The 57,671-nt window shown below is 52.0% G+C and carries 49 protein-coding genes and 1 pseudogene (1 of these 50 running past the window's edge); 41 read left to right on the forward strand and 9 right to left on the reverse strand.

Annotated elements, in window-relative coordinates; all coding sequences use genetic code 11:
- Positions 1–431 precede the first annotated feature (431 nt).
- The 6 genes from recA to LK536_RS55480 all read left to right on the forward strand — a co-directional run bounded on the left by recA (position 432) and on the right by LK536_RS55480 (position 5,933).
- Entirely contained in the window at positions 432–1,562 is a 1,131-nt protein-coding gene (gene recA / locus LK536_RS55455; protein WP_227797113.1) for a recombinase RecA, read from the forward strand.
- Positions 1,559–2,185, forward strand: coding sequence for a regulatory protein RecX (locus LK536_RS55460; RefSeq protein WP_025485687.1), 627 nt, complete (start codon positions 1,559–1,561; stop codon positions 2,183–2,185). The genes recA and LK536_RS55460 overlap by 4 nt, the downstream gene beginning before the upstream one ends.
- Before the next feature lie 137 nt (positions 2,186–2,322).
- Positions 2,323–3,864: a ribonuclease Y gene (rny, locus tag LK536_RS55465; RefSeq protein WP_235712271.1), complete on the forward strand. Its 1,542-nt coding sequence runs from the start codon at positions 2,323–2,325 to the stop codon at positions 3,862–3,864.
- Between the two features lie 372 nt (positions 3,865–4,236).
- Entirely contained in the window at positions 4,237–4,344 is a 108-nt protein-coding gene (locus tag LK536_RS55470; RefSeq protein WP_474913553.1) for a DUF6070 family protein, read from the forward strand.
- Positions 4,307–4,555, forward strand: a complete 249-nt coding sequence (locus LK536_RS55475; RefSeq protein WP_227797107.1) for a DUF6070 family protein — start codon at positions 4,307–4,309, stop codon at positions 4,553–4,555. The genes LK536_RS55470 and LK536_RS55475 overlap by 38 nt, the downstream gene beginning before the upstream one ends.
- A gap of 196 nt (positions 4,556–4,751) precedes the next feature.
- Positions 4,752–5,933: a DUF6070 family protein gene (locus LK536_RS55480; protein WP_331472295.1), complete on the forward strand. Its 1,182-nt coding sequence runs from the start codon at positions 4,752–4,754 to the stop codon at positions 5,931–5,933.
- A gap of 112 nt (positions 5,934–6,045) precedes the next feature.
- Here LK536_RS55480 and LK536_RS55485 read toward each other — a convergent pair whose 3' ends face one another.
- Positions 6,046–7,806: an RnfABCDGE type electron transport complex subunit G gene (locus LK536_RS55485; RefSeq protein ID WP_227797104.1), complete on the reverse strand. Its 1,761-nt coding sequence runs from the start codon at positions 7,804–7,806 to the stop codon at positions 6,046–6,048.
- A gap of 154 nt (positions 7,807–7,960) precedes the next feature.
- Here LK536_RS55485 and LK536_RS55490 point away from each other — a divergent pair.
- Positions 7,961–8,329, forward strand: a pseudogene (locus LK536_RS55490) (sugar O-acetyltransferase); the annotation flags it as partial.
- A gap of 632 nt (positions 8,330–8,961) precedes the next feature.
- On the opposite strand, the gene LK536_RS55495 reads toward LK536_RS55490, so the two are convergent.
- From LK536_RS55495 to LK536_RS55505, 3 genes are all read right to left on the reverse strand, one after another.
- On the reverse strand, positions 8,962–9,813 hold the full coding sequence (locus LK536_RS55495) for a hypothetical protein (RefSeq protein ID WP_227797103.1): 852 nt from the start codon (positions 9,811–9,813) through the stop codon (positions 8,962–8,964).
- A 53-nt stretch (positions 9,814–9,866) separates the two neighbouring features.
- Positions 9,867–12,317 (reverse strand): hypothetical protein, encoded by a 2,451-nt coding sequence (locus tag LK536_RS55500; protein WP_227797101.1) that lies wholly within the window; start codon positions 12,315–12,317, stop codon positions 9,867–9,869.
- 409 nt (positions 12,318–12,726) lie between these two features.
- Positions 12,727–13,413: a cyclic nucleotide-binding domain-containing protein gene (locus tag LK536_RS55505; protein ID WP_008719515.1), complete on the reverse strand. Its 687-nt coding sequence runs from the start codon at positions 13,411–13,413 to the stop codon at positions 12,727–12,729.
- Between the two features lie 234 nt (positions 13,414–13,647).
- Here LK536_RS55505 and LK536_RS55510 point away from each other — a divergent pair, with 234 nt between their 5' ends.
- From LK536_RS55510 to LK536_RS55535, 6 genes are read left to right on the forward strand one after another with little or no spacing between them, the layout of a single operon-like run.
- On the forward strand, positions 13,648–14,562 hold the full coding sequence (locus tag LK536_RS55510) for a phosphate/phosphite/phosphonate ABC transporter substrate-binding protein (RefSeq protein ID WP_227797100.1): 915 nt from the start codon (positions 13,648–13,650) through the stop codon (positions 14,560–14,562).
- A gap of 23 nt (positions 14,563–14,585) precedes the next feature.
- A complete protein-coding gene (gene phnC / locus LK536_RS55515) occupies positions 14,586–15,359 on the forward strand; it encodes a phosphonate ABC transporter ATP-binding protein (RefSeq protein WP_008719511.1) in 774 nt (257 codons plus the stop codon).
- The gene (gene phnE / locus LK536_RS55520; protein WP_008719510.1) at positions 15,349–16,128 is read left to right on the forward strand and encodes a phosphonate ABC transporter, permease protein PhnE; all 780 of its coding nucleotides are present in this window, start codon (positions 15,349–15,351) and stop codon (positions 16,126–16,128) included. Before phnC ends, phnE (LK536_RS55520) begins: the two co-directional genes overlap by 11 nt.
- Positions 16,125–16,907: a phosphonate ABC transporter, permease protein PhnE gene (gene phnE, locus LK536_RS55525; protein ID WP_008719508.1), complete on the forward strand. Its 783-nt coding sequence runs from the start codon at positions 16,125–16,127 to the stop codon at positions 16,905–16,907. Before phnE (LK536_RS55520) ends, phnE (LK536_RS55525) begins: the two co-directional genes overlap by 4 nt.
- A 17-nt stretch (positions 16,908–16,924) precedes the next feature.
- The gene (locus tag LK536_RS55530; protein WP_227797099.1) at positions 16,925–17,791 is read left to right on the forward strand and encodes a metallophosphoesterase family protein; all 867 of its coding nucleotides are present in this window, start codon (positions 16,925–16,927) and stop codon (positions 17,789–17,791) included.
- A gap of 38 nt (positions 17,792–17,829) precedes the next feature.
- On the forward strand, positions 17,830–18,555 hold the full coding sequence (locus tag LK536_RS55535) for a phosphatase (RefSeq protein WP_120055412.1): 726 nt from the start codon (positions 17,830–17,832) through the stop codon (positions 18,553–18,555).
- Here the strand turns inward: LK536_RS55535 and LK536_RS55540 are convergent.
- Positions 18,518–19,402, reverse strand: coding sequence for a DUF6179 domain-containing protein (locus LK536_RS55540; RefSeq protein WP_227797098.1), 885 nt, complete (start codon positions 19,400–19,402; stop codon positions 18,518–18,520). The genes LK536_RS55535 and LK536_RS55540 overlap by 38 nt on opposite strands.
- A gap of 50 nt (positions 19,403–19,452) precedes the next feature.
- Complete coding sequence (locus LK536_RS55545) at positions 19,453–20,001, reverse strand: DUF6323 family protein (protein ID WP_227797097.1); 549 nt, start codon at positions 19,999–20,001, stop codon at positions 19,453–19,455.
- Positions 20,002–20,246: 245 nt separating this feature from the next.
- Between LK536_RS55545 and LK536_RS55550 the strand changes: the two genes are divergently transcribed.
- The 12 genes from LK536_RS55550 (at position 20,247) to LK536_RS55605 (ending at position 35,140) form a co-directional block, all read left to right on the forward strand.
- Positions 20,247–20,726 carry a GNAT family N-acetyltransferase gene (locus LK536_RS55550; RefSeq protein WP_025485733.1) on the forward strand — a complete coding sequence of 160 codons (480 nt, stop codon included), beginning with the start codon at positions 20,247–20,249 and terminating at the stop codon, positions 20,724–20,726.
- 53 nt (positions 20,727–20,779) lie between these two features.
- Positions 20,780–21,160 carry an ACT domain-containing protein gene (locus tag LK536_RS55555; protein WP_120055416.1) on the forward strand — a complete coding sequence of 127 codons (381 nt, stop codon included), beginning with the start codon at positions 20,780–20,782 and terminating at the stop codon, positions 21,158–21,160.
- Between the two features lie 22 nt (positions 21,161–21,182).
- The gene (locus tag LK536_RS55560; protein ID WP_227797095.1) at positions 21,183–23,225 is read left to right on the forward strand and encodes a M28 family peptidase; all 2,043 of its coding nucleotides are present in this window, start codon (positions 21,183–21,185) and stop codon (positions 23,223–23,225) included.
- 44 nt (positions 23,226–23,269) lie between these two features.
- Positions 23,270–23,905 carry a GNAT family N-acetyltransferase gene (locus LK536_RS55565; RefSeq protein WP_008719493.1) on the forward strand — a complete coding sequence of 212 codons (636 nt, stop codon included), beginning with the start codon at positions 23,270–23,272 and terminating at the stop codon, positions 23,903–23,905.
- A 100-nt stretch (positions 23,906–24,005) separates the two neighbouring features.
- Positions 24,006–24,980 carry a hypothetical protein gene (locus LK536_RS55570; RefSeq protein WP_008719491.1) on the forward strand — a complete coding sequence of 325 codons (975 nt, stop codon included), beginning with the start codon at positions 24,006–24,008 and terminating at the stop codon, positions 24,978–24,980.
- Positions 24,981–25,195: 215 nt separating this feature from the next.
- Positions 25,196–26,542, forward strand: coding sequence for an HD-GYP domain-containing protein (locus LK536_RS55575; protein ID WP_330507694.1), 1,347 nt, complete (start codon positions 25,196–25,198; stop codon positions 26,540–26,542).
- Between the two features lie 160 nt (positions 26,543–26,702).
- Positions 26,703–27,788: a 3-isopropylmalate dehydrogenase gene (gene leuB / locus LK536_RS55580; RefSeq protein WP_008719486.1), complete on the forward strand. Its 1,086-nt coding sequence runs from the start codon at positions 26,703–26,705 to the stop codon at positions 27,786–27,788.
- Positions 27,789–27,840: 52 nt separating this feature from the next.
- Entirely contained in the window at positions 27,841–29,505 is a 1,665-nt protein-coding gene (gene ilvD / locus LK536_RS55585) for a dihydroxy-acid dehydratase (protein WP_130790308.1), read from the forward strand.
- 38 nt (positions 29,506–29,543) lie between these two features.
- Complete coding sequence (ilvB, locus tag LK536_RS55590) at positions 29,544–31,226, forward strand: biosynthetic-type acetolactate synthase large subunit (protein ID WP_025485742.1); 1,683 nt, start codon at positions 29,544–29,546, stop codon at positions 31,224–31,226.
- Between the two features lie 251 nt (positions 31,227–31,477).
- Entirely contained in the window at positions 31,478–32,563 is a 1,086-nt protein-coding gene (gene serC / locus LK536_RS55595) for a 3-phosphoserine/phosphohydroxythreonine transaminase (protein ID WP_025485743.1), read from the forward strand.
- Between the two features lie 62 nt (positions 32,564–32,625).
- Entirely contained in the window at positions 32,626–33,789 is a 1,164-nt protein-coding gene (locus LK536_RS55600; protein WP_227797094.1) for a phosphoglycerate dehydrogenase, read from the forward strand.
- Positions 33,790–33,901: 112 nt separating this feature from the next.
- Entirely contained in the window at positions 33,902–35,140 is a 1,239-nt protein-coding gene (locus tag LK536_RS55605) for a DUF1015 domain-containing protein (protein ID WP_227797093.1), read from the forward strand.
- A gap of 106 nt (positions 35,141–35,246) precedes the next feature.
- On the opposite strand, the gene LK536_RS55610 is transcribed toward LK536_RS55605, so the two are convergent.
- Entirely contained in the window at positions 35,247–37,163 is a 1,917-nt protein-coding gene (locus LK536_RS55610; RefSeq protein ID WP_506092253.1) for a sigma 54-interacting transcriptional regulator, read from the reverse strand.
- 294 nt (positions 37,164–37,457) lie between these two features.
- Between LK536_RS55610 and LK536_RS55615 the strand changes: the two genes are divergently transcribed.
- From LK536_RS55615 to LK536_RS55635, 5 genes are read left to right on the forward strand one after another with little or no spacing between them, the layout of a single operon-like run.
- Positions 37,458–38,252 (forward strand): HpcH/HpaI aldolase family protein, encoded by a 795-nt coding sequence (locus LK536_RS55615; RefSeq protein WP_227797090.1) that lies wholly within the window; start codon positions 37,458–37,460, stop codon positions 38,250–38,252.
- Positions 38,253–38,295: 43 nt separating this feature from the next.
- Positions 38,296–39,399: a tripartite tricarboxylate transporter substrate binding protein gene (locus LK536_RS55620; protein WP_227797088.1), complete on the forward strand. Its 1,104-nt coding sequence runs from the start codon at positions 38,296–38,298 to the stop codon at positions 39,397–39,399.
- Positions 39,400–39,417: 18 nt separating this feature from the next.
- The gene (locus LK536_RS55625) at positions 39,418–39,894 is read left to right on the forward strand and encodes a tripartite tricarboxylate transporter TctB family protein (protein WP_025485749.1); all 477 of its coding nucleotides are present in this window, start codon (positions 39,418–39,420) and stop codon (positions 39,892–39,894) included.
- Between the two features lie 10 nt (positions 39,895–39,904).
- A complete protein-coding gene (locus LK536_RS55630; RefSeq protein WP_227797087.1) occupies positions 39,905–41,404 on the forward strand; it encodes a tripartite tricarboxylate transporter permease in 1,500 nt (499 codons plus the stop codon).
- Between the two features lie 14 nt (positions 41,405–41,418).
- Entirely contained in the window at positions 41,419–42,867 is a 1,449-nt protein-coding gene (locus tag LK536_RS55635) for a four-carbon acid sugar kinase family protein (RefSeq protein WP_227797085.1), read from the forward strand.
- A 20-nt stretch (positions 42,868–42,887) separates the two neighbouring features.
- Here the strand turns inward: LK536_RS55635 and LK536_RS55640 are convergent, their stop codons facing one another.
- On the reverse strand, positions 42,888–44,114 hold the full coding sequence (locus LK536_RS55640) for a M23 family metallopeptidase (protein ID WP_227797083.1): 1,227 nt from the start codon (positions 44,112–44,114) through the stop codon (positions 42,888–42,890).
- A gap of 479 nt (positions 44,115–44,593) precedes the next feature.
- Between LK536_RS55640 and LK536_RS55645 the strand changes: the two genes are divergently transcribed.
- The 9 genes from LK536_RS55645 (at position 44,594) to LK536_RS55685 (ending at position 54,075) form a co-directional block, all read left to right on the forward strand.
- Positions 44,594–45,628, forward strand: a complete 1,035-nt coding sequence (locus LK536_RS55645; protein WP_008719465.1) for a LacI family DNA-binding transcriptional regulator — start codon at positions 44,594–44,596, stop codon at positions 45,626–45,628.
- 15 nt (positions 45,629–45,643) lie between these two features.
- On the forward strand, positions 45,644–47,134 hold the full coding sequence (locus LK536_RS55650) for a YjjI family glycine radical enzyme (protein WP_227797082.1): 1,491 nt from the start codon (positions 45,644–45,646) through the stop codon (positions 47,132–47,134).
- 61 nt (positions 47,135–47,195) lie between these two features.
- The gene (locus tag LK536_RS55655) at positions 47,196–48,170 is read left to right on the forward strand and encodes a nucleoside hydrolase (RefSeq protein ID WP_008719462.1); all 975 of its coding nucleotides are present in this window, start codon (positions 47,196–47,198) and stop codon (positions 48,168–48,170) included.
- Between the two features lie 34 nt (positions 48,171–48,204).
- Positions 48,205–48,687, forward strand: a complete 483-nt coding sequence (locus LK536_RS55660; RefSeq protein WP_025485754.1) for a nucleoside 2-deoxyribosyltransferase — start codon at positions 48,205–48,207, stop codon at positions 48,685–48,687.
- Complete coding sequence (locus tag LK536_RS55665) at positions 48,687–50,210, forward strand: ABC transporter ATP-binding protein (protein ID WP_008719460.1); 1,524 nt, start codon at positions 48,687–48,689, stop codon at positions 50,208–50,210. The genes LK536_RS55660 and LK536_RS55665 overlap by 1 nt, the downstream gene beginning before the upstream one ends.
- Positions 50,211–50,270: 60 nt before the next feature.
- Complete coding sequence (locus tag LK536_RS55670) at positions 50,271–51,317, forward strand: ABC transporter permease subunit (RefSeq protein WP_506092254.1); 1,047 nt, start codon at positions 50,271–50,273, stop codon at positions 51,315–51,317.
- Positions 51,314–52,270: an ABC transporter permease gene (locus tag LK536_RS55675; RefSeq protein ID WP_025485756.1), complete on the forward strand. Its 957-nt coding sequence runs from the start codon at positions 51,314–51,316 to the stop codon at positions 52,268–52,270. Before LK536_RS55670 ends, LK536_RS55675 begins: the two co-directional genes overlap by 4 nt.
- A gap of 24 nt (positions 52,271–52,294) precedes the next feature.
- Complete coding sequence (locus tag LK536_RS55680) at positions 52,295–52,882, forward strand: AAA family ATPase (protein WP_025485757.1); 588 nt, start codon at positions 52,295–52,297, stop codon at positions 52,880–52,882.
- Positions 52,883–52,884: 2 nt separating this feature from the next.
- The gene (locus tag LK536_RS55685) at positions 52,885–54,075 is read left to right on the forward strand and encodes a BMP family ABC transporter substrate-binding protein (RefSeq protein WP_227797080.1); all 1,191 of its coding nucleotides are present in this window, start codon (positions 52,885–52,887) and stop codon (positions 54,073–54,075) included.
- Between the two features lie 190 nt (positions 54,076–54,265).
- Here the strand turns inward: LK536_RS55685 and LK536_RS55690 are convergent, their stop codons facing one another.
- Positions 54,266–55,231: an Rpn family recombination-promoting nuclease/putative transposase gene (locus LK536_RS55690; protein ID WP_227797079.1), complete on the reverse strand. Its 966-nt coding sequence runs from the start codon at positions 55,229–55,231 to the stop codon at positions 54,266–54,268.
- 341 nt (positions 55,232–55,572) lie between these two features.
- Between LK536_RS55690 and LK536_RS55695 the strand changes: the two genes are divergently transcribed.
- Positions 55,573–56,982: an ABC transporter substrate-binding protein gene (locus LK536_RS55695; protein ID WP_227797078.1), complete on the forward strand. Its 1,410-nt coding sequence runs from the start codon at positions 55,573–55,575 to the stop codon at positions 56,980–56,982.
- A 158-nt stretch (positions 56,983–57,140) separates the two neighbouring features.
- On the forward strand, positions 57,141–57,671 hold the 5' portion of the coding sequence (locus tag LK536_RS55700) for a carbohydrate ABC transporter permease (RefSeq protein WP_025485761.1). Its footprint extends 360 nt past the window's final position; 531 of the gene's 891 nt are visible here — the first part of the coding sequence; it begins with the start codon at positions 57,141–57,143; the stop codon falls past the right edge of the window.

Consider the following 57,671-nt stretch of genomic DNA (forward strand, 5'->3'; position numbering starts at 1 on the left):
GGGGTTCATATGCATTGCTTCAATCTTAATTTGGTTAAAATGACTAAGGATATATAATTTTCAAACACGCTCTAGGGTGTGTTTGAAAAATGCTTTCCGTCAGATGTGTGTCTGTAGCTTTCCGTCATCTGCACGCCCCACTTGCATTTTAACCCATTCTATGCTATCCTTAACCTGTTCCGCAGACTTTCTTCTGCGATGGCTTTTGTCTGCGCCAGATGCGCGGTCAGTGGGTGTATGCACAGGCACCTGTGGAGGGCGGTTCGCCCGGTATTCACAAGTAAAGTAAGGGATGGAAAAGGGGGGACCGGGAAAATTAGTGGTTGACATTTGAGCTGAATTATACTATGATTGTAACTATTAGAGAACATTTGTTCGAATCGGAGGATATCATGGCCAGAGAAGAGAAGAGTAATGTAATTAACAGGGATATGAATAAAGATGAGAAGTTAAAGGCCCTGGATGCGGCCCTTACACAGATAGAGAAGGCTTACGGCAAAGGGTCCGTGATGAAGCTGGGGGATTCCAGGGCCAACATGAATATCGAGACTGTTCCCACAGGCTCCATCAGCCTTGACATTGCGTTGGGCCTGGGCGGCGTGCCCAAGGGCAGGATCATAGAAGTCTACGGACCGGAGTCATCCGGTAAGACCACGGTTGCCCTGCACATGGTTGCCGAGGTACAGAAGAGGGGCGGGATTGCAGGCTTCATCGATGCAGAGCATGCCCTGGATCCCGTGTATGCCAAGAACATCGGCGTGGATATTGACAACCTGTACATATCACAGCCGGATAACGGGGAGCAGGCCCTGGAGATTACCGAGACCATGGTGCGTTCAGGCGCGGTTGACATTGTTATCGTGGACTCCGTGGCCGCCCTGGTTCCGAAGGCAGAGATTGACGGCGAGATGGGGGATTCCCATGTGGGACTCCAGGCCAGGCTGATGTCACAGGCCCTGCGTAAACTGACTGCTGTCATCAGCAAGTCCAACTGTATCGTCATCTTCATCAACCAGCTGCGTGAGAAGGTGGGCGTCATGTTCGGTAATCCCGAGACAACCACTGGCGGACGCGCCCTTAAGTTCTATGCTTCCGTGCGCCTGGACGTGCGCAGGATTGAGACCCTGAAGCAGGGCGGCGAAGTGATTGGCAACCGTGTCCGGGTCAAGGTTGTTAAGAATAAGATTGCACCTCCGTTTAAGGAAGCTGAATTCGATATCATGTTCGGCAAGGGCATTTCCAAGGTTGGCGATATCCTGGATCTGGCTGTAAAGGAGAATATCATAGAGAAGAGCGGCGCCTGGTTTGCTTATAATGGTTCCAAGATTGGACAGGGCCGTGAGAATTCCAAGCAGTATCTTTCCGATAACCCTGAGATGTGTGCAGAGGTGGAGGCAAAGGTAAGGGCCAGGTACGAACTGCCGGGCGCCGAAGAGGCCGCGGCAGAGGCTGAGGAAGCCAAGGCAAAGGAATTAAAGAAGGGAACCAGGCTGGAAGCACCCAAGGCGCCTGGAACCAAGACCGAAGGGGCTGACACACCGGATGCCCCAGGACTGTCATGATGGTCACATCCATCATCCCTGTAGATAAGAGAAAAAGCAAAGTCTTCCTTGAGGAAGGCTTTGCCTTTGTTTTATACAGGGGTGAGGTGGAACGGTTTGGGATTGAAGAGGGAAAGGAACTGGAAGCGGATGTTTACCAGCGCATATTGAATGAAGTACTGTTAGGGCGGGCCAAGGAGCGCGCCCTATACCTGCTTAAGTCCTCGGGCAAGACAGAGACCTGGATGAAGAAGAAGCTGCAGGAAGCCGGATATCCTGAGGAGGCGGTGAGTTATGCCATGAATTTCCTCAAGGAGTACCGGTTTATTGACGACAGGGCCTATGCGGAAAGCTATGTCCGTTCCTATGGAAACAGGAAGAGCCGCAGGCAGCTGGTCTATGAACTTTCCCAAAAGGGGGTGTCACAGGAGGAGATAAGCGAGGCATTTTCCGGGCACCAGGTAGATGATGTGGAAAATGCCAGGCAGCTTCTGCGCAAACGCCTGAAGGGAAAAACTGGGATTTCCTATGAGGAAAAGGGCCGATTATCCGCATTTCTGGGAAGAAAAGGATATTCTTACGATGTAATCAACCGTGTCATGCGGGAAATCAGCACAGAAGACAGGGAAGAATGGCCGGAATGAACTTTTGTCTATATTGACTGTATTGCAGCGAAAATAAGGGGAAGATACTTGACATAATTCTGAAAAAAGTATAAAATTAATACGTTGTAGTTAGTACAATGAAAATTTAATAAGGAGGTGCTCCTGTGTCAGAGATAATGGTCCCTATAGTGATTATCGCTGTGATAATTGTGGCTATTATTATTACTTGGTTTGCAGCACGTAACTACGAGCGTAAGCAGTACGACAGCAAGGTAGGAAGTGCAGAAGAGAAATCAAGGGAAATAATAGATGAGGCATTAAAAACCGCTGAGACAAAGAAGCGAGAAGCTCTCCTGGAAGCCAAGGAAGAATCTTTAAAGACGAAGAATGAATTAGAGAAGGAAACCAAGGAAAGAAGAGCAGAACTTCAACGTTATGAAAAACGTGTATTGAGCAAGGAAGAGAACGTTGAGAAAAAGGCAGATGCCCTGGAAAAGAAGGAGGCTGACCTGGTCAGAAGGGAGAACGTCCTCAGTAAGCGTACAGCTGAAGTGGAAGCCCAGTATGAGCAGGGGATACAGGAACTGGAACGGATATCCGGTCTAACCTCCGAACAAGCAAAAGAATATCTTTTAAAATCTGTTGAAGAAGATGTAAAACATGACACAGCTAAATTAATTAAGGAACTTGAAAACAAGGCAAGAGAAGAAGCTGACAAGAAGGCAAGGAATCTGGTTGTAACAGCCATCCAGCGCTGTGCAGCAGACCATGTTGCCGAGACAACGGTTTCCGTTGTACAGCTTCCAAATGACGAGATGAAGGGCCGCATCATCGGGCGTGAGGGACGTAACATACGAACCCTGGAAACCCTTACCGGTGTGGAACTGATTATCGACGATACCCCGGAAGCAGTAGTTTTATCCGGATTTGATCCAATACGTAGAGAAGTTGCAAGAATTGCATTGGAGCGTTTGATTGTGGACGGACGTATTCATCCGGCCAGAATTGAGGAAATGGTAGAGAAGGCACAGAAGGAAGTGGAGAACAACATGAGGGAAGAGGGCGAAGCAGCCTGTCTCGAGGTTGGAATCCATGGAATTCATCCGGAACTGGTTAAGTTACTTGGTAAGATGAAGTTCAGGACAAGCTATGGACAGAATGCGCTGAAGCATTCCATTGAAGTGTCCCAGCTGTCAGGGCTTCTGGCGTCAGAACTTGGTGTGGATGTACGTTTAGCAAAACGTGCCGGTTTATTACATGACATTGGTAAATCCGTTGACCATGATATGGAAGGCACTCACGTACAGCTTGGTACAGACCTCTGTAAGAAGTATAAGGAATCTGCCACCGTGCTGAACGCAGTGGAGTCCCATCATGGCGATGTTGAACCCACCAACCTTATCTCCTGCATTGTCCAGGCAGCTGATACCATATCTGCTGCAAGGCCTGGTGCAAGGCGCGAGACGTTGGAGACATATACAAACAGATTAAAACAATTAGAAGATATCACCAACTCCTTCAAGGGAGTGGACAAGTCTTTTGCTATTCAGGCAGGCCGTGAGGTTCGTATCATGGTTGTTCCGGAACAGATCAGCGATGATGATATGGTATTGCTGGCAAGGGATGTTTCGAAGCGCATTGAGGACGAGCTTGAGTATCCGGGACAGATTAAAGTAAATGTAATCCGCGAGTCAAGGGTTACGGATTACGCAAAATAATTATTCGGAAGTGCAGATAAATGCCCCAAACCCGTATGAATCCAGTATTCATGCGGGTTTGGGGTGTTTTTTCTTTTCTATAATAGGCGGGTATGAAAATGGGCAAGATACGCCGGATATTTCACGGACATTATTATCACGGCTTCAAAATCACCTTAATACAGTTATCTTCCCTCTTATCAAAGATACTATAAGCATGCCGCCCCTCCTCCAGGGAAAGAGTGTGTGTGATGATGTCCGTGGCGTCAATCTCTCTTTTTTGGATTTTCTCCAACATCAAGTCCGCATATCTAGTGGCTGGACATTGGCCCATTTTCAGGGAGATATTTTTGGAAAAAAGGTTTCCAAGAGGACGGTTTTGAGGGTGTTATTATGGAATATTTCAATATTGACAGTGAAACGCTCCAATCCAAAACGGACTATGATCCAGAGGACTTAGCCTATGAATACAGGCCGAGGGGGTTTTACGGAAAACAGTGATGGTACATCCTCACTTACAGTAAATGTGGTATTTCCGTACGGGGGAGTCTCTAAGGTGTATGCCCATGAATTAGTGGTCCGCCCTTTGGAAGATGGAGGGGTTCAGTATGTGTCCAACAAAATCATATCAGCTGAGGACAACGCGGAAGAAACATGGCATACCCCCCGCCTGTCCATGGAAGAATGGAAAAAGATGTATGGAGACGGATAATGGAACATGCGGACGGAACAATTACTCCTATCACAGACGGCGTACGGCTTGTCTGATGCCATGGGGCAAAAAATCCTGGGTTGCCGCCAAGTAAGGTTGAAAGGATGATGGTATGTTAAGAAAAAAAGTATATGCTCTGATCATGGTGCTGATAATAAGCGTTTTAATATGTGCTTGCCAAAAAGAGAATGGGACAATGGAACAATTTTCCGTAGAGGAGACGGCTTCAGAGGAAGGTGCGGCAAGTGAAGACAAGGAAGGGAAAGAACGGTTACAAAAGGGATATGACCTTCCGGTGGAAGAGGGGGATTGGAAAGAGGCTGAGGCTGATTGTAAAATGATGATGGGACTTATTCTTGATATCTATAGACAGGCAGATAAAGGAGAGGCGTCTAATATTGTCCTAAATGATGAGACCTTGCTTGCTATGCAGGAAAAAGTGAGTGAAACAGGATTCCCTGTTATGACCACAATCATCTATGGCAACATGGAGAACCATGAAAAAGCAGACCATTTCCTGAAGCAATGCATGGAGGGGAAAAACGGTACACAGACAATATATGAAATCCGCTCAGATGGCGGGATCAGAAGAATAAAATACAGATATGACGGAACGGATATGTATGAATTATCGGCCAATGCCGTATGGGGGATGGACGGTACTTCAGAGATATCATATGTGGCTTATACCAGGATAAAGGAGTGGAGTTACTCTGACAAAGGATGGTTCTGCTACCAATTATGTGTGCCGGAGTATCCGGAAGTTACGGAAACGGTGGATGGAAGCCGCCTGCTTAGAATAAAGCCAATGACAGAAGAATTGCGTGAAATGTCCTGGAAATGCGTAAAAGGTCTGGCTTATCAAGGGAATAACCTGTTATGTTCCAACTGGGATGAAGAACATATGGAGGAGCTGGATTATAATGGATTGTATGAATATCTGTATGGAATGAAATACCAGGAACGGTTTGAACCAGAGGGGGATTCGGACGGGATTCCGAAGGAAAGGTTTGAGGAACTGATTATGGAGTATCTTCCAATAACAGCAGAGCAGATACAGAAATATGCTGTGTTCAATGAAGAAAATAAAACATATGCCTGGGAACGGCTTGGCTGTTTAAATCATGCGCCGAATTTCTTTGGAACCTCTTTACCGGAGGTAATTGATATCAAAGAAAATGATGATGGCACGCTTACTTTAACGGTTGATGCAGTTTGTGAGATGATGGTGTACAATGATGCAGTCATAACCCACGAGCTTGTGGTGCGATTCGCAGAGGATGGCAGTTTTCGATATTTAGGGAATAAGATTTTAGATAATGGTATTGAGAACATACCGGAATATCAATACCGTATCAATGGACAGCAGGGAACTTGAAGGCCCTGCGAAAAGCCGGGCCTTCAACAGGCTCCACATTTGTTGAAGGCCTCCAGAACAGGTCTTTGGTAACCGTAAATACGCTTTGCGGGCATCCCGGACAGAATGATTATCACAGTGTATAGCAGGAGTTCACGATTGCCACCACCTTGAGACTTCCCTCATACTCCTCCATCACAATTTTCAAACTGGACCAGTCCAGGCCGTCGAACTCCTCTGTTCCCGGATCATGGTATTCTACAAAAACGCCGTCGGGGAACAGCTCCCCTGCATTTTCAGGGCAGTTCCCGGTTCGGAACACCTGGTTGATTCCCACCTGTTCACAGTGCAGATAATCCTTTGTATACACATAATCATCAAAATAGGCATCTGCCGTCTGTTTAATCAGCGTTTCACTGGAGCAGAAATACCCCCACTGATAGCTGCCGCCGGAATCAAACTCCCGGATCTGCGCAGGCGTAAATACCGGGTCCTCATTATAGTCCACATAAGGGTCAGGCGAGAAGATGATTCCCTTTTCCGGGTGGGCATATTCTGCCAGCAGCTGGTAGTCATAAGTGCTGATGGACATCAGCACCTCATATGCCGTATCATACGCCATCTGTTCCTTTGGCAGACGGTTCGCCGGACTGGCTGCCGGGTTGTATGCCTGGTTTTCCTGATTGGCCTGCTCCCCTGCGTCTGTATAATGATGTACATAGTATATCGCCGCATTGACTGCGTTTGTAACCGCATTGGACGTGATGGTTGCCCCGCTGATGGCGTCTATCTCCGAAGCCCCGGGATTCCCGGAATCCGTCACAGTCAAAGCCTCTCTGCCCTTCCCTTCAAACTGTTCCCTGAACACATCCTCCCTGGCCCTCATACCCAGTCCGGGCGTATCTTCCAGCTCCAGGAACTCAAGGCCGCGGATGGTGCCGCTTCTCTCAAACGCCACGGAGACAGACACATTTCCCATGTAGCTGTCCTTCGAATGGGCATTGACCACCCAACCCATCAATACACCGTCCCTGTCCTTTGCAGCTGCCGCCGCGTCCACGCCCACATCACCGAAGTCTGAGGAAGCCAGCTCTTTATTGCAGTCCTGCGCAAGGTCAAAATCCATGACATCAAAGCTGTCTGCCTCAGGAAATATCTTCCGGAATCCCTCCTGCTGCTCATTGGCCCGTTCCTCATCCGTGGTATTCAGCTCCTTTTCCACGCGCTTTAGTTCATCGATGGTCACCACCCACCGCAGATCATTGTAGCCGTAAGAACCGCCCAGCAGGTCAATAGCCGCCTCACCCTTGAAGTTAACCCCTGATCTGTCGTTGGATTCAAGATGGAGTCTGGCTGTCCACTGTCCGCCCGGCAGGTTGGTCTTTCCGCTTTCATACTTCAGATTCGTGCCGCCGGACAGGACATCTACTGTAAAATGTATGCCTGTGGGGTGATCCGGTTCCCCGGTCTCAAAGGTATTGGGGCCGGTTTTGATGAATGTCTCCGTGTATTCGTATGCAGGATTATTTTCCAGCTTCCAGTGGTACATGGTAAGGTCCATTTCCTGGGTTACGTCCTCTGTCCGACGCTCCACATTCCAGGTGCCTTCAGAGGGGTCATATCCGCAGGTCTGGATCAGCTTCCCGGACACCGTGTAGGGAATCACCGCCTTATCCATGACCAGGACAAAATCATAGACCTCCTCATAGACATGGCCGTCCTCATCCTTCATGCCTCCCTCCAGCCACTCCGCTTCAAAACTGCTGTGGGGAATCTCCGCAAATGCCTCCTCTGGCGCAAACACCCCCTTGGGCGCCTTCACACGGCTTCCAAAACATCCGGTGGACGCCAGCATACCGGCAATCAGCACGCATATCATAATTGTTTTTTTCATAAAACCTCCTGAAACCTCCTGCACTCAATGCTCATTTGATAGGTCCATTATACCATAGACTGCCCCCTTCCAAAATAAGATTTGACTGTCCGGAAATCAGGTAAACGGGATTATGAAGACCCAAAAATATTTTCTAAATAATATGACATGCTTTAATATTTATTTTGGAAATCATTGCGAAGTAAATATGAACTGTACTTTTTTAGATGATAACAGGATTATCATTGGGGATAATGCCTTAATTGCTCCAAATGTTCAAATATATACTGCGTTTCACCCAACCAATGCAATAGAGCGGTTTGGACGCCCAAAAGAAGATGGAACATTTCAATTTTGCAAAACCCAGACAGCTCCGGTCATGATTGGAGCCAATGTGTGGATAGGCGGAGGAGCCATCATCATGCCTGGGGTGACAATCGGCAATAATGTCGTGATTGGGGCAGGCAGCGTTGTTACAAAGGATATTCCGGATAACACAGTTGCATACGGGAATCCTTGCAGGGTGAGGAGGGATAACAGATAAATCCACGTGTTGGGATTTCCTTATACATGTAGAAACTGTAAAAATGGACATATTGGAAGAAAATGGAATTTATAGAAATAATAGTATATTAATATTTATCTATTGATTGTTTGTAATGTTTCGTGTATCCTATTTTTAGTAAATCTGTATTGTAAAGGAGATGTAAATATTGGACTATAAGAAAAAAGCAATTGATTGTGTAAAGGACACGGTTCTGCCCATTCAGCGCGCGCAATTTGAAGAATGCGGATGCAGCCTGGATGAGCAGTATAAAAAATATGGTAACACGGAAATGCTCATTGCAAGAGTAATCGAACCTGGACATATCTATGAAATAGGATATCCTAAATGCGTTTGTGATGAGGTCCTATCCGGCAAGGTAACGGATGTGTCTCATTGTGAATGCTCAAGGAACAGCGTTTTATATATTTTACAGGATTTGCTGCCGGACAAGGATATACAAGTTGAAATAATACATACTGTATTAGGCGGGGCGGAGGATTGCCGGTTTAAGGTGACGGTCCGCTGATACACTTCTAAAAAAAGGATGCTGCGGATTCTGGCGAAAAATGCCCTTGCCGAAGCGCGGCATCCTTAAAATTGTCTGACTGTCATGCAAATGAACAAATCTATTATTTTATCAGCCCCATACATCGTTTCGTTTCCTCGGTGGTGTCAACACATGGGATGGATTGAAGGAAGTCTTCTGCATTTATATGTTCATAGTATGCCCTGACTACTGTTTGGATCAGCCCTAAGGGCACCACCTCCCGCTCCGTAGGAGTAAACTGCCCATAGGGGGTGGAAAGGCGGATCCGTTCCATCTGCTGTTCTTTTTCCTTATCAATGATGGAATACGTTTGGAAATCGCCGTTTGGCAGATTGACGCGTACCTCTGCGACAAACTGGTTGTCTATCCCGTAAAACTGGAAAAATCCATCCTGGGACTCCAATATCAGGAAATCCTCCCGGCCCTCCTCAATCATCATGATGTAAGGAGTGATGTCCCGGTATGGCACATTTTCTATGATCTGACCCGAGGGCAGCTGGACATTGATGGCGCGGTGGACACCGTGTTTGGTGGGGAATTTACCATCTGCCAACAGGATTGCCACATCGAAGAAGCTTTTTACATTGTCCTCAGGCCCATTTAACATCCGTTTATGGGCCTTTGTAATGGGGGATATCTGAGCGCTTGTCCGGTTCTTCAGGACCGGCATTCCGTTGTCCATGTACCACGCAAAGCCCTTTTCACCCAACCGAAGGCGCAGCATGGTTTCACCCAGGTAAATTCCATAGTGGACAGCAATATTCCATAATGTATCCGCACCTTCCCTGCCGTCGTATTCTGCAAGATGGTTATAATACTCCCCTAAGATAGATTCCACTTCCACAATGCTTTTTTCCGAATAATCAAGTATGATACCGCTTTTTAAGGCATGCGCAGCGGCCCTGTCCGCAATTTCCTGATAATTTAAATCCATTCCATCCTCCTTTGCCCTGTTTGCCGATCCAAATGCTCTTCCCTGCCGGACTCTCAGCCACAGCCATAAGAAGCAATATAATCGACTTTGGGTACAATCATGTAAGTCTGGACCTGTGTGATGCCAGTCCCTTCTATCAAGGATACATTTAATATATAGTAGTATAATTCCTCATCATAAAACAGCCGGAATGTAAAAACCTTTCCTTCTATTTCCTTAAACCAGAGCTGGACCGGCCGTCCCAAAGTCCCGCCCGCCTTCCCGTCATATCCCAATCCTGCAATCCCCTTATGGGTGAATTCATATATGCCGGTGTAAATACTGTTGTAAGACTTTTCTTTTGAGATATACTCATCCTTCTGATCATTATTGAAGTCAATTTTATAAAAAGTGTCATAAGGGGATGTAACGGAACCTAGCCTTAGGAGCTTATCCTGGTCAATCTCAGGAGTTTCATCGCCCAAATAGATTGCATCCTCTTTGGTCAGGTATGACAGGTCCATCAATTCCGTTTTTATCCCTTCCAGGTATCCGGTAACAGCGGGTCCGTAATAAGCCTGGTCATCATATATTTTCTGCCACTGAAAGGTTTCAGGAACCGCATCGATAAGGATATCCTGTCCGCCTTCCGGTATCAGCTGATGGATACGTGTACTGTCAAGATAGCGGGGGTGTTCATACCACGGCGACGGCCGTTGGGCAATATATAATTTGCCGGAATATTCAATCACCTTTGCCCACAGATGTGTAGGCTGATAGGTGCTTACATAGGTCAGCCGGCCTGCTGCCTTTTGATAGATATGTAAATCCCCAACTTTTCCCGCAGCATTATACTGCAATAAAAGAAAGTAATCGGTATTGCCAAGGGTTATCTGATACACAGACTGTGTCCCGCTTTCAAGTGTGCTTTCGGCATATCCGGTGTATGCTCCATATCTGCTTTGAAAAGTCTTCTCATTCATCCGATATGGATCCATTCCCAGCTCACTGTCTAAATCATCCAGGGAGCCATCGGTCAGTAAACCCTCCAGGATTTCTGTGAAATCATCAGGTATATCACAATTATTTTCAATGGTAACAGAAGGTCCCTGTACTTTTAGTAAAAATACTTCAGCCAGATCCGGCAGATTATAAGGAAATGCCTTGTCCAGATCCGGATCCTGGTATATCAAAGGTTTATAGATGGAAACATCCGTACCAATGCCGAACTCCGTAACCCGGATATCCGTGGGTTCCAATACAACCATATAATCCATCAGGATGGTGTGCCCATCACGTTCCTGTATTCTGGCATCAATAAGATACTGCAGGCCGGATTGGATTTCCTGGTACAAAGTAAATGTGACTATTTTCCCATTGATGTTTTTAAACCACATATCAACGGACCGATAGTCCTCATCCTCCCATTCCTCCACCGATGCCGGGCATGGCCGGAAATCACCGCCATACCAATTGACCCTATGTGCAAACGGCTGCTGGTAACCTGGAGGGGATTTTGTGAATATCTCGTCGTTCCCGTCATTGTTTATATCCATAATATACATGCGGCTCCAGTCTATGGCCTGATCTTCCGTATCATGATTCCAATCATCCGTATTCTCATTCAGGAATGGCCGCTCCTTATTCAGGAAAGCCCATTCATCCCCATGAAACGTTTCTTTTGCCCTGTTTGCATAGATGACGTCATATATAATGTCTTCAAGATAGTCCTGGACAAGGCGTATATCCGGATGATTTTCATTGCAGTAAAGGAGGTCTGGTTCTGATATATCAAATGTCCGGTTAAAACATATGCTGTCTACGATATTTGATAGCTTGAAGAAATTGCGGTTCAGCATGAACATCTGCAGATTGACTGTTCCGGTGGAATCATCATAACAGCTTGCAGCATAATAAAATGCATTTTCATACTGAAATAACGAAAAAAGGCGGACGTCATCAAGATAATTGCTGTTAAGGAAGGCATAACCCTCCTCGCCCTTGGTCAGCATATAAATATAGGAACTGGTCCCCCGTCCGTCCTTTTCAAACGCAATCAACTCATCAATTCCGTCATTGTCCGTATCACATCCATAGAATACGTATCCGGATCTGTCTGCATTGAACATATATTTTGTTGTTTCATCCGTCATATCAAGCAATGAGAAAAATTCGTCATGGGTTATACGGTAATCCCTGTCATTCAGATGATTTAAATATCTTATGCAGCTATCGGCGTCTTCCCGATACATCCTGTCCTTTAAATCACTGACTAATTCAATTGGAAACCCGAAAAAGTTTTCAGCTGGCCCAGGATCCGCCTGGGGCTTGGGGGTATATGTAAAGTCCTTGACCAGTAAGGATAAACCGCTGTCTGTCAGCGGCGATGCCGGTATATCCTGATGGGGCTGGTCTTGGGACAGGCTTGCGGATGGGGTTACGGAGGAACCCGTATCCGCGGAACAGGCGGTTAAAAGCAGTATGAGAATACTTAGGCTTATGATTGGGATGAATCGCAAGGACACCTCCTGATTTACGTTTCTTTCTATTTTTTGTCCATGGTTTTATAGGGAACCGTCCTCCACAACGTGGATTTCCCATGCGTTTAATGGCATTGCTGTATAGTAATTATATTCAGTATGTTCCTATACGTTTTGTTTGTCAAGGGTTTTGTGCGCCGTCCATCCCTGCTGAATCTTCCGTCCAATAGCCCTATATTGCAGGACGGAATGATGGACGGGCTTATATTCCTACCTGGGATGTCTTTCTGGTTAAGGTACATACAGATGAGAGGATTACCAGAATTGGGGAAGGACCCAATGATGATTGAGGAACTATGGAATTACATGCACCAGCAGACCTTCCGGTATGGGCGCAGGGCTTTAACTAGGTCATCTTCATCAATGGGCTTTAACAGGCATCCATTCCCGCCTTTTAAGGCTGGGGATTACCTATCACCAGTGTCCCGTTCGCAATCTCCCCCAGCCGAGTCCCGTCCATGATGACATAGCAGTTCCTGGCCTTCTTTAAGATCCCCATGGCGCAGAAGCATTTTAACATCCGTAAGAGATGGCGGTAGCTGGTGTTGAGGATATCCGCACAGTTGGTCAGCTGGAAGGTGAACATCTGGCCGATGGAGTATTCCAGGATAAAGCGGGAGAGCCGTACCTCCAGCGGGTCGGACAGGGTCTGGGAAAGTTCATTTTCCGTGTTCAGCTTGCAGGTGAGGATCTGGCATATATTCTGGAGGAACAGCAGGTCATTGAGCAGAAGCTGACGGTACTTTGTCAGGTTGATGCCGATGCAGGTGCAACGGGTCATGGCCCTTACGCTGCGGCAGGGCGCCATCTGCCAGAGGGATGCTGCCTCGCCGATAATGGTGAACTGGTGGCAGTAGCTGATACAGGTGCTCTTATCATTGGTGGAGCAGGCGGAAATGATGACCTCGCCGTTCACAAGGAAGCACAGGTAGTCGGCCGGGTATCCGGCTTCCACCAGGTATTCGTTCTTGTCAAACAGGAGCAGCTCCGAGATGGAGAAAATATCGGCAGACATATATGTCTCAAGATGGTTGTCCCGGATATAGGAATGCAGTTTTTTCTCATCGTGGTCCCGTTTCATGTCTGTCCTCCCCCTTTCGTTTCATGTCCTGCTTCCCCCATTATAGTCAACGCCGGGGCCTGCCGCAAGAGCGGGAAGGCGTTTTTTGGAAAATTGGGGTAAAATGCAGGTAAACATTGTACAAAATGTGACATAGGTCATTTTGCGTTCCTGAGACAGTCTGATATACTTGCTGTGAACTACATTTAAACAGACAAAGAAAACAGCGGTATCATCGAAAGGAGAAACAGGGACATGAAAAAGAAGGTTGTGGTCTGTATGGCAGCACTGGGGTTAAGCCTGCTGACATTGGCGGGATGTGGTAAAAAGGAGGCGTCGGCAGACGCAAAGGAGCTGAACGTCCAGTTCGTGCCAACGAATAACGACGGTTCCATGGAGGCGAAGGCAAAGCCATTCGCACAATACCTGTCCGGGAAACTGGGATGTAAGGTAAATGTGACGCTGGCAACGGATTACTCCACCATTGTGGAAGCCATGGCTTCGGGAAAGGTGGATATCGGGATCATGCCTCCTGCCGCATATGTGCAGGCAAGGGACCAGAAGGCGGCAGAGGCAATCCTCACTTCACAGCTTGGCGCCTACAACCATGAGACAGGTCTTCCTGAGGAGGGGAAGCTCAGCGGCACATTTAAGGGTGAGGTGCTTGTCAGGGCAGACAGCGACCTTCAGACGCTGGAGGATTTAAAGGGTAAAAGGATTGCCACATTAAGCCCTAATTCAGCCAGCGGCTATATCTATCCGGTTGCAGAGATGAAGGACCTGGGTATGGATCCGGCCAAGGACTGCACCCTGACCACGGTCAACGATATCCCAAGCGAGATGACGGCCGTGTTAAGCGGACAGCAGGATGCATGTTTTGTATTTGAGGGAGCCAGGAACGTGTTTGCGTCCAAGTTCTCAGACCAGGACCTGCTTAAGGACCTGAGGGTGCTCTACCTCACGGAGGGGGATATTCCCAATGACGCCATTGCGGTCCGGACAGGGATGGAGCCGGAGTTAAAGGCAAAGGTCAAGGAAGTGTTCCTGAACATGAAGGATGATGAGGCGGGCCAGGAGGCCATGTCTTTGTGGAACCACAAGGGGTATGAGGAAGCGGATGATTCCGTTTACGATACGGTAAAGGACTATACGGCAAAGGCAGCTGAGTAGGATTGGCTGGAAAGGGACGCGTCATGATTACATTTGAGCATGTATCCAAGACTTACGGCAATGGGGTAAAGGGATTGGACCAGGTGGACTTAACCATTGGGGACGGCGAGTTTGTGGCTGTCATCGGCCTCAGCGGTGCAGGTAAGAGCACCTTCTTGCGGGCCATCAACCGTCTCCACGATATCACGGAAGGGGATATCCGTATTAATGGTGTTTCGGTGACCGGTGCCGGTAAGAAGCAGCTCAGGGTCATCCGCCGCCATATCGGAATGATATCCCAGACATTTAACCTGGTCAAACGGAGCACGGTGCAGAAGAATGTCCTTTCAGGCCGCCTGGGATATTACCCCACCTGGAAAAGCATCCTGGGGATATTTTCCAAGGAAGATTATAGGCTGGCCAGCGAGGCTTTGGAAAAGGTGGGGCTGTTGGACAAGCTCCACTCCAGAAGCGATGAGCTTTCCGGCGGACAGCAGCAGCGGGTATCCATTGCCAGGACCCTGGTCCAGCAGGCGGATATCATCCTTGCCGACGAGCCGGTGGCATCCCTGGACCCGGTGACCACCAGGAAGATCCTGGAAGACCTGAGGCAGATTAACCGGAATATGAATAAGACGGTCATCATCAACATCCACTCCGTGGAACTGGCAAAGGAGTTTGCAGGGAGGATACTGGGCTTTCAGGGCGGACGGGTGATTTTTGACGGGACGCCGGAGGAGCTGACGGCAGGGGAACTGAAGCGGATTTACGGCAGGGATATCGGAAAAGAAAAGGAAGGGGCTGGCGATGAAGCTTAAAGATACCATTCATTTTAACTGGTATAAGCATCTGTTCATCGCGCTTGTCATCGGTCTGTGCGTTGCTGCAAGCGCGGCTGTTACGGAAGCGGATATCCTGGACGTGTTTGGGAACCTGGAGCAGATGTCGGGATTCCTGTCGCGTTTCCTGAGACCGGATTTTACATATATTCCCAGACTTATAGGCCCTATGATTTCCACCCTTCAGATGTCGGTGGTGGGGACAGCCCTTGGGGTGCTGTTTGCGGTGCCGGTGGCATTCCTGGGAACCACGGTGGTGACAGGAAACCGCGTGGTCACCTCAGCCATCCGGTTTTTCCTGGATATCGTGCGCACCATACCCAACCTGCTGCTGGCGGCGCTGATGGTTGCCATTGTGGGAATCGGGGAATTTACCGGTGTCATGACCATTGCCGTGTTCACCTTCGGCCTGGTGTCACAGCTGGTGTATGAGGCCATTGAAGCCATTGACGAGGGGCCTGTTGAGGCGGCGGTTTCCGTGGGCGCCAATAAGGTGCAGGTTGCGTTCTGGTCCGTGGCGCCCCAGATCATGAGCCAGGTGGCGGGCTATACCTTTTATGCCCTGGAAGTGAATGTGCGGGCCTCCGCGGTGCTGGGCTATGTGGGGGCCGGAGGAATCGGGATCATCCTCAATTCATCCCTGGCCCTGCTCCAGTATGACCGGGTGTCCATCATCATTCTCCTGATCCTTGTGGTGGTGGCGGCAGTGGACGGCCTCAGTGAAGCAATCAGAAGGAGGCTGGCATGATGACAGATAAGAGGACAAGGAAACAGTGGATGATTGCCGCGGTGGTGCTGGCAGTCCTGGTTTATTCTGCGGCTGGCATTGATTATTCGGGCCTGGCGTATTTCTCCCCTTCCATGGCAGGGGATGTGTTCCGGGGGCTGGCAAGACCGGCCTGGGCATATGTTTATGACGGAAGCGGGGAGGATTTATTAAGCCTCCTGCTGCTGACACTGGGAATTGCCTTTTTAGGCACGGCCATCGCAACGGTCCTGGCCCTGCCTATCACGCTTTTAAGCTCCGCCAATTTATGGCGCTCCTGCCCGTGGGTATCCAAGGCGGGAAAGTCTGTCTGCAATGTGCTGAGGGCATTTCCTGAACTGGTCTATGCCATCATCTTTGTGAAGATGGTGGGACCGGGGCCGTTTGCAGGCGTGCTGGCCATTGGCGTCCATCAGATTGGGATGCTGGGCAAGCTGTACACGGAGGAGATGGAGGCCATGGAGGAAAGCCCGGTGGAAGCCATGACCGCTGTGGGCGCCGGATTCTGGCAGACCATGTTCTTTGCAAGGATACCGCAGCTGATGCCCATATACAGCTCCCTTTCCCTGAACCATTTTGAGATTGCGGTGAGAAGCGCTTCCACCCTGGGACTGGTGGGGGCGGGAGGCATCGGGGCGCCGCTGGTATTTGCCATCCAGGCCAGGAACTGGGATAAGGTGAGTGTCATACTTATAGGCGTGGTTGTGGCAGTGTTTGCCATTGACAGCCTGGCCGGATTTATCCGCAAGAAGCTGAAATAAAAGGAAGGTTATAGGAAATGTACATTTTACATCTGTCGGACATCCATTACCGGAGGGAATTGGGCCGCCGGAAAGAGGCGGACCGGGGCCGGGCGGACGGTGAAGATAAGCAACATGAAAGTGGGGGCCGGTTGGCCGGGCCGGACGGATATCAGGCCATGCTGTCCGCCATGCAGAATCCCCTGGTTTTTCTGGATGACTGTCTGGACAGGGCGGCCAGGGACTGGAAAACAATCGACCTTGTGGTCATCACCGGGGATTTGACTGAGGATGGGACGGCGCAGGATTACCGGTGCCTGAAACATCATATACGGGAAAGGGTAGGGGATATCCCCCTGGTGGTGACACTGGGGAACCACGATAATAAAAGGAGTTTCCGGGAAGGCTGGCTGGAGGAAATGGGTTCTGCCCCATACAATACAATCCGTTGGGTGGGCGGCACGGCCGTGATTGCCTTTGACACCTCGGTCCAGGGAGTGCCGGACGGCCATATGGATGACAGGCAGGCGGCGTGGCTTGAGCGGGCTTTGGATGCAGTGGGCAGGAATCCGTCCATACTGGTGACCCATCATCATCTGCTGCCTGAACAGGGACAGATCCCGCCCCTGCCTGAAAGCGGGAAGCTGTTGTCGCTGATTGGGAACAGCGGGGTCTGCTTGATCCTCTGCGGCCACACCCACCATCATCATGCGGGCCAGGCGGCGGGGCGTCCCTGCCATGTAGCGGACAGCCTGTCCTTTTGCGGGGATGACATGGGCGGGGGACAGGTGCGTTTCCAGGAAAAGTATGGTTTTAATGTTTACAGGATGGAAGATGGGATGGTCAGGATGTGCAGAAGCGAAACCTTTGCCAATGGCCGTATCCTGGGCACCCTGACGTTTTAGGGACGTAAGGGTGCGGTTTTATTTTAGGAGGTAAGGAAATGGAATTTGTTTTAGATACACATACGCATACCATTGCCAGCGCCCACGCCTATTCCACGGTAGCGGAAATGGCAAAGGCCGCCGGGGACAGGGGGCTTTTACTGCTGGCAATCACGGACCATGGGCCTGCCCTGGCCGACTCCAGCGACAGGCTGCATTTTATGAACTATCATGTGCTTCCAAAGGAAATGCATGGGGTACGCATGCTTTATGGAGTGGAGCTTAACATACTTGACTTTGAGGGGAATGTGGATCTGGATGAGGATATCCTGAAACGTCAGGATATATGCATTGCCAGTTTCCATACGGCCTGTACCAATGCCGGGACCATGGAGGAGAATACCCAGGCTTATCTAAAGGCAATGGAAAACCCTTATGTCAATATCATCGGTCACCCGGAGGACGGTTATATCCCGGTGGACTTTGAACGCCTGGTGAAAAAAGCAAAGGAGCAGAAGGTCCTGCTGGAAATCAACAATTCATCTGTAAAAACTGCATTTTACCGCCTTAATACCAGGGAGAACATGAAGGCCATGCTGGAGCTGTGCAGACAGTATGAGGTTCATGTCACCCTTGGCACGGATGCCCATTACGCCGGGGCTGTTGGCGTATTTGACCAGGCGGCAGAGGTGCTTCGGGAGGTGGATTTTCCCTTGGAGCTGGTGGCGAATACCTCAATCGGGACATTTACGGAGCTTCTGGACCGGAGGAAGGCATGTCCATGAAAAATACCGCGTCCAGGCAATTGTTGTCAATTCCGTTTTTTATCCGGGCAGCGTAGCCCGGGGCGGCTTTTTCAAAATAGGCGAAGGGCGGCCGGTCCGCGGCCATATGTCCCGCAGTCCCATACCCGGCAGCCTCGTGGATTGCAGAGGTGACACAGGCAGTGATTCCGTCCATGCCCGCACGGCTGAACCTTGCGCGGATCCTGCCGGGGTGGGGCTGTACCGGCACCGGGTCATCCGGGGCCTGTTTGGAAAGCACGCATCCCACCACATGGAGAAGCACGGGGCTGCACAGGTTATCCAGGTACAGCTCCTTATATTCCGGCGATATCTGGCTGAGGATCCGGCGGACCGCATCGGGATGGAAGCGGTTCAGGAACTGCATCTCGGTCCATATCCCCTTCAGGTACCCGAAGATCAGGTCAACCCCGCATAAGGGAGGATTGCCGCACAGCAGGGGATAGTCCAGGCTCAGTATATGTCTGCCGGGAGCAAAGACCGGGTCATAATGCAGGAAGAATTCCGGCATGCCTTTTTGGATGGTGTCCCGGTAATTCATACACCCATAGTCCTCAAAATCCTGGATGATGGCATCATAGAGAACCCTGGCCCTGCGCGCCTTTTCCATGACCAGTCCGGCGCCCCGCCGGTAAATCTCCCGTGCCCCGGGCATATGGCCCGGGCTTATGACTGCATTTCCCTCGTTCCCGCATTCTTTCATGCAGTACAGCACGGCTTCCATCAGGGCGCCTGCTGTTTCGTAGGTCACGGAACTGCTTTCCTTAGACGTGTAGCGGTCAGCCAGTTCGGCGGCCAGGGGCAGAAGCTGTTCAATCTGATAATTCAATTGTATTCCTCCTTTTTGTCAGGTCGTGGGAAATGCAATGATTCCCCGGGTTACCGCCAGCACAGGTCTTTCAGCGCTTCCATATATAAGTCTGCATCCCAGCGCGTTTCCTGGTTGAAGCCATGATAGGAACCGCGTCCGTCCGTGCCATGGAAGCCGGTGTATCCGGCCCTTATCCCGGCGGCCAGACGGCTAAGGCATGTTTCCTCCAGGTAGCTGACATCGCCAAAGCACACGCCGTCAAACTGTTCCCGCATGAAATTCAGGAGTTCCTGGTCCGTCATCCGGTCCGAGGTCTCATTTTTAAATTCATAGAAGATATCCTGAAGCTGTTGGAGCGTTTCGGCATAGTTGTCCTGATTCAGATATGGGGAATCGCAGAAAGTCCAGATGAGGGATGTGAGGATGCTCTTCCCAAATTCCACGCGCCGCCATTTCCTAAGGCTTTCGTTCCTGCATGCAGCCAGTTCGCGGGCCTCTTCTTGCGACAGGGACAGCCCGAAGGATTCCGTCTTCTGATTGAATGAAACAAGGTCTGCCAGTTCCTGCTTCTCCTTTTCCTGAAGCAGTATTTCGTAGATGGTTCTGTTCTCTTGCATATACGCCTCCTCCTTATAGTGGAAACTCATTATACGGCTGCCGCGATGTCATTACAAGTCTTGTATATCGGCTGTTTTTGTGGTATTATAAAGGTGGGAAACATAGGAGGATACGATGATTTCATCCAGCGCGCAGGCGGCTGGGTGTTTTTTTGTCCTGTAAGATGCAGCCAATACTATGCATTCGTCCGGCTATCAGGTATAATAGGGGATGACAATATCGGGCGCACAGGAGGGAATCATCAATGGACCTATTATATAGAAAGGCAGGCATCCGGGACCTGGACATGCTGACTGAGACGAGGATTCAGGTGCTGAGGGCGGCCAACCATCTGGATGAGACAGTTGATATGTCAAAGGTCAGGCAGGAATCGTATGACTATTATGCGCAGGCCCTTAGGGACGGCACCCACACGGCCTATCTGGTCTTTGACGGGGACCGGTTTGCAGGGGCGGGAGGTGTCAGCTTCTACCGGGTCATGCCCACCTGCCATAATCCCACGGGCTGGAAGGCGTACATCATGAACATGTATACCCATCCGGATTACCGGAGGCAGGGGATCGCGTATCATACGCTGGATCTGTTAGTGAAGGAGGCCAGGCGGGCCGGTATCCCATTCATTACGCTGGAAGCCACCAGTATGGGCAGGCCGTTGTATGAAAAGTACGGGTTCGTGGGAATGCGGGATGAGATGGAACTGCCGGGGGGTGCCCTGGATGCGTGATGGGAAGAAGCACCGTGCCGGGAATCAGACATATGGAATGGAGAGGATCATAAATGGAATTAAAAGTGATTGACGGGGATTTTTCAGTGTGCAAGGTTGAGGATTTATCCCAGGTAAACCTGGACCGGGATTTTTATTTCATCGGGAAGACAGATGAGGAGCTGTCGCTGGTATGCAGGACAGGGGACGTTCCCCAGACTACGGTTTCCAGGGAGGATGGCTTTAAGGCGTTCCGGATTCAGGGGGAACTGGATTTCTCCCTGATTGGCATACTTGCCAGGATATCGGACATACTTGCCAGGCAGGAAATCGGCATTTTTGTGGTGTCAACCTACAACACGGATTATGTCCTGACCAAAGGCGCTCAATTTGACCAGGCCCTCAAGGCCCTGGAGGAGGAAGGATATCAGGTCTGCCCAGCAGTATGTTCATGATTTGACTTAGAGGTGATGGAACGTGAGGACATTGGAGGAATGGGAAGAAGCCCTGGCCCTGGCCGTGGACACGGATTATTCCTACGGGCTGGCCAGACGGATGGAGGCATTTAAGACCAATGCCGTGCTGGGCTACCGGACCGCGGGTTCCAGGGCGGAGTGGGAAACCGGGGAAATGCTTTTACGGGAAATGCAGGCCCTGGGACTGCGGGATGTGCATAAGGACAGGATCCGGGTGGACGGCTGGGAATTTGAGAAGGCCGTGATGCGTTTCACGGACGGACAGGGGCAGGAGCATGAGTTTCAGCTGGGGGCCTACCAGACTGATTTCCATACCCATGGTTTTGAGGCATTTTCCATGGTCTATCTGGGTAAGGGAACGGCGGAGTCCTACCGGAACGTGGATGTGGAAGGGAAGCTGGTGCTGATAGATATCAACCAGAGGGACGGGTGGTGGATTAATTTCCCTGTGTACCAGGCCCATATTAAGGGGGCTGCGGCCCTGGTGGCGGTCCAGGAACAGGGGTATGGGGAAATCCATGACACGGCCCTCAATGCCCAGGACATCGCGGGGCCTGAGGATGCGGCTGCATTTTCCATCTCCAGGGCAGATGCGGATATCATCCGGGCCTCCATGATTGATAATGAAGCCCGGGTGATGTTCGATGCGTGCTCCACGGTAACACGTGGGCGTGGGGATTATAATATCGTGGGATGCATACCCGGCCAGGAGGAAGATGGGAAGATACTTCTGTCCGCCCATTATGACTCCTACTTCAGCGGGTTCCAGGACGATAACGCGGCCGTGGCCATGATGCTTGGGATTGCAAGGGCCATTCTTGCCATCGGCTACAGGCCGGGGAAGACATTGGTTTTCTGTGCCATGGCCGCGGAAGAGTGGGGCGTGGCCGGATCCAAGTATGACTGGTCCACCGGGGCTTATGAGCAGGTGTTTACGGCCTGTCCCAGCTGGCAGGGCCAGGTAATCGCGGATTTGAACTTTGAACTGCCGGCCCATGCCCACGGCAGGAAGGATGGGGTGCGCTGCACCTATGAATACGTGGATTTCCTGGAGGAGTTCCTCTGCGGGATAAAGGCGGACGGGCAGGCCTACCCGGACGGGGTGGAGGTGGTGTATCCGATCCAGACCTGGTCCGACGATTTTTCCATGGCCATTGCGGGAATCCCTTCCATGGTCAATGACTTCAGCGCAGGGGAATTCATGGAAACCCATTATCATTCCCAGTATGACAATGAGAATTTTTACCAGGAACCCGTGTACCGGTTCCACCATGAACTGTATGGGAGGCTGGTCCTTGCCCTGGACCGGACGGCGGTGGTCCCTCTGGATTTCAGACGCCTGTTTGAAGCGGTTAAGGAGAGCGTGGACCCTGGAACGTGCGAAAGGACAGGCGCGGACCGGAAGACACTCTTTGCCGCCATTGACCGGGCCGCCGCACTTGGCGGGAGACTGTATGATATCATTAAGGATAAGAACCGCTGTTACAGGGAAATGCTCAGGTCCGGCAGGGAGGAGGAAGCCGGGCGCCTTGCCGCCTCCTGCCGGGAACTTAACAGGGCGCTTCTGGGGGCGTTCAGGAAGGAACAGGACTATTTTGTCCGCCTGAACTGGCATGATGAGGTGCTGTTCCCCCAGGAAGCGGTCCAGAACAACCTGAAGGCTGTCTCAAGGGCAATGGACTGTCTTGGGACAGGGGATGTGCGGGGAGCGCTGGAAGCGGTGTATGGGATTGATAATAACAGGTACGCGTTCCTGTTTGACAGGGAGGTGTTCTGCTACTTTACGGAATATGTGCTGGACCAGCCCGCCGGCCGGCTCAAATGGGGGGCTGGCAGGATTGTCCACCATGAGAACCTGTTTGGACTTGTCACAGGGCTTAAGGCAAAAAGCTGCGAAGGAGCGCCGGACCTTGAGGGGGAAATGCAGACCCTCAAGCAGGTGGCGGGGCGGCAGGCGCTGTGCTACAGGGATGATATTAAATATATGACGGCCTGTGTGGAAAAAATGGCCCAGGCGCTTATGGGCTGCATGGATCTGGCATGACAGGCCGGATGATACGAAGAGAGGAAAAGAGGTAGGATTTTATTATGGAAAGCCAGAAGCTTTACAGGGTTGGGAAGGAAGATTTCCCTAAACTGGAGGAATTGCTGACACAATGCTTTTTAAGCGACCCGCTGTACTGCAGGCTGATACCGGACCAGGAGACAAGGACACGGCTGATGCCGGAGCTGTTCGAATGTGACCTGACGGAATTCTTTGAAACATGTGAGATCTATTCGGACAGCCCGGATATGAATGCCCTGCTGGTGGTTTCGGATGAATCGGAACCGTATAATCCGTTTACATATTATCTCACGGAGGCATGGGCGCGTATCCGCACGGACGAGTACCTGATCAAGGAGGACCCAAGCCTTAAGACGCTGTGGAATTTCGTGCAGGGAAGGGATTACCTGAATTCCAGGTGGACGGCCCAGCTGCACCAGGAGAACCGGCTGCATATCATCTATCTGGCGGTGCGCCCCAGCATGCAGCACCACGGGCTGGGGGCCATGCTTCTTGAGGAGGTGATCCGGTATGCCAAAAACCACGGCCTGATGATATCCCTGGAAACCCATAACCCGGACAATGTGCCCCTTTATGAGCATTTTGGGTTCAAGGTCTTTGGTGTGGTCCAGAAGCATTTCCCATTAAAGCAGTATTGCCTTATCAGGGAGGTGCAGTAGGGCTTTTTACCATATGGGAATTGTAAGGAAATCTTTATTGACATACCATGTGAATCTGGATAAAGTAAGGGTATGACTGAGTTTGTAAAGGAGGAGTATCATGTTTCGTATGAAGAAAAGGGTGGTCCTTGGACTGCTGGCAGGCGTGATGGCCGCATCCATGGCCGTGCCGTCCTATGCTGCCAGCCGTAAGGCGATTAAGTCCATCTCCCTGACCATTAAAGCCAACATCCAGCCGGAGACGGATTTCGGCCAGGAGGAAATCGAGATTGAGAGCAACAGCAACAAGTATTCCGTGGACGGATATGACATATTGAATGACGATTTTGAGTGGCGGGATGATTCGGTGCCCAGGATCCAGATCACACTGACCGCGGAGGATGATTATTATTTCCAGTCCCTTCCAAAGGACAAGATTACCTTAAAAGGGGGAGCCACGTTCATCAAGGCCACCCGCCAGGATTCCAGTTCCACCCTGCTTATGGATGTGGAGCTTCCGTCCCTTCAGACCGCAATCCGCGATGTGGAGAACCTGAAGCTTTCAGATAACGGCATCGCCTCCTGGGACGCCATCAGCGCTGCGGGAAGCTATGAAGTGAGGATTTACCGGGATGACAAGGCCGTGGGTTCCTCCATGGTGGTGGACACCAACAGCTGCAACTGCCGCGACCGGATGACGAAGGGGGATACCTCCTATACCGTAAAGGTACGCCCGGTAAGCCGGTTTGAGGATGGTGAAAGAGGGGAATGGGTTGAATCCGCCAGTGTCTATATAACCGGGGACAAGGCGGCGGAGTTCAGGGATAACCCCACCGGAGGAAGCGGCGCCTGGGCCCAGTCACCGGAAAACGGCAGATGGTGGTATGATAACGGCGACGGGACCTATCCCGCCAATGCCTGGAAGCAGGTTGGGGACAAGTGGTATTTCTTTGATGCCCAGGGCTATATGCAGACCGGCTGGATCCAGTGGGAGGGCAAGGAGTATTACTGTTCTGAGAACGGGGATATGCAGGTCAACTGCATGACGCCGGACAATTACTGGGTTGGTGAGGACGGGGCTAAGATAATCCAGTAGCGCCGGGCTGGTGAAGACAGGGCCAGGATGGGCCGGCGGTGACGGGGCATTCAGGACACGGTAAGGACAGGCCTTATGAATGAATATGCGACAGACAGGATGCTGCAGGGATGGATTCCATCTTCTGCAGCATTTTCCATATGGGGGAAAACTGGTCATATTTTCCGATATTAGTTGATTTATACCTGCTTTTATGTAAGAATACAGGGAGGGAAATGAAAAAACAGGCTGCCAGCAACCGGGTTCTGGTACAGCCGGAAAGAGGGAAGTCCATGTACGATTACATTCTTCCGGTAAGCAACAAGGACATTATAAGTATTGCCAAGCGCGCGTTCAATCTGGTGGATCCCAGGCTCATGGGCCATGGGGAGCGGGTTGCCAATATCATGTTCCAGATGATGAAGGCGGAGGGGGGATATACCCCTGTACAGATGAGGAACCTCCTCACCCTGGCCGTGCTTCACGACATCGGGGCGTACAAGACAGACGAAATTGACCATATGGTGGAGTTTGAGACAAAACATGTCTGGAACCATTCCATTTACGGCTATCTGTTCCTGGATTATTTTTCACTGTTTAAGGAACTGTCCAAGGTGGTCCTGTTCCACCACTCTTCCTGGAAACAGCTGGAGAACATGGACGATGTGTCTGAACCGGTTAAGAAGGCGGCCCAGATGCTGCAGCTGGCGGACCGCCTGGATATTTACTTTGAGAATCCTAAGAACCGCATGGGCAGGGAACCCTTCCTCACTTACCTGGAGCGGGAGAGGGACAGGAAGTTCTCCTCAGAGGTCATCGACCTGCTGCTGGATACGCCCCTGGTCCCGCCTTCCTGCGATTACATAGGGATTTCCCCCCAGTTTGACCGGATAATGGAAACAGTCCCGTTTACAGAGGAGGAGAAGGAGTCCATCCTCCAGATGCTGATATACGCCATTGATTTCAGAAGCCCCCACACGGTTACCCATACCATAACCACCTCGGTCATCAGTTCCGAGCTGGCCATCCTGCTGTGCGGACAGAAGCATGCGGTAAATGACGTCATGTGCGGGGCCATGTTGCATGACCTGGGGAAAATCGGCATACCGGTTGAAATCCTGGAATACCCTGGGAAGCTGAGCCCCCAGGCCATGAACGTGATGAGGAACCATGTGAACCTGACAGAGTATATCCTGGGGGACAGTGTTTCGGACGCGGTGAAGAACATCGCATTGCGCCACCATGAGAAGCTGGATGGATCCGGTTACCCCAGGGGACTCCGGGCAGCGGACCTGAATGTGCCGCAGAGGATCGTGGCCATTGCAGATATTGTCAGCGCCCTTACAGGCACCAGGAGTTACAAAGGGGCTTATTCCAAGAACAGGACCCTGGGCGTCCTGACCGGCATGGCGGAGCAGGGACTGTTGGACAGCGGGATTGTGGGACTGCTGGTGGAACGCTATGATGAGATCATGGATTCGGTTCGGGAAAAGACAGGCCCGCTTCTGGAAAAGTACCAGGAAATGCAGGACAGGTACTGGGAAATCCTGTATCAGTTAGAGGAAAAAGAGGGGGAGCCATAACTTTTGTTCATGTCAATAATTCCAAACTTGTATATTTGACTATGGGGAAAATAATCGTGAAAGGTTGAAATAAGACTTTAAATGATATATGATTGTAAGAAATCGTATTATTCTGGATAACCATAACCAGAGAGAATAGAAGACAGGGGAGATATGCAAGATGGATTATAATGTTACTGTGATTCCAGGTGACGGAATCGGACCGGAGATTGTAAGGGAAGCAAAAAAGGTCATGGATAAGGTGGGAGCGGTCTACGGACACACCTTTGACTATACAGAGATCCTGATGGGCGGCTGTTCCATCGATGCCTATGGGGTCCCGCTGACAGAGGAGGCCCTGGAGACGGCAAGAAAGAGCGACGCGGTGCTGTTAGGCGCGGTGGGTGGCGATGTGGGCAACTCCAGATGGTATGACGTGGCGCCTGATCTGAGGCCCGAGGCAGGTCTTCTGGCCATCCGCAAGGGACTGGGGCTGTTTGCCAACATCCGTCCTGCTTACCTCTATAAGGAACTGGCGGAGGCCTGCCCCCTTAAGAAGGAAATCATCGGCAACGGGTTTGACATGGTCATCATGAGGGAGCTGACAGGCGGCCTTTATTTTGGTGACAGGTGGACCAAAGAGGTGGACGGCCTGATGACGGCAACGGACACCCTTACATACAATGAAAAGGAAATCAGGCGTATTGCCGTCAAGGCATTTGACATTGCCATGAAGCGCAGGAAGAAGGTAACCAGCGTGGATAAGGCCAATGTGCTGGATTCCTCCCGGTTATGGCGCAAGGTGGTGGAAGAGGTTGCAAAGGATTACCCGGAAGTGGAGCTTTCCCATATGCTGGTTGACAACTGCGCCATGCAGCTGGTCATGAACCCGGGCCAGTTTGACGTAATCCTTACGGAGAACATGTTCGGCGATATCCTTTCGGATGAGGCCAGTATGATTACCGGATCCATCGGAATGCTGTCCAGCGCCAGCATGAATGAGAGCAGGTTCGGCCTTTACGAGCCAAGCCATGGATCGGCCCCGGATATTGCGGGTAAGGATATTGCCAATCCGCTGGCAACCATACTGTCGGCGGCCATGCTTTTAAGATATTCCTTTGACCTGGATAAGGAAGCGGACGCCATTGAGGCAGCCGTGCAGTCCGTGCTCACGGACGGGTACAGGACAGGGGATATCATGTCGGAGGGATGCACCCAGGTGGGAACCACGGCCATGGGGGATTTGATTGCGGAGCGTATCCGGTAGACGGTGAGGATGACGCATAAGATAGAACCAGATAAGTGAAAGGGGATACAACATGAAAAGTGATGCAGTGAAGACAGGTATGCAGCAGGCGCCCCACAGGTCCCTGTTCAACGCCCTTGGTATGACGGAAGAAGAGATGAAGAAGCCCATGGTGGGCATTGTAAGTTCCTATAATGAGATTGTTCCCGGCCATATGAACCTGGATAAGATCGTTGAGGCAGTGAAGCTGGGTGTTGCCATGGCAGGCGGTACCCCGGTGGTGTTCCCGGCCATTGCGGTGTGCGACGGCATTGCCATGGGCCACATCGGAATGAAGTATTCCCTGGTGACCAGGGACCTGATTGCGGATTCCACCGAGTGCATGGCCCTGGCCCATCAGTTTGACGCCCTGGTCATGGTCCCCAACTGCGATAAGAATGTCCCCGGCCTTCTGATGGCGGCGGCCAGGATTAATGTGCCTACCGTATTTGTCAGCGGCGGCCCCATGCTGGCAGGCCATGTTAAGGGCCACAAGACCAGCCTTTCCAGCATGTTCGAGGCTGTGGGCGCATACGCCGCGGGCAATATGTCGGAGGAGGACGTAAGGGAATTTGAGAACAAGGCATGTCCTACCTGCGGCTCCTGTTCCGGCATGTACACTGCCAACAGCATGAACTGCCTGACAGAGGTGCTGGGCATGGGACTGAAGGGCAACGGGACCATTCCCGCCGTATATTCCGAGCGCATCAAGCTGGCAAAGCATGCAGGGATGCAGGTGATGGAGATGTACCGGCAGGATATCCGTCCAAAGGACATCATGACCAGGGAAGCGTTCATGAACGCCCTGACCATGGATATGGCCCTGGGCTGCTCCACCAACAGCATGCTCCATCTTCCGGCCATTGCCCATGAGGCAGGGGTTGAGCTGAACGTGGACATTGCCAATGAAATCAGTGCAAAGACACCGAACCTGTGCCATCTGGCGCCGGCAGGACCTACTTATATAGAAGATTTGAATGAAGCCGGCGGCATCTACGCTGTCATGAATGAGATCAGCAAGAAGGGCCTTCTTAACCTGGACTGCATGACCGTCACGGGTAAGACCGTGGGCGAGAACATAAAGGGCTGTGTCAACAAGAACCCGGATGTCATCCGTCCGGTGGAGGACCCATACAGTGAGACCGGCGGTATCGCCATCCTAAGAGGCAACCTGGCTCCGGATTCCGCGGTTGTGAAACGTTCCGCAGTGGCCCCTGAGATGCTGAAGCATGAAGGGCCTGCAAGGGTGTTTGACTGCGAGGAGGACGCCATTGACGCCATCAAGGGCGGCAAGATCAAGGCGGGGGACGTGGTGGTCATCCGTTACGAGGGACCAAAGGGCGGCCCGGGCATGAGGGAGATGCTCAATCCCACTTCCGCCATTGCGGGCATGGGACTTGGCTCATCCGTGGCCTTGATTACGGACGGACGTTTCTCAGGCGCATCCAGGGGGGCATCCATCGGCCATACTTCTCCTGAGGCGGCTGTGGGCGGACCCATTGCCCTTGTGGAGGAAGGCGACATCATTTCCATTGATATTGACAACCATCAGATGAATGTCCTGGTTCCGGATGAAGAGATGGCTGCGAGAAAGGCAAAGTGGCAGCCAAGGACACCTCAGGTGACAACGGGCTACCTGGCAAGGTACGCATCCCTTGTGACATCGGCTGACAGGGGCGCTGTGCTGCAGGTTAAATAGGGCACGGAACAGATAACGAGAAAAGGAGTGCGGTAATTATGAGTAAATTGACGGGGGCAGAGATTGTAGTTGAGTGTTTGAAGGAACAGGGAGTGGACACCGTGTTCGGTTATCCGGGCGGTTCCATCCTGAATATATATGACGCATTGTACCAGCATCAGGATGAGATTACCCATATCCTTACATCCCATGAGCAGGGCGCTGCCCATGCGGCGGACGGCTATGCAAGGGCCACCGGCAAGGTGGGCGTGTGCCTGGCGACCTCGGGACCCGGGGCAACCAACCTGGTCACGGGTATTGCAACCGCTTACATGGACTCTGTTCCGGTGGTGGCCATTACCTGTAATGTGACCAACAGCCTTTTGGGCAAGGACAGCTTCCAGGAGATTGATATTACGGGCGTGACCATGCCCATTACCAAATATAATTTCATTGTTAAGGACGTGAACCGTCTGGCAACGGTCATCCGCAGGGCCTTTACCATTGCCCAGACGGGGCGCCCCGGCCCGGTGCTGGTGGATATCACCAAGGATGTGACGGCGGCTCCCTGCGAGTATGAGAGGGAAGAGCCGGAGGAAATCGTGCGCCAGAGCGATACCATCCGGGAGGAGGACATGGAGCGGGCCATCGAGATAATCCGCAAGTCCAAGCAGCCGTTCATCTTTGTGGGCGGCGGCGCCGTACTGTCCAATGCGGCTGAGGAACTGAGGGCATTTGCCCACAAGATCCAGGCCCCGGTGGCGGACAGCCTGATGGGCAAGGGCGCATTTGACGGATGCGATGAGCTGTATACCGGGATGGTGGGCATGCACGGCACCAAGACATCCAACTTCGGCATCACGGAGGCAGACCTTCTGATCGTGGTCGGCGCCAGGTTCAGCGACCGGGTGACCGGCAATGCATCCAAGTTTGCCAAAAACGCAAAGATACTCCAGCTGGATATTGACCCGGCTGAGATCAATAAGAACATCAAGGTGGATGCCAGCATCATCGGCGACGTGAAGGTCATCCTGCGCAAGCTCAATGCCCGCCTTGACCCCATTAACCATGACGAGTGGATTGCCCATATCGAGCGCATGAAGGATATGTATCCCCTGCGCTATGACAAGAACATGCTCACCGGACCGTTCATCATACAGACGGTCAATGAGGTGACCCAGGGCGATGCGGTCATTGTCACTGAGGTGGGACAGCACCAGATGTGGGCCGCCCAGTATTACAATTACCGCCAGCCAAGGACCCTCCTTACCTCCGGCGGCCTGGGTACCATGGGCTACGGCCTGGGGGCTGCCATCGGAGCCAAGATGGGATGCAGGGATAAGACGGTCATCAATATTGCAGGGGACGGCTGTTTCCGCATGAACATGAATGAGATAGCCACGGCCACCCGCTATAATATCCCTGTGGTGGAACTGATTGTGAACAACCATGTGCTGGGCATGGTGCGCCAGTGGCAGACCCTCTTCTACGGCAAACGCTACTCACAGACCATACTCAATGATTCCGTGGATTTTGTGAAGCTTGCAGAAGCCATGGGGGCAAAGGCGTACAGGGTAACACAGAAGGAGGAACTGGAGCCGACCCTCAGGGAGGCCATTTCCCTTAATGTGCCTGTTGTCATTGACTGCCAGATCAGCTGTGATGACAAGGTATTCCCAATGGTATCGCCGGGAGCGCCAATCGCAGATGCTTTTGACGATACAGACTTGAAAATTAATTAAAAACAGTGTATAGTAGTCTTTAATACTTCGGGAACGTTATCAGATTACCTTGGTAAAGTGCACGGAAGTAATGGGACGGATGTACGATGGTGTATACGTTCAGACGGCTTCCTCTTATGCTGGCCCGGGGCGTGTCGCGGAATGGAATTCCGGACATATTCCCCCAAGGGCTGCATAGGTGGAAGTCATCTGTGTATATATATAAAAGAGGAAATGTGCAGCAGCCACAACCATTTAAGGAGGAGAACAAGATGAGCAGAGTTTACAATTTCTCAGCAGGACCGGCCGTATTGCCGGAGGACGTCCTGAAGGAAGCCGCAGCAGAGATGCTGGATTACAAGGGGACAGGAATGTCAGTGATGGAGATGAGCCATCGATCTCGGGCCTATGACGCCATCATTAAAGATGCTGAATCAGATCTGCGGGATCTCTTACATATTCCGGACAATTACAAAGTGCTGTTCCTTCAGGGAGGCGCATCCCAGCAGTTTGCCATGGTGCCCATGAACCTGATGAAGAACAAGGTGGCGGATTACATCGTGACCGGGCAGTGGGCCAAGAAGGCGTATCAGGAAGGACAGATGTACGGCAGGGCCAATGCCATTGCTTCCAGCGCGGATAAGACCTTCAGCTACATTCCGGACTGTTCCGACCTGGACGTATCAGAGGACGCCGATTATGTATACATCTGCGAGAACAACACCATCTATGGAACCAAGTTCTGGACCCTTCCCAACACCAAGGGTAAACTTCTGGTGGCCGACCAGTCATCCTGTTTCCTGTCCGAACCGGTTGATGTGGCTAAGTACGGCCTGATCTTTGCCGGGGCACAGAAGAATGTGGGACCGGCCGGAACCGTTATCGTAATCATAAGGGAAGACCTGGTGGATGAGGATGTATTCCCGGGAACCCCCACCATGCTCCGCTATAAGACCCATGTGGACGCAGGATCCCTGTACAATACACCGCCGACCTACGGCATTTACATGTGCGGCAAGGTGTTCAAGTGGCTGAAGGCCAGGGGCGGCCTGGAGGCCATGAAGGAATTCAATGAGAAAAAGGCTAAGATCCTGTACGATTTCCTGGATCAGAGCAGGCTGTTTAAGGGGACCGTGGAGAAGAAGGACCGCTCCCTGATGAATGTTCCCTTTGTTACGGGGGATGATGAACTGGATGCCCTGTTTGTAAAGGAGTCCAAGGCAGCAGGCTTTGAGAACCTGAAGGGCCACAGGACCGTAGGCGGCATGCGCGCCAGCATTTACAATGCAATGCCCATGGAAGGCGTGGAGAAGCTGGTTGCATTCATGGCTGGTTTTGAGGAGAAACATGGCAGATAGGAGCCGGCACGGCATGGTATAAGTGTTGGTAATGAGTTTCGGTGAAGAGGAGAGTAATAATTATGAAAAAGATCCATTGCTTAAATCCAATAGCAAAATGTGGCACTGAGTTATTTCCCGCTGATTATGAGCTGACAGCCGATGTGGCTGAGGCTGACGGCATACTGGTCCGCAGCGCGTCCATGCATGACATGGATTTCCCTGGGAACCTGAAGGCGGTGGGCCGCGCAGGCGCGGGCGTGAACAACATCCCGCTGGATGCGTGCGCAGAGGCTGGAATCGTGGTATTCAACACACCGGGCGCCAATGCCAACGGCGTGAAGGAACTGGTGATTGCGGGTATGCTGATGGCATCCAGGGATATTGTGGGCGGCATCGAGTGGTGCAGGGCCAATGCCGAGGATGACAACATCACAAAGGATACGGAGAAGAGCAAGAAGGCATTTGCGGGATGTGAGATCAAGGGGAAGAAGCTGGGCGTTGTGGGCCTGGGCGCAATCGGCGCAGAGGTCGCCAATGCAGCCACCCATCTGGGGATGGAAGTCTATGGATACGATCCTTACATATCGGTCAACGCAGCATGGAGGCTGTCCAGGAATGTAAAGCATATCACCAATGTGGACACCATTTTCCAGTACTGCGATTATATCACCATCCATGTGCCGCTGCTGGATTCCACCAAGGGCATGATTAATTCGGAAAAACTGGAGATGATGAAGGACGGGGTGGTAATCCTCAACTTCTCCAGGGATACGCTGGTCAATGACGACGACATGGCCGCTGCACTGGAGTCGGGCAAGGTCCGCTACTACGTAAGCGACTTCCCCAACCCCAAGGTTGCCAATATGAAGAATGTAATCCTGATGCCCCACCTGGGCGCATCCACCCAGGAGTCCGAGGACAACTGCGCGGTGATGGCCGTGAAGGAGATAACGGATTATCTGGAGAACGGCAATATCAGGAATTCCGTGAATTATCCATCCTGCGACATGGGAATCTGTCAGACGGAAAGCCGTGTGGCCGTACTGCACATGAACATCCCCAACATGATCGGCCAGGTGACCGGAACACTGGCTTCCCAGGGCGTGAATATTTCCGACATGACCAATAAGAGCCGTGATAAATACGCTTATACCCTGCTGGACCTGGAGCATAAGGCAGAGGAGTCAACCATTGAGAAGCTGAGGGCCATCAAGGGAGTCCTCAGGGTGCGCGTGGTAAAATAAAAAACGTGAGCTGCTGGCAGGAGAAGTCATGCCAGTACATTGGTATATTATATTAGGGCCTTCATGGCTGGGAAACCTGCTGTGGGGGCCTTAGTGGAAGAGGAGATAGGATATGGCGATTGTAAGACCGTTTGTGTGTGTCAGGCCGGATGCCGGGAAGGCGGATAAGGTGGCTGCGCTTCCCTATGACGTATATAACAGGAAGGAAGCATGTGAGGCAGTGAAGGGGAATCCCCTTTCCTTCCTGAACATTGACAGGGCTGAAACCCAGTTCCCGGATGATGTGGATACGTATGATGACAGGGTATATGTAAAGGCAAGGGAGATACTGGACAGACAGATTGAAGAAGGCGTGTATGTGACGGATGGGGAAGAGGATTACTATCTGTATGAGCTGACCATGGATGGGCGCAGCCAGACCGGGGTGGTGGCCTGCTGTTCCATCGACGATTATGTGGGCGGTGTGATTAAAAAGCATGAGAATACACGGGAGGACAAGGAGATTGACCGTATCCGCCATGTGGATACCACCAATGCCCATACCGGCCCCATATTCCTGGCCTACAGGCAGGATGAGGCCGTGAAGGAGATCGTGGCCCAGGTTAAGTCCGGCCAGCCCATCTATGACTTTGTGTCGGATGACGGGATTGGGCACAGGGTGTGGGTGATTGGGGACAGGGCAATGGTCCGGGCTGTGCAGGATGCATTTGGGAGGATACCTGCAACCTATATTGCGGACGGACATCACAGGGCGGCCTCCGCTGTGAAGGTAGGGCTTAAGAGACGGGAGGAGAATCCGGGGTATACAGGCGAGGAACCCTTTAATTACTTCCTGTCCGTGCTGTTCCCGGATGAGGAGCTGATGATACTGCCTTATAACCGGGTGGTGAAGGATTTAAACGGGATGGACCGGGAAGGGTTCTTAAAGGCCGCAGCGCAGCGGTTTTGCATAGAGGAACTGGGAACGGAAGCTTTTTCACCTGAGGAAAAGGGGACCTTCGGCATGTTCCTGGAAGGAAAGTGGTACTGCCTGAAAGCCAGGCCGGAATACATGGGCAATGACCCGGTGGATGGACTGGATGTGTCCATACTCCAGGACCATCTGCTGGATCCCGTGCTGGGCATCGGTGACCCGCGTACGGATAAGCGGGTGGACTTCATAGGTGGTATCCGGGGACTTAAGGAGCTGGAGCGCCGCTGCCATGAAGACATGAAAGTGGCCTTCTCCATGTATCCCACTTCCATCCGTGAACTGCTGGAGGTTGCGGATGCAGGGCGGCTCATGCCGCCTAAGTCTACCTGGTTTGAGCCGAAGCTGCGGAGCGGGTTGTTTATCCACAGGCTGGGGTAGGATGAGGCCTGATGGTACGGAAAAAGAAAAAAGATAATATGGAAGACGGGCAGCGGACGGATGTTTTGATGCATTCATCCGCTACCCGTCTTTTATATTATCAGGATCAACCCTCTATGTGGTACTCCTTCATCTTCCTCCAAAGGGTGGAGCGGCTCATGCCCAGCATGGCAGCGGCCTGTCCCTTGTTGAAGCGGCAGGAGGACAGGGCTTCCATGATCTGGCTGTCTTCTGTGGAGGCGGCGGGAACGGAAGCGGTCTGGGAGGGATGGCATTCAGGGAAAGCCAGCCTGGCGCATTCAATATCAATATGGCCGTTGCTGCTTAAGACGGCCATGCGTTCACAGATATTGAATAAATGGCGTATATTGCCGGTCCAGTCGGCCCGGCACAGGAACTGGATGACTTCCGGCCCCGTCGTGATGCCGGGGAAGTTCCTGTTCATGTATCTGGAGATCAGGAGAGGGATGTCCTCCCTGTGCTGGTTCAGGGGCGGTATGTTTATCCTGAGCACATCCAGGCGGTAGAACAGGTCTTCCCGGAACTGGTTGCTGCGGACCAGGCTTTCCAGGTTCTTATTGGTGGCTGCAATGATGCGGATATCCACATGGATGACGGAATCGCCCCCGACCCGCATGATCTCGCGTTCCTGGAGCACCCTCAGGAGCTTGGCCTGGAGCGGCAGGGGGATTTCCCCGATTTCATCCAGGAAGATGGTGCCTGTGTGGGCCAGTTCAAACAACCCGGCTTTTCCGTTTTTACGCGCCCCGGTAAAGGCTCCCGTGACATAGCCGAACAGTTCGCTTTCAAGCAGCGTGTCCGGGATTGCCGCGCAGTTTACCGCCACAAAGGGACAGAGGCTGCGGCTGCTGGCATTATGGATGCTTTGGGCCAGCACTTCTTTTCCGGTTCCGCTTTCCCCTATAAGGAGTATGTTGGAGTTTGTCTGGCTGTATTTCCTGGCAGTGCGGATGACGGATGCCATTGCGGGGGCCGTACCCACCATATCGTCAAAGGTCAGCTTCGCAACAAGGCCTTTGTCATAGATCTGTTTGCGTATATCGCCTTCCAGGGACTGGATTTCATTGACCAGCTGGATGTTTACAATGGAACCGGATAAGAATGCCTGGGTCCTTACAAAGGTCTTGCTGATGCTCAGCAGGGTGCGGTTATGCTGGAGGAGTTTATTGGTGTATTCGCTGTTGTCGGATAATATGTTTTTCAGCTCAAGGGGAAATGGAAAATCAATGATCCGTTTCCCGATACAGCTGTTGTCCAGGCCGAAGATGGACTGGGCTTTTTTATTGACCGTGGTAACGCGCCTGGAAGGGTCGATGAAGATGATGCCGTCATGGGAGATATCCAGTATGGTCTGAAGGCGCATGGATTTCTCCTGTTCCTTGCGGAAGATGAGCAGGGCGCGCTTGGCAGAAGACAGGGCGTCCCAGAATGCTTCCTTGCTGGTTTCGATAAGCATGTTGGGGATATGTATCATCTGTGCGTAACGGCAGGTGTTCAGCCCCCCGATGATGACCTCGCATCCTTCGCGGACTGCCTGGTCCACCAGGGCCTCGTTGTTCCAGTTGGGGGAGAGAAGGTATGTTTTGATGGGGGCGTCACACAGGTCGGATAAGCCCGTGATGCCTGCCAGCATGTTTCCTGCCGCAATGATCCCAATCTGTTTCTGTCCGTAGCGCTGTGTGCAGTTGCGGATGGTCCGAAGGATATCCGCAGTGGGGACCGAGATCCGGACCACAGGGATGTCGCCCGGGAGATTGGCCAGTATCTGGGCCAGGAGGCCGCGGGTGAGGATGATATCGGCGTCTATCTGCACGTGTCCGGTATCGGAGTTGTTCATGATGATTTCGTCCATGACATAGGTTTCGGAATCTTCCTGTCCATGGAACTGGTTGTGCTGGCTCAATATCTGTGCGGCATCTGCTATGAAGTTTTCACAGGGCACCACAAGGGCTATCTTTACCATGATTTCCTGTTCCTTTCCGGAAAGCGGTTCTGCTTCCATATATCGTTTTTATAATGATATCACATCTAACGGAAGAATAAAACAATATATTTCATATAAGACAAAAAGTTGCAACATTATGAAATATACACTGAGAAAGGATGAAGGGGGAGGGAGGATAAGATATGGGATTAGTGCCAAAAACTATGAGTATTTTTTGTATAGGTTATATAAAAAAGGAGGATTTTTGGTGCGTCTCAGAGATTGGCACGGAACTTGCTCTATATAAGGACAGATGCCAGGTCAGATATCAGTGGCTGTATCTGGCTGATATGAATCAGGAGGATGATGAAAATGCTGAGAAGAGGAGAAGCTTTCCGCAACAGGGCCAAACGCCTGCTGGCGGAGAAAAAGAAGCTGTCAGCCGCATGGCTTCAGGCAGCCAGTCCCATTACTGCCGAAATCATGGCAAAAGCCGGATTTGACATATTGATGGTGGACATGGAACACGGGCCAGGGGACATAATGAACCTGATAAGCCAGATGCAGGCTATTTCCCATTATGAGGCAGTACCCTTTGTGAGGGCGCCGTGGAATGACTTTGTGACGATTAAGCGGATATTGGATGCAGGCGTAAGCGGTATACTGGTTCCCTATGTAAACAATGCTGAGGAGGCGGCAAGGGCGGTGAGCGCATGCAAGTATCCCCTGGAGGGGATCAGGGGCATTGCCCCCAGTCCAAGGGCAGGGGGGTATGGCATGAACCAGAGGGATTATCTGGATTATGCCAATGAAGAACTGGATGTGCTTGTGGCCGTGGAAACCAAAACAGCGGTGGACCACATTGAGGAGATCGTGGGCACCAATGGGCTGGACGGTATCTTCATTGGACCCATGGATCTGGCCACCTCCTTTGGACATTTCTGCAATCCCGGGGACACGGAGGTGCAGGAGGCCATCCGCAGGGTGGAGGAGGTTGTGCTGAACTCCGATAAATTCCTTGCAACGGTGGCGGGGAGTTTTGAACAGGCCAGGGGATTGTATGAAAAAGGATACAGCATGGTGGTCATGATGTCTGATACCACCACGCTGGGGAAGATGGCACTGGAACAGGTGGACCGGTTCAGGGAAACGTATCCACAGCGGTAAACAGGCACTGATAATAAAACACAAGGAGAAGGAGATTGAGAGTATGAAGAAAAATATCATGGCAGTCACATTGGCAGCAGTCATGGCAATATCCATGGCAGGGTGCGCAGGGAGCAAGCCTGCGGAGACAAAACCCGCAGAGACAGCGGCAGGGACCACGGCAGGGACAACAGCAGATCCTGCCGGTGAAGACAAGGAGGCGAAGGGGCCTGGAAGTGCAAAAGAGGAAGGGGAAGCTGCGGCTAAGGCGGATTTCCCTAAAAAGCCCATTCAGATCATATGCCCTGTTAAGGCGGGAGGGGATACGGATTATAATACGCGCGTCATTGCACAGTACCTCTCAAAATACCTGGGAGTAAATGTGGTGGTGACCAATGTGGAGGGCGGGGCGACCATCCTTGGCATGCAGCAGGTCCTGGACGGGGAGCCGGATGGGTATACCATGGTCATCAACGGACTGGATGCGTATATCCCTAACATGATGGGAACAACGGATATTGTGATTGACAGCTTTAAGACCGTGGGAATCCCGCTGTTTGATAATACAACGGTACTGGTAGCCAATAAGGCCTCGGGATATGAGAACATTAAGGACGTGGTGGAGCGCACCCAGGCAGCCCCGGGCACCATTGAGTATGGCATGAAGATCGGCGCGGCAAACCAGGTTTACGGCATTGCCATGAACACGGAGTGGGACGCCAGGTTCAAACCCATGGACATCGGAAACAATGCCGCCAAGATGACGGCGCTTTTAGGACAGCAGACAGATACGGCGGTCCTGGCATATGCGCTGGCAAAGGATTATTTTGCAACAGGGGAATTCCAGGCGCTCTGCCTGCTGGGGAGTGAAAAGAATGAACTGCTTGCGGATGTGCCCCTGCCTTCTGAGTATGGTTTGAAGGACATTGACTGCAGCAAATGGTTCTGGCTGGGCGTGCACCCGGATACCCCGGACGAAATCGTGGATATCCTGTCAGATGCCCTGAAGCAGGTAACTGAGGACCAGGAATTCGTAAAGACGATGGAAGAGAATTACCTGACTGTCAAATATATTGCGAAGAAGGAAGCCCAGGAGTACGCTGACAGATTCTATGAGGAAACACTGGTGCCGTATAAGGATGAGTTCCTGGCAACCAGCAGCAAATAGGCTTGGGAAGGAGGCAAAATGTCACATAACAAAAAGGAAATACTATCAGGCGTGATATTTTTTCTCATTGCAGTTGCTTTGTATGCAGGTTCCTATGCCATTGTTGTTACCACCAATGACGCCATGGGTCCGCAGTTTTTCCCGAGGACCGTGGCTGTCATCATGGGGCTGCTGGCCGTGGTGCAGGTGGCGGGGGGCCTGAAAAAGGAGAAGAAGGAACAAGGGGATGAGGGAACGGGGGGATTTAATGCAAGGGCGGCAGCTACCATTGCAATCCTTTTTGCCTATGCCCTGCTGGTGCAGACCGTGGGATTCATCATCATGACGGCCCTCTATCTTATGGCTCAGATCCTGCTGCTTCTGCCTGAAAAACGTTTGAAGTCCAGGAAGGGAATCGTGATAACGGCGGTTGTGTCGGTTGTGACACCCATATTTATCTATGAGCTGTTTTACCGCGCATTCAGCATTTTCCTTCCCACTGGATTATTAGGATAAGGAGGAAATCATGCAGCTAATTGAAGGATTTATGGCAGTGCTCCATCCTGTGACCCTGTTTCTTATCATCGGAGGCGTGGTTGCCGGGATTGTCTTTGGCGCCATACCGGGCTTATCGGCATTTACGGCGCTGGCATTGTTCCTGCCGATTACATTTGGCATGGAACCGGTTAACGGCATTGCGTTTTTGATTGCTATCTATGTGGGCGGTCTCTCAGGAGGGCTGATTTCAGCAATCCTCCTGGGGATTCCCGGAACCCCGTCCTCCATCGCCACCTGCTTTGACGGCTATCCCATGGCCCAAAGGGGGGAAGCTGGCAAGGCTTTGGGGACCGCCATTGTTTTCTCATTTGTGGGCGGCATATTCAGCGCCCTGGTCCTGACTTATCTGGGACCGGCCATTGCGGGGGTGGCGCTGAAGTTTGGGCCGTATGAGTATTTTGCCGTAATATTGTTTGCGCTTACCACGGTGTCCGGACTTTCAGCAGGCAATATCAATAAGGGACTCCTGTCCTGCCTCCTTGGCATCGGGTTTTCCTTTGTGGGTATTGACCGCCTTAGTTCCTATACCAGGTACACGGGCGGTATATCCAGCCTGGCTGCGGGATTCAACCTGGTTCCGCTGCTCATCGGCACCTTTGCGGTATCCCAGATAATCGATACCGCCGCCAAAGGCCCCACGGCCATACAGAGGGCGCCGTCCGCCAAGGTCAAGGGGGTTGGGTTAAGCTTCAAGGAATTTGTATATCAGCTGAGAAATGCCATCCCCGCGGCGTTCATAGGCCTGGCAGTGGGGATACTTCCCGGGATCGGTGGGAATGCCTCCAACCTCCTGGCGTATGCGTTCTGTAAAAAACGTTCCAAATATCCGGAAAAGTTCGGAACCGGGATAATGGACGGCATCGTGGCATCGGAGACAGCCAACAATGCCACCATCGGAGGCGCCCTGATTGTCCTTCTGACCCTGGGCATCCCTGGGGATAATGCCACCTCCATGGTGCTGGCCGGATTCCAGATCCACAGCATCACCCCCGGCCCGCTGCTGTTTAAAACAAGCGCAGCCCTGGTCTATGCGCTGTTTGCGGCATTTATCATCGCCAACCTGGTGATGATGGTATCCGAGCTTCTGGGGCTTCCGTTGTTTTCCAAGGTCTTAAGCATTCCAGGCTCCTATCTGCTGCCTGTGGTGATTGCCTGTTGTTTTGTGGGTTCATTTTCAGCCAACAACCGTATTTTTGATATACTGGTCATGGTCATATTCGGGCTGGTGGGGTATATCCTTAAGCGCTGGGAATACCCGTTGGCGCCCATGGTGGTGGGATTCATCCTGGCGCCCCTTCTGGAGGAAAATGTAAGACGTTCCCTGATGCGCACCGAGGGCAGTTTCCTTCCCATCCTGTCATCCCCCATTGCCCTGGTGTTCTTCATCCTGACAGCGGTCATGGTGGTGCTGTCTGTGCGAAGCGAGCTGAAGGACAGGAAAAAAAGACGTGGGGTGACGGCCCCATAGAGGAGGAGACGGATATGGATAAGCAGTTATACTATGATGATTTACCCTGGAAGGATGGCCTGGATTCACAGGCCATCCGGCTTTTATTAAAGGAGGAGGCAGGGAAGGACAGACATAAGATCGTGGTTTTGGATGACGACCCCACGGGCGTGCAGACCGTACATGATGTTCCTGTGTATACGGACTGGAGCCGTGAGAGCATCCGCCGGGGATTCCTGGAACAGGGGAAGATGTTCTTCCTTCTGACTAATTCCAGAAGCTTCAGCGAGGACCGGACCCGGCAGGTACACCGGGAAATCGGGCAGGGACTGGCGTCGGTAAGCCAGGAACTGGGAACCGGATTCGTGGTGGTCAGTAGGGGGGACTCCACCCTCAGAGGACATTATCCCCTGGAAACCCAGGTGCTTAAGGAAACGCTGGAAGCCTGCACCGGGGAGGAAATCCACGGGGAGATAATCTGTCCCTTTTTCAGTGAGGGCGGCAGGTACACATACGGGAATGTGCATTATGTGAAAGAAGGGAACCGGCTCATCCCGGCAGCCATGACGGAATTCGCAAAGGACAAGACCTTTGGCTACCGGTCCTCGGATTTAAGGGAATATATTGAAGAAAAAACCAAGGGGACATACAAAAAGGAAAATGTGGCGTGCATATCCACCGGACAGCTGAGGGCCATGGATTTGGACGGGGTGGAACAGCAGCTGATGTCGGTGGCGGGATTTGGGAAGGTAGTGGTGAATGCGCTGACCCCCCTGGACCTTAAGGTGTTCTGCATTGCGCTGTACCGGGCAATGGGACGGGGCAAAAGGTTCCTGTTCCGGACCGCGGCAGGTTTTGTGAAGGAATTTGCGGCAGTGGAGGACCGGGGGCTTCTCACCGGCAGGGAGGTCATGGGAAGCGGCAGGGCGGTCATGGGAAAATGCAGCGGGGCAGGTGGTTTGATCCTAGTGGGGTCCCACACACAGAAAACCACGGCACAATTGGAAGCTTTAAAGGAAGTGCCGGGAATCCGGCTGATTGAGTTCGACTCAGACAAGGTGACGGATGATGCCGCCATGGAAGAAGAAATCAATTCAGTCATAAAACAGGAGGAGGCATACATCAGCCAGGGGATAACCGTTGCTGTATATACCAGGCGCCGCCTCCTGTCCGTAAAAGGCGATACGCCGGAACAGGCGCTGGAACGTTCGGTCAGGATATCGGAGGCGGTACAGCAGCTGGCAGGACGGTTAAGGACGGCTCCCGGTTTTATTGTTGCAAAAGGAGGCATTACATCCAGCGATGTGGGCACAAAGGCGCTTCATGTAAAACGCGCCTGGGTCCTGGGGCAGATAGGGCCCGGCGTGCCAGTGTGGCGGACCGGGCCGGAAAGCAGGTTCCCCGGCATCCCTTATATCATTTTCCCGGGGAATGTGGGAGGGGATACTACGCTGCGGGATGTGGTGGAAAAACTTATGGGCTAAGTGTCCGGGAATTCAGCAGCCTATTCCTCATGTGAGGCTGACGGCGCAGGAGGCGCTGCCTCGGACGGCGTGGCGGGTACCAGGGGATCCTTTGTCTGGTAAAGACGTTTCCATTCCTTGGTGCCCTCCACTTTTACTGTCTCGCTGCGGTTCATGTTCAGGAACTTCACAAGCTCGTAGCAGCTGACCCATATCTCATTGTTGCTCTCTTTCTGGGATTCGTCAAATATCAGCTCCAGCCCGAAGTGGAGGTGGGGCTCATCGATATTGTTGGTGTTCTCGGTGCGGCTGTATCCGGTGCGCCCAAGATACCCCACCACATCCCCGGCCTGGACCACGGACCCTTCCTTAAGGCCTGACTGATAGGGATAGTTCTTCCGCAGATGGGCGTAATAGTAGTAGCGTTTATGGTCAAAGCTGCGGATGCCCAGCCGCCAGCCGCCGTACTGGTTCCAGCCCATGGCTTCCACGTAGCCGGATTCCACCGCAATGACAGGGGTGCCCACCTGTCCCATCATATCGTGGCCCAGGTGCTGGCGTTTGAAACCATAGCTTCTGGATACCCCGAAGTCGTCAAAGTCGCTGTAGGGAAACCCTTTTGCAATGGGGGAAAATGCCTTCAGCCCGTATTTGGTCACCCAGACAGTGGCAGGGTCGCCGGGAGCGCCTCCGGCCACACCCGAGGGAAGATAGGCCGCAGGCGCCTCGCTGGACGGTATTTCAGCCTGGAACTGGCCTACCATGCCGTCTAACACGGCGCCGTAAGCTTCCCTGTAGTAAGTGTAATATTTCATGTCTTTTGTCAGTTCTTCCATGGTGGTCTCACCGGTTTTCAGCTTCTCAGCCGCGGCTTTCATGTGCTCCGGCTTATATTTGCTGAAGTCACCGCCGTACCTGGCCCCAAGATAAGCTAAAAGGTCCACCCAGTTCAGGTGCCTTTCTGCCTGGCAGGTGTCCACATCGTAGCGGAAGGCCTGGTTCATGGCTTCTGCGGTCACATGGAACTCCACCCACTTGATATACTCTTTTTTCTTTTCCTCCTTGCTGTCCTGGCCAGGGGTCCCAGCGTCCTCCAGAGGATTGATATAACCTGCAAGCCTGGCGGCCTGGCTCATCACGGCCTGGCCCGGGTCTGTCCTGTACAGGAAAATGCTGAGACACAGCACGCTGAGGGCTGTCATTTCCACATAGATGACAGTCTTTGTACTGATATGTAAATGCTTCCTGAGCATGTCGATGAATTTCATGATATACCGCCTCCTGACAAGGGGCCCCATATGAAGGGCTTCTATGTTAATTTTATGATGGTTTGGGCGGGAATATGACCGTGGCCCCATACCCCGGCACAGGGGAGGCGGGGAGGGGAGAAAGTTCAGATGCACCCTGGATGTTGTGAAATACGTAAAAATCAGAGAGGACAAAAGAAAAAAATATACAAAATGCATAATTACTATTGAATAATACCGTAAACTATGCTAGAATCATGATTGAAAATGTGTAAGCGGTTACCTATAGGAGGGAGCATGTTGCCGAATCCTCCAAATTAATTGAAATACGTCTCATAACTGCCATTTTACTCAGTAAAATTACAGGAGGGGGACGATTTTAAACGAAAATGTGTAAACGGTAACATATGTAAACGCTATCATAAAACGGATGACAGGAACGGTTGCAAAGATAGAATTAATATATAGATGGAATTATTACAGAAGGGGGAGAGGCTGATATGACAATATCCGATATTGCAAGGCTGTCAGGGGTTTCGGTTGCAACGGTATCGCGTGTGATTAACAACAAAGGCTATGTGAAGGATGAGACCCGCAAAAAGATTGAAGCAGTAATCGAAGAGCATGGATACAGGCCCAACGCAGTGGCCAGGAGCCTGACGCGCAATGACACTTCCATGATTGCCGTAATCATGTCAAACAGGCTCAATCCGTTTTTTGCCAATGTGCTGGATGCCATTGAGGAGCAGGCAGCCATGCAGGGATACAGTATCCTGTTCTTCAATACCTCTGAGGACAAGGAAAGGGAGCGGAATGCAGTGGCCCAGGCCATGGAACACCGGGTGTCGGGAATCCTGCTGCTGCCGGTCATTGAACCGGATGCGCGGACGGAGGAGCTTCTGTGGAATGCAGAGGAATCCGGGATTCCGGTGGTCCTGATTGACAGGGATTTCCAGGACGGTGATTTTGACATCGTGCTCATAGATAATAAGAAAGTGGTGTATGACGGTGTGGAACTGCTGATTGAGTCAGGGCACCGGGATATAGGGATCATCACCTGTCCGGAAGTGGTGAAAAAGGGCAGGACAAGGCTGGAGGGATACATCCAGTGCCTGAAGGACCATGGGCTTAAGATAAGGGATGAATATATCTACCCAGGCGATTTTGATGAAAAAAGCGGATACCAGGCATGTGAAGCCTTCCAGGGGCTTGCCAATCCGCCCACGGCCGTGCTGGCAACCTGCAGTTCCTGTACCCTGGGCTGCATCCGCTTTATGAATGAGCATAACCTGCTGCCCGGGAAGGATCTGGGGCTGGTGGGATTCGATGATATTTCCCTTCTCAATTCCATTGGATATGAGCTCACCGTCATGGACAGGCCCATGCAGGAAATGGGGGAGATTGCCTTTGGGCTTCTGACGGACCGCATGAAGGGGCCGGATACGAAAAAACGCCGCAGGGAAGTGATGCTGCGGACCAGGCTGATCATCCGCGGCAGCGAGAAGTGGCAGGGCGCCCCGGAGGCTGTATTTTAATTAGGAGGTTTGTTTATGACGCAGGGAATTGAAGAAACCATCAAAGGCATATTATCGGATCCAAGGCTTACATATCCCCAGAGGCTGACAGCCCTGGCCCAGGCGGCCGAGAACACGCCGGACCCGGTGCCCCTTAGCAGGGAGGCCCAGTGGTTTGTGGACAAGGGCATTGTGTTTGACATGGGGGAGGGCAATGCGCCCTACCGTCCAAGGTATGTGCTTCCCGACTATGATAAATTCATGAAACAGGGCAGCAGGTTCCTGATGCTTAACCCGCCCCGGGACATATGGGACGCGGTGTCCAACCTTTTAATCCTTTACAGGCATGTGCCTTCCGTCATCGGGGGTCCTGTGTACATCGGCCATATCGACCGGCTGCTGGAGCCTTTTGTGAGGGATGAGGAGGAGGCCAGGCATGCCATCCGTATTTTCCTGACCCATGTGGACCGGACCATCAGCGATTCATTCTGCCATGCGGATATCGGTCCTTATGACACAAGGGCGGGGAGGATCATACTGGAGCTGTCGGCGCAGATGCAGCGTCCGGTTCCCAACATGTCCCTGATTTATAACGGGCATACCACGGATGACTTTGCCTGCATGGCCATTGAGACAGGACTTATCACCGCAAAACCCAGTTTTGTCAACGATGCCATGTATACGGCTGACTGGGGACCGGATTATGCCATTGTGAGCTGCTATAACGCCCTTCCCATCGGCGGGGGCGGCCTGACCCTTGGAAGGCTGGACATGAGGGCCCTTGGGGAGGCGGCGGAGGGCAGGGAGCATTTCCTTAATGAAATGCTGCCGGCAGCAGTGGCCGCCCAGTGTGAGCAGATGGACAAACGGGATACATATATATTTGAGGAGGCGCGGTTCCTTGAGAATACGTTCCTCAGTGATGAAGGGCTGATCCATAAAGATAAGTTCGTGGGCATGTTCGGGCTGGTGGGGCTGGCTGAGTGCGTGAATACGGTGTTAAGGCTCCAGAAGCCTGAAGAGCGCTATGGCCACGGCAAGGAGGCAGAGGACTTCGCGCTTATGGTCCTGGACCGGATCCATGACCAGGTGGCTTCCTACAAGCCCAGATACGGCAGTTTTGCAATGCACGGCCAGGTGGGGATTTCCACGGATACCGGGGTGACCCCCAACACCAGGATACCGGTGGGGGAGGAGCCGCCGCTGCCAAAGCAGCTTATGTTTACCGCCAGGACCCAGAAGCATTTTGCGGCGGGAATCGGCGAGCTGTTTCCATTTGAGGAAACTGCAAGGAAGAACCCCATGGCGGTGCTGGATATCATAAGAGGCGCTTTTGATGAGGGGATGCGGTATTTTTCATTCTATTCCAGCAATTCCGATGTTGTGCGCGTAACCGGATATCTGGTGAAACGCTCGGACATGGAACGGTATGAGGCGGGGGCGGCCTGCCTGGGCAATTCCACCGTGCTGGGAAGCGGGGCCAGCAGGGGACTTCATATATTTGAACGCAGTGTGAGGAAGGTCTGATTGGTCCGGTTTTGTGCGGATGCCATAAGAGGAAATTCATCTAAGAAACCGGGGGTTTAACATGGGAAAAAAGATATTATACAGCTGTGACACGGGAATCGACGACGCGTTGGCCATTGCCTACCTTCTGGCCCAGAAGGAATGCGAGGTGGTAGGGATAACCGTATCCTACGGCATGGGGCATATCGGCAATGTGTACCGGAATACCAAGGCGGTGCTTAAGCTGTTTGGCAGGGAGGATATTCCTGTGGTCATGGGAAGTGAGACGCCTCTGAGCGGCATTCCCAATGATTACAGCGGAGGAAGCCGTTTTCACGGGTGCGAGGGCCTTGGGGGCGTGCTGGGACCAAGCAGCCCTGAGGACTGTGCAGGGGCAAGGCCGGGGGAAGCCACGGACTTCATCCTTGGTATGATTGAGCGGTACGGCAGGGAGCTGTACTGGGTTACAAGCGGTCCCCTTACCGACATTGCCAGGGTGCTGAGAAAGGACAGTGCCACAGCAGGGAAGGCTGGGGCTGTCTATGTGATGGGAGGGGCCATTGCCTCCCCGGGCAATACCGGAACGTATACGGAAGCGCTCAGCGAGGCCAATGTAAGGCTGGACATCCCGGCCACGGCCGAGGTGCTGGATTCCAGGCTGCCGGTTGTGCTGGTGGGGCTGGACGTGACGCGCAAGACACTGTTCAGCTTTGAGGACCACGAACGCTGGCGCGGCATCGGCACCAGGAGCGCCCTGTTCCTGTACGAGGCCCTGAAGCATTATCTGGGCGCGTACCAGAAGTTCCATCCATATCTGGGCGGATGCGGGCTTCATGACCCGCTGGCGGCCGTGGCGGCCGTGCATCCGGAGATACTGACCACCATTCCCATGCATATGATGTGCTTTACGGAAGGCCCGCAGGCAGGGAAGACAACGGAGAACGTGCTGCGGTGCAATGACAGGAAGTATGAGATGAGTGCAGCGCTGTTTGTGGACGTGGAGGCATTTTCAGAGGAATTCTTTGGAAAAGTGGAAGCGCTTTTGCGGGAACATTAAAGCGGGGCTTGGGGATAGCCAGGGAGGAGTGTGTATGGACCGGATCTATGTGGCTGGATTTGATGTGTTTTATCCGGACTGGAAAGAAAAACGGTATTTTGTGTACCAGGAGCTGTGCAGTAAATACGGATTTGAGATGCAGGCCCAAAAGGCTGCTGCTGATGAGGGGAAGACACTGGGGGAGCGGATATTCCTTAAGAATATCCATTACCTGGACAGCTGTGATTATGTGGTGGCCAACCTCAATGCCTTCCGGGGTATGGAGCCGGACAGCGGGACCTGCTTTGAAATCGGGTATGCCTATGCCCTTGGGAAAAAGATATATGGCTATCTGGATGACGGGCGGACCATGCTTGAGAAGGTGGGGGCCAGGGCTGACGCAGACGGATTTACGGTGGAGGATTTTGATTTGCCGGTGAACCTGATGCTTGGCTGCAGCATGACAGTGATACCGGGGGACCTGGAGCACTGCCTGAAGGAAATCCGGGAGCGGGAAGAGGCGGAAAGGAGAAACTGATGGAACATTTGCTGGAAGTAAAGGACGTAACAAAGATTTATGAAGGCGGCGTGCTTGCCAACCACAATGTGAATTTCACGGTGGACGAGGGTGAGATCCATGCGCTGGTAGGCGAGAACGGGGCAGGTAAAAGTACGCTGATGAAAATGCTCTACGGCCTGGAGAGCATTACCTCCGGCCATATCTACATGAAGGGGCAGGAGCTGAAGCTGCAGTCCAGTAAAGAGGCGATTGAACACGGCATCGGCATGGTGCATCAGCACTTCATGCTGGTGGATTCCCTGACAGGGGCGGAGAACATGATGCTGGGACTGGATAAGACCAGCTTTGTATCCAACAAGAAGCGGGACATCCAGATTACGGATGAGGTGGCAAAGAAGTATAATTTTGAGATTGACGCGTCCAGAAGGGTCAGGGATATGAGCGTGGGGATGAAGCAGAAGCTGGAAATCCTTAAAATCCTTTACCGCAGCGCCAAGCTGATCATCCTGGATGAACCCACCGCCGTGCTGACGCCCCAGGAGACAGAGGAGCTGTTCGAGCGCCTGCTGGAACTGAAAAGCCGGGGCATGACCATCATTTTCATATCCCATAAGCTCAATGAGGTGAAGCGCATCAGCGACAGGATCACGGTCCTTAAGGGCGGGGTTACAAAGGGTACATATCTGACCAGGGATGTGTCGGAGGAAGACATATCCAACCTGATGGTGGGCAGGGAGATATCCTTTGAGTATGATAAGGAAGATGTGAAGCCGGGGGAGCCTGTGTTAAAGGTGGAGAACCTGGTATATGTGGACAAGTTCAAGATTCCCAAGCTTTCGGGCGTAAGCCTTGAGGTGCACAAAGGGGAAATCGTTGGGATCGCAGGCGTGGAGGGCAACGGACAGAGCGAGCTGATTTCCATCATAACAGGAAACATGCGCGCCTTGGAAGGGAAGATATCCCTGAACGGCAGGGATATAACCCACGAATCTGTTACCAATATCCGTAAGAATGGCATGTCCCATGTGCCGGAGGACCGTATGATTGAAGGGTGCGCCCCTGAGATGAGCCTTCAGGAAAACCTGATTGTCTCCAACATCGACACCTTTGCCAATAAGTTCGGCATGGTCCAGGCGGGCCGGGTAAAGGAGCACTGCCAGGAACAGATCAAGGAGTTCATGGTCAAGACAAAGGATGAAAACCAGTCCATCGGAAGCCTGTCAGGCGGAAATATCCAGAAGGCCATTGTGGCAAGGGAGTTTAAGGCGCCCAGCGACCTGCTGGTGCTGAACCAGCCCACCCGCGGCGTGGATGTGGGGGCCATCTCCTTCATCCATTCAAAGATTCTGGAAATGCGCAGCCACAACAAGGCCATCCTTTTATCGTCAGCAGATCTGAATGAGCTGATTTCCCTGAGTGACCGGATTCTTGTCATGCATAAGGGAAAGGTGGTGGGTGCCCTTAGCAACGCGCCAAAGGTAACCGAGCAGGAGCTTGGGCTCTACATGCTTGGCCTCAAAAAGCAGGAGGGGTTGGGATAAATCATGGAGAAAATAAAATCAAATAAAAAACGATTTGACATAATGGATTATTTCAGTGTCATGAGAATCGGCGCAGCCCTGCTGCTGTCCATCCTCATTGTATTTACCATCATCTTCTTTGTGAGCCAGACACCGGGTCTTGCCATCCAGAAGCTGATGCTGGGACCATTGGAGACAAAGAGGAGCTTCTTCAACGTTGTGGTGCGGGCAATCCCCCTGGTGTTTACCGGACTTGGCCTGACCCTGTGCTTAAAAAGCGGTATCTTCAACATCAGCTCTGACGCATCCTTTTACATGGGAGCTGTTGTTGCCAGTGCAATCGCCATTGCCTGCCCCCTTCCAAACGGCCTGCACCAGCTGGCCCTGATCCTGGCGGCAGCCGTGGTGGGCGGCGTGATTTCCATGCTTCCTGTCATTGTGAACAAGTATACCAAGGTAAACCCGGTGGTGCTGGCCATCATGGCCAATTCCATCTTCTACTATTTCGGGCTTTCCATCATCAGTTCCTTTTTCCTTGAGAAGAGCGGAAGCTGGGGAAGCTATAAGTTCCCGGACCATGCAAAGCTGGGAACCATGATTAAGGGCACCACCCTCCACTATGGTTTTGTCATTGTCATCGTGGTGACGCTGTTCGTCATCTTCCTGATGAACAAGACCTCCTTTGGATATAAGGTGCGTGTGACGGGAAGCAATCCTGCGTTTGCAAAGGCTTCCGGCATCAAGACTGGTTTTGTCATCCTGATGGCGCAGTTTATCGGCGGGGCCATTGCAGGAATGGGCGGGGCCATTGAGATTGTAGGTGTCTATAAACGTTTCCAGTGGCAGTCCCAGACCGCCTATGTGTGGGACGGACTTCTGATTTACATGCTTGCCAACGGCAACCCCACCTTCATACCCCTGACCGCGTTTTTCATTGCGTACCTGAGGGTTGGCGCTGAAATCATGTCCAGGTCCACGGACCTTGACCCTGAGATTGTAACCTTCTTACAGGGAATCATCATCCTTCTGGTTGCATCCCAGCGGTTCCTGTACTTTATAAAGAAGCGGCACGACCAGAAAATGTCCCTTAGACAGGCAGAAGCAGAAGAAGGAGGTGCAGCGGCATGATGGAGTTCTTTTTATCACCGACATTCTGGAAAACAGTGCTGGCAAGTACAACACCGGTTATGCTTGCAACTCTTGCAGCCAATATGATGACAAAGTCAGGCATATTCAACCTGGCAATCGAGGGAACCATGCTGATCTGCGCGCTCACCGGCGTCATTGCCAGCGCGTTTACGCAGAACCTGTGGATCGGCTGCCTGACGGCCGTGGCCATGGGCGTGATCATTTCCTTCATATTCGGGTATTTTGCCCTGGTCATGAAAGGTGCCATGAACGCCTGCGGTGTTGCGGTGAACCTGATAGCAACCGGAGGGACCGTATTCGTGCTGGTCATGCTGACCGGAAGCAAGGCAAATTCCAGCGCGCTGAAAAGCCTTACCTTCCCGGTTGTGAATATCCCGGTGCTTAAGGACATCCCGGTTCTGGGAACCATATTCTCCGGGCAGAACCTGGTGACCTACATAGCATGGGCCATTGTGGCAGTGACGGCGTGGATGCTCTATAAGACAAAGCTGGGCATCAACATCAGGGCCGTGGGTGAGAACCCGGCGGCTGCCAAGGCCGCGGGACTGAGCGTGTTAAAGCACCAGTTCGCAGCCCTTGCCATCTGCGGCGTATCCTGCGCATTTGGCGGCATGTACCTTTCCATGGGCGCCCTTAAATCATTTACAACCGGAATGGTGGCGGGAAGGGGATATATGTCCCTTGCAATGGACGCAATGAGCCAGGGCAATCCCATCGTGGGCTGCTTAAGTTCCCTGCTCTATGGATTTTCCGATACCATTACCGTGTACTTACAGCTTTACAGTAAGATAGACCTGAAACTGATAGAAGCGTTCCCATACCTGTTCATCATTGTTGTGCTGGTAATCATCCAGTCCATCAGGAAGATGGTGGCGCGCAGAAAAGAGAAGCTTGCAAGCCTGGAACAGTTACACTCTCAACAGGCCGCATGATAAATAACAAGGAGGACAATGAAAATGGCACAGGAATATTATGATCCGTGGTCAAACACAAGAACAAAAAATGGTCTGGAGGCAGACCTGGTTATCTCGGCAATGCAAAAATGCATCAGAAGGGCAGAGGAGGACACGGCCCTGCGCATGGCATATGAGCTTTATATCACATCCACATTCCATGAGGAGAAGATGTGGAACCGTCTGCTGGTAATCTCCGTGGAGGATGTGGGCTTCGGTGACACCCAGGCCCCTGTATTCGTAAAGACCATGTACGACCTTCACAAGGAGTATGCATATATGGACGGCGACAGGCCCATCTTCTTCATGCACGCAATCCGTTATATGTGCAGATGCCAGAAGGAGCGCTCAACCGACCATATCAAGAATATCATCATGAGGGAATTTGAGGCAGGATATGTTCCTGAGATTCCGGAGTATGCAATCGACATGCATACCATTAAGGGCAGGGCAATGGGAAGGGATGTCTTCTATTTCCTGGATGAGGCCAGCAAGGTACAGCCCCTCTGGGATGAGTATGATGATTCCTACCGTTTAAAGCTTTATGAAATGTGTAAAAAAGAAGCAGAACAGAAAAAGGAGGACAAGTAATTATGAAGAACTGGAAGAGGATTGCAGCACTGGCAATGTCAGCCGTAATGGTGGGCGGAATGCTCACGGGCTGCGGCGGAGGCGGCGGCTCCACAGAGGCGGCCAAGGACAATGGGACAAAGGCAGAGGCTGGCGCAGAAGCCGGCAAGGACGCAGGAGAAGCGGCTGCTGACAGCGGGGAGAAGAAGCAGGTTTATGTATTCATCCGTGACAGGGGCGACCTGTCTTACTGGGACAGCATGGCGGCCGGAGGCGACCGCTCAGTGAAGGATTATGCTGACAGGGCGGATGTGCATGTGGTGGAGACCACCGCTGACCTCCAGGCAAACCTGCAGGCCATGTATGAGGCGGCTGACAAGGGCGCTGACCTGATCATCACTGCTTCAGATTTCAAGGACAACCTGGTGGAGGTTGCCAATGAGTATCCTGACATTGCATTTACCATTATCAGCGAGGACGTAATCGACCAGTGTGAGAACAACAATGCGTACGGTGTTGACTTTGCCACAAGCCAGGCAGCTTTCCTGGGCGGCATTGCGGCGGCTGATATTGCTGCCAACGGCGCAGAGGGCATGGACCCCACCAATGTAATCGGATTTATCGGCGGCATGGACGAGTCCCTGGTCATCCAGGAATTCCTGTGGGGCTATATCCAGGGTGCCAAGTACTACAATCCTGACATCAAGATTGTATACAACTACGTAGGCGCATGGAACGATCCTGACACAGCCAAGACACAGGCCATGACCCAGTACAATGATGCTGGCGCGGATGTGATTTTCGCATGCGCAGGAGGTTCCGGCAACGGTGTCCACAATGCTGCAGAAGAGGCCCAGAAGTTTGTAATCGGCGTGGACAGCGACCAGTCCCTGCAGTATGTGGATGACAAGGCCATCCAGGAGAAGTTTGCCACATCCGTCATCAAGGAAGTGGGCAATGCCGTATACAATGTAATCGGCGAGTACCTGGACAACGGCACACTGCCATTTGGCGAGTATGAGATCCTGGGTCTGTCCGACGGCGCTGTAGGCATCGTGGAAGGCGACCAGTTAAACGGACTTCTGTCTGATGAGGGCAAGGCAAAGTTAGAGGAAGCAAAGGCCGGAATCGCAGATGGCTCCATCGAGGTTAAGAGCGCCATCGGCAAGGGACAGGATGAGGTAAAGGCATTTATTAATGAGAATTGCCAGTAAGAGGTGAAATTGGTCCGGGGGTACTGGCTCCCCGGACCTCCCTTTTGGGAGGAAGTTTGGATTTGGGCAGGCAGCCCCTGGTACGGCCCGGCGTAGATGCGCCGGGCGGCACTTGGGGCTGCCTGCCCTTTTTGGTTCTGTAATATGGTGCCGGGGAGTGGGTTGACGGAAAGCAATTTTCAAACACGCCCTAATCCTCTGACAATCCGTATTCCTTATATAATATCTTCCGGGCAGACGGACTGCTGGCAGCCAGCCTGGCATCTCCGACCCGTCCATCCTTGAACAGTCTGTCCATCAGGGTGGCAAGCCTGTGCTCTCCTTCGATTTTCCCATCGTTAATCAATTCATCTATGGCGATACACACATCGGTTCCCTCCTTTGTATCATTTGAAGATGTTTCCAGAATTTTCAGCAGCCGTTTCTGTTCACCTAAAAGAGTAAGCATGGCCAGCATGGAATCGTCATCCATATCCAGCAGGTCCTTTTGGTGCTGCTTTGCATATCCGTAGAACTTCTGTTTATCTGTATTATATTTTAGCATAGAGAATACGTGCTGTAAACTGGTGCAGAAATGCTCGGGATGCTCTATGTTGGACGCATCAATCAGATTAATCCGGTAGTCGGGAAGCACCTGCTTTAAAGCAAGGGTTTCTTTCGCGGATGCATCCAGTCCCAGCATGTCATAAAGGGATCTGGGTCCATCCCAGGGTTTGGAGCCGTGATACAGGATAAGGGAAACAACGGGCATCAGCCTGTCCTCCCTGGTGATTCCTGACAGGAACCCGCCGCCATCCAGCACATCGCCACGGCTCTTATGGGCCTGCTTCAGGCATTCCATCTGTTCCGTATAATCCAGCGCGTCATACATCATGTTCCTCACCGGCATGCCGTAATGGATGGTATCCTGGTTTTCCTCGGCAGCCAATATGAAATATGCCCCAAAGGAGGCCTTTTTAATGATATCCCTCCTGCGTTCCACCACGCGTTTCTTCCCATCCTTATCCAGGATTACAATTCCCTGCTCATTGGGCACGTCAGACAATTGTTCCGGCCTTAAAACCTGCCGGCCTCCAAATACGGTTCCATTATAAAAATCAGCGAAACGCGCCGGATGGTTCAGCAGCTTCCTCATGTACAGGTTCCGCTCTGCCACGACATCACTCCTTTTCAGTTTTATAGGTTAATGGGTATCGGTAAGGGTAACGATGGCAGAACCGCCAGAGTATCCCAGATCAGAGCTGTTATCAAACATGCTCCGGCAGGACAGGAATATCCTGCGTTATGGAAATCATAGCACAGGATGAAGGCAGATACAAGGAAGGATTTATATCTGTTTCCTAAAATAAATATAAAGAAATATAAATCCACAACTGCCTGGAAAATCCCTTCCGCACAAATAATACCAAGAATTTACAAAACTTCTCTTATGGAATTTACATTGATTCTTTAGGATAGAAAAAGACAAGATTGTGAAAACAAGGAGGAATCAAATCAATGAGGAAATGTGTGAAACGCATATTGGCTCTTACAACAGCAGCGGTGGTTGCGTCATTGGCAGGCTGCGGCGCATCATCCACACAGGGAACGGACGGACAGGCAGCAGCAGGCCAGACCAGCCAGGAAAGCCAGACCACCCAGCAGGCCCAGGGCGGGGAACGTCCTGCCGATGGAACCGCGGGCAAAAGTACGGATAAGACAGTGATTGAGTACTGGCACTGCAATGCAGAGACCCAGGGAGGGCTTACGGTTGATGAGCTGGTTAAAAAGTTTAACGAGGGCAACGACCATATTGAGGTGGTGGCAAAATATAATCCGGATATGTATAAGGGACTGATGCAGAACCTACAGGCAGAGGCAGCAGCAGGTAATTCCCCGGCCCTGGTGCAGATTGGATGGGCATTCCTGGACTATTTTTCCAATAACTTTTCTTATGTGTCACCTCAGGATGCAATTGACATGTATGACACGAAAGATAAGACCTTCCTTCAGGATAAATTCCTTCCCAATGTACTGGGACTGGCAGTGGACAGTGAGGGTTCCCAGGTGGGGATTCCCTACTCCCTGAGCAATCCCGTGCTGTATGTCAATAAGGATATACTGAAGGAAGCAGGGCTTCCTGAAGAGGGGCCTGCAACATGGCAGGAGGTCAGTGAGTTTGCGGCAGCGGTCAAGGAGAAGACGGGAAAGTACGGATTCTATATGCAGGAACCTGCGGATTTCTGGGCACAGCAGGGCCTGATTGAGAGCAATGGGGCAAGGATGCTGACTGTGAACGGCGAGGGGAAGAAGGAGGCATCCTTTGCAACACCGGAAGGAATAGAGGCCATGCAGCTGTATGCGGATATGGTGAAGGATAAGACGGCCCTTCATATCTCATGGGAAGAAGGCTGCCAAAGCTTTATTGACGGAAACTGTGCAATGCTCTATACCACCATCGCCAGAAGGGCCTCCGTGCAAAAGGGCGCCCGGTTCGATGTGGCAACGGTCAAATCCCCTGTATGGGGAACCAGGGAACGCATGGTGCCTGCCGGAGGCTGTTTCCTGGCCATAACGGCTCAGGGCGAAGACCAGATAAAGGCAGCATGGGAATTTGAGAAATACCTTTACAGTGTGGAGTCCATGGCTGCCTGGACCGAGGGGACAGGGTATGTTCCTCCAAGGAAGGACGTGGCAGAGGCGGAGAACGGGCTGAAGGATTTCCTGGCGGAAAACCAGATGATGACAGCGGCCATTGAACAGATGGACGGAGTTGTGCCGTGGACCGCGTTTCCGGGGGATGCCGGACTTCAGGCGGAGCAGATGCTTTTGGATATGAGGGACCAGATTCTTGGCGGACAGGTAACTGCCCAGGAGGGAATGACAAGCACCCAGGATGCCATCAACCAGCTGCTTCTGTCCCAGTAGGGCAGATACGTCCGGGACGGCAGAGGAGCAGTTACCGGAACGGTTGTCTGACAGTTTCAGGACCAGCAGCCGCAGGGGCAGTGCAGCACACAGACAGGTTTTCAGGCAGATACCTTCCAGGAGGTATCTGCATCATTTGTATATGGAGGTAGAAATCATTGAATCGTGAAGAAAAACGGCAGACCATCCTGGGATATGTATTCCTGGTCCCATCCCTTGCCGTGTTTGCCGTATTTATGTTTTATCCGCTGTTTTATACCATATATCTCAGCTTTTTCGAGTGGAACATGGTAAAGCCGGTGAAGAAGTTCGTGGGCCTGGCAAACTACATATCCATTGTAAAGGACCCGAATTCCTGGAGGATTGCGGGAAATACCGTATTGTATATATTGATTCTCCTGGCAGTGAATTTTGTATTGCCCTATATCCTGTCCTTCATCCTCTCCGCGGTCATCCGGAAAGGCCAGGGATTTTATAAGGCCGTATTCTTCCTGCCCAGCGTCATCTCGCTGGTTGTGGGTTCAATCCTTTATATCTGGATCCTGAATCCGATTTCCGGGCCTGTGGCCCTTGTGCTCAAGGCGTTTGGCCTGTCCCTGCCCTTCTGGTCCAAGACAGAAGGCTGGGTCATTGCGGTGCTGAGCCTTGTGACCTCCTGGAAGGTGTTCGGATATAACTTCATCATCATC

This window comes from Clostridium pacaense (assembly GCF_020709765.2).
Lineage (GTDB): Bacteria > Bacillota > Clostridia > Lachnospirales > Lachnospiraceae > Enterocloster > Enterocloster hominis.

Bases quoted from the DNA above. Each gene is read 5' to 3' on its own strand.
- LK536_RS55470 (WP_474913553.1), top strand. From the start codon at position 4,237: ATGGAATATTTCAATATTGACAGTGAAACGCTCCAATCCAAAACGGAC.
- LK536_RS55460 (WP_025485687.1), top strand. From the start codon at position 1,559: ATGATGGTCACATCCATCATCCCTGTAGATAAGAGAAAAAGCAAAGTC.
- rny (WP_235712271.1), top strand. From the start codon at position 2,323: ATGGTCCCTATAGTGATTATCGCTGTGATAATTGTGGCTATTATTATT.
- LK536_RS55655 (WP_008719462.1), top strand. From the start codon at position 47,196: ATGGGAAAAAAGATATTATACAGCTGTGACACGGGAATCGACGACGCG.
- LK536_RS55505 (WP_008719515.1), bottom strand. From the start codon at position 13,413: ATGAAACGGGACCACGATGAGAAAAAACTGCATTCCTATATCCGGGAC.
- LK536_RS55610 (WP_506092253.1), bottom strand. From the start codon at position 37,163: ATGGAAGCAGAACCGCTTTCCGGAAAGGAACAGGAAATCATGGTAAAG.
- ilvB (WP_025485742.1), top strand. From the start codon at position 29,544: ATGAGTAAATTGACGGGGGCAGAGATTGTAGTTGAGTGTTTGAAGGAA.
- LK536_RS55530 (WP_227797099.1), top strand. From the start codon at position 16,925: ATGTACATTTTACATCTGTCGGACATCCATTACCGGAGGGAATTGGGC.
- phnE (WP_008719510.1), top strand. From the start codon at position 15,349: ATGAAGCTTAAAGATACCATTCATTTTAACTGGTATAAGCATCTGTTC.
- LK536_RS55695 (WP_227797078.1), top strand. From the start codon at position 55,573: ATGAGGAAATGTGTGAAACGCATATTGGCTCTTACAACAGCAGCGGTG.
- recA (WP_227797113.1), top strand. From the start codon at position 432: ATGAATAAAGATGAGAAGTTAAAGGCCCTGGATGCGGCCCTTACACAG.
- leuB (WP_008719486.1), top strand. From the start codon at position 26,703: ATGGATTATAATGTTACTGTGATTCCAGGTGACGGAATCGGACCGGAG.
- LK536_RS55680 (WP_025485757.1), top strand. From the start codon at position 52,295: ATGGCACAGGAATATTATGATCCGTGGTCAAACACAAGAACAAAAAAT.
- LK536_RS55660 (WP_025485754.1), top strand. From the start codon at position 48,205: ATGGACCGGATCTATGTGGCTGGATTTGATGTGTTTTATCCGGACTGG.
- ilvD (WP_130790308.1), top strand. From the start codon at position 27,841: ATGAAAAGTGATGCAGTGAAGACAGGTATGCAGCAGGCGCCCCACAGG.
- LK536_RS55605 (WP_227797093.1), top strand. From the start codon at position 33,902: ATGGCGATTGTAAGACCGTTTGTGTGTGTCAGGCCGGATGCCGGGAAG.
- LK536_RS55480 (WP_331472295.1), top strand. From the start codon at position 4,752: ATGGAACAATTTTCCGTAGAGGAGACGGCTTCAGAGGAAGGTGCGGCA.
- LK536_RS55615 (WP_227797090.1), top strand. From the start codon at position 37,458: ATGCTGAGAAGAGGAGAAGCTTTCCGCAACAGGGCCAAACGCCTGCTG.
- LK536_RS55535 (WP_120055412.1), top strand. From the start codon at position 17,830: ATGGAATTTGTTTTAGATACACATACGCATACCATTGCCAGCGCCCAC.
- LK536_RS55640 (WP_227797083.1), bottom strand. From the start codon at position 44,114: ATGAAATTCATCGACATGCTCAGGAAGCATTTACATATCAGTACAAAG.
- serC (WP_025485743.1), top strand. From the start codon at position 31,478: ATGAGCAGAGTTTACAATTTCTCAGCAGGACCGGCCGTATTGCCGGAG.
- LK536_RS55570 (WP_008719491.1), top strand. From the start codon at position 24,006: ATGTTTCGTATGAAGAAAAGGGTGGTCCTTGGACTGCTGGCAGGCGTG.
- LK536_RS55630 (WP_227797087.1), top strand. From the start codon at position 39,905: ATGCAGCTAATTGAAGGATTTATGGCAGTGCTCCATCCTGTGACCCTG.
- LK536_RS55545 (WP_227797097.1), bottom strand. From the start codon at position 20,001: ATGCAAGAGAACAGAACCATCTACGAAATACTGCTTCAGGAAAAGGAG.
- LK536_RS55675 (WP_025485756.1), top strand. From the start codon at position 51,314: ATGATGGAGTTCTTTTTATCACCGACATTCTGGAAAACAGTGCTGGCA.
- LK536_RS55645 (WP_008719465.1), top strand. From the start codon at position 44,594: ATGACAATATCCGATATTGCAAGGCTGTCAGGGGTTTCGGTTGCAACG.
- LK536_RS55685 (WP_227797080.1), top strand. From the start codon at position 52,885: ATGAAGAACTGGAAGAGGATTGCAGCACTGGCAATGTCAGCCGTAATG.
- LK536_RS55475 (WP_227797107.1), top strand. From the start codon at position 4,307: ATGAATACAGGCCGAGGGGGTTTTACGGAAAACAGTGATGGTACATCC.
- LK536_RS55625 (WP_025485749.1), top strand. From the start codon at position 39,418: ATGTCACATAACAAAAAGGAAATACTATCAGGCGTGATATTTTTTCTC.
- LK536_RS55495 (WP_227797103.1), bottom strand. From the start codon at position 9,813: ATGGATTTAAATTATCAGGAAATTGCGGACAGGGCCGCTGCGCATGCC.
- LK536_RS55670 (WP_506092254.1), top strand. From the start codon at position 50,271: ATGAGAATCGGCGCAGCCCTGCTGCTGTCCATCCTCATTGTATTTACC.
- LK536_RS55510 (WP_227797100.1), top strand. From the start codon at position 13,648: ATGAAAAAGAAGGTTGTGGTCTGTATGGCAGCACTGGGGTTAAGCCTG.
- LK536_RS55565 (WP_008719493.1), top strand. From the start codon at position 23,270: ATGGAAAGCCAGAAGCTTTACAGGGTTGGGAAGGAAGATTTCCCTAAA.
- LK536_RS55665 (WP_008719460.1), top strand. From the start codon at position 48,687: ATGGAACATTTGCTGGAAGTAAAGGACGTAACAAAGATTTATGAAGGC.
- LK536_RS55575 (WP_330507694.1), top strand. From the start codon at position 25,196: ATGAAAAAACAGGCTGCCAGCAACCGGGTTCTGGTACAGCCGGAAAGA.
- LK536_RS55485 (WP_227797104.1), bottom strand. From the start codon at position 7,806: ATGAAAAAAACAATTATGATATGCGTGCTGATTGCCGGTATGCTGGCG.
- LK536_RS55550 (WP_025485733.1), top strand. From the start codon at position 20,247: ATGGACCTATTATATAGAAAGGCAGGCATCCGGGACCTGGACATGCTG.
- phnC (WP_008719511.1), top strand. From the start codon at position 14,586: ATGATTACATTTGAGCATGTATCCAAGACTTACGGCAATGGGGTAAAG.
- LK536_RS55650 (WP_227797082.1), top strand. From the start codon at position 45,644: ATGACGCAGGGAATTGAAGAAACCATCAAAGGCATATTATCGGATCCA.
- LK536_RS55555 (WP_120055416.1), top strand. From the start codon at position 20,780: ATGGAATTAAAAGTGATTGACGGGGATTTTTCAGTGTGCAAGGTTGAG.
- phnE (WP_008719508.1), top strand. From the start codon at position 16,125: ATGATGACAGATAAGAGGACAAGGAAACAGTGGATGATTGCCGCGGTG.
- LK536_RS55635 (WP_227797085.1), top strand. From the start codon at position 41,419: ATGGATAAGCAGTTATACTATGATGATTTACCCTGGAAGGATGGCCTG.
- LK536_RS55620 (WP_227797088.1), top strand. From the start codon at position 38,296: ATGAAGAAAAATATCATGGCAGTCACATTGGCAGCAGTCATGGCAATA.
- LK536_RS55600 (WP_227797094.1), top strand. From the start codon at position 32,626: ATGAAAAAGATCCATTGCTTAAATCCAATAGCAAAATGTGGCACTGAG.